Origin of the sequence: Xylophilus sp. (assembly GCA_009914555.1) — a bacterium.
Lineage (GTDB): Bacteria > Pseudomonadota > Gammaproteobacteria > Burkholderiales > Burkholderiaceae_C > WNDY01.
Window position 1 is genome coordinate 1 of sequence record WNDY01000023.1, and the last position, 54,663, is coordinate 54,663.

The following is a 54,663-nucleotide window of genomic DNA, read 5'->3' on the forward strand; positions in this document are numbered from 1 at the left end:
CATGAAGGATTCGAAGGTGATCGTGGCGATCAACAAGGACGAGGAGGCGCCGATCTTCTCGGTGGCCGACTACGGGCTGGTGGGGGACCTGTTCGTCGCCGTGCCGGAGTTGGAAAAGGCGCTCTGAGGCGCGGCACCCCCAGGAGACAAGCCATGCAGATTTCCCGTCGCACCCTTTTGGGCGCGTCCGCGGCGGCCGCGCTGGCGGCGCCGGCATGGGCCGACACGCGCTGGCCCGCCCGGCCGATCCGCATCATCGTGCCCTACACGGCCGGCGGCTTCACCGACCAGATGGCCCGGCTGCTGCAGCCCGGGCTGCAGAAGGCGCTCGGGCAGGCCGTGGTGATCGACAACAAGCCGGGCGCCAACAGCATCCTCGGCGTGGACCAGCTCGCCAAGGCCGCACCCGACGGCTACACCTTCGGCGTGGTGATCGCGGCCTATGCGGCCAATACCACGCTCTATCCCAAGCTGCCCTACAACCCGAGGAAGGACTTGGCCGGCGTGTCGCTGCTCGGCGTCTCGCCGCTGGTGGCGGCCGCGGCGCCCAACGCGCCGTTCAGGACCGCGCAGGAACTGGTCGCCTACGCGAGGGCGAACCCGGGCAAGGTCGCGTTCGGCTCGTCGGGCAGCGGCTCCAGCGCCCACCTGACGACGGAGCTGCGCAAGCTCCAGACGAAGACCGACATGGTCCACGTGCCCTACAAGGGCGCGACGCCGGCACTCACCGACCTGATGGGCGGGCAGATCCCGCTGTTCCTGGATCCGCCGCCGAACCTGGTGCAGCCGGCCAGGGCCGGCAGGATCCGCCTCATCGGCGTGGCCAGCGACCAGCGCCTGGCCATCCTGCCCGACGTGCCGACGTTCGCCGAGCAGGGGATCGACGGCGTGCAGGGCAGCACCTGGGCCGCGCTGATCGCGCCGGCGGGCGTGCCGCGCGAGATCGTGCAGCGCCTGTCCGCCGAGGCGGCCCGCATCGTGCGCAGCGACGGGGTCCGCGCGCGCCTGGAGACCATGGGCACCTTCCCCGGGGGTTCGACGCCCGAGGAATGCGACCGCTTCATCGCGGCGGAAACCGTCAAGTGGGGCAAGGCGATCCGGGCAGCGAAGGTGACGGCGGACTGACCTGCCGCACGGCGCGGCAGCCCCTCAAACGCCCCAGACGACGTCCGCGCCTTCCGCCGCGCTGCGGCGCAGCAGGTCGATGAAGGGCGTGGCCCGCTGGCGCAGGCGCACCGCGTCGCGCTTGAGACTGCCACTACCCTCCTCCTCTTCGCGCTCCTCGGCGTCGGCCGCAGCGGCGTCCTCGGCCGAAACGGCGGCTTCCAGCGCGGCGATCGCGCCAGGAATCTGCGCCGCGGTCACGATGCCGGGCGAGCCGGCGCCCTTGCCGATCAGCTCCAGGATGCGCCGGCCGTCTGCCTCCAGCATGATGACGTCGGCCGCAGCCGGGGACTTGAACTTGTAGAGCATGGCTGCTGGCGGCACGGCTACTGCGCCGTGGAGGGTCCGGGCGCGTAGATGTACTCGCGGTTGAAGGGGTAGACCGATTGTGCGCCCCGGATCTCGCCCGTCTCCAGGTCGCCGTCCGGTCGCGTTGCCAGCAGTTGGTGCAGCGAGATCCAGCCGCGTTCGAAGCTCATCGCGCAGCCCGCAAGGTAGAGCCGGTAGGCCTGCAGCACGCGCTCCGCGCGGTCCGGGCCGCCGTCGCGCGCGAGGATCTCGCGGGCCGCGTCGAGCTGCGACTCCAGTGCATCGGACCAGGCCCAGAGCGTGCGCGCATAGTGCGGCCGCAGGTTCTCGGCGTCGGCCAGTTCCAGCCCGGCCTGGCTCAGGTCGTGCAGCACAGTGCTCACGTGCAGCAGTTCGCCGCCGGGGAAGATGTACTTCTCGATGAAGTCGCCCATGCCAGCGCCGAGCTGGCTGTTCGCCAGCCCGCCCGAGGTGATGCCGTGGTTCATGACCAGGCCGCCCGGGCGCACCAGGCGGCGCACGATGGAGAAGTAGTCGACCATGTGGGCGCGGCCCACATGTTCGAACATGCCGACCGAGGCCACCTTGTCGAACGGCTCGGCGGGCTGCAGGTCGCGGTAGTCGCGCAGGTCGACCCGCACCCGGCCTGCCAGGCCCTTTTCCTCGATGAGCCGCTGCACGTGCGCATGCTGGTTCTTCGACAGCGTGATGCCGGTGGCGTCCACGCCGTAGTGCTCGGCCGCCCACAGCAGCAGTCCGCCCCAGCCCGAGCCGATGTCGAGGAAGCGCTCGCCCGGCTGGAGCCGGAGCTTGCGGCAGATGTGGTCGAGCTTGGCCTCCTGCGCCTGGGCCAGCGTGAAGTCCGATTCGCGGTAATAGGCGCAGGAGTACACGCGGCGCGGATCCAGCCACAATGCGTAGAACGCATCGGACACGTCGTAGTGGAACTGGATCTGCCGGGCGTCGCGCTCCCGGGTGTGCGCGGCCAGCGACTTGGCGCGGCGCAGCGTGCGCGTCCACCAGCCGAGCTCGCCCTGCTGGATCGGGCTGCCCGGCAGCAGCGCCGCGGCGGCGGCCATGAGGTCGCGGACCGCGCCCTCGAAGCGCACCCGCCCCTCGACGATGGATTCGCCAAGCGCGCCGATCTGGCCGGCCGCCAGTTCCGCCAGCGCCTTGGCATCGCGGATGATGAGCGCGACGGCGGCGTCGGCGGCCCCCACGCGTTCGCCCGAAGGCAGTTGAAGTGTCACGGGCACCGGCAAGGTCTGCAGGCGCTGTGCGATGCGTTCCTGAACAATCGACATGGTTGTCATCCCCGGATCAGACAAGTCCGCGGCGTGGGCCGGCCGGCAGGCCGGTCCCGCGTCGCACCCGGAACCTTACACGCTCACAGGCAAACGTGCGTATCACCTGTTGCTTTAACCCGCTGCCGCTGGTCCTGGCGGCCCTCGTCCTCACGGGCTGCGCCGATACCCGCTACTATCTCGGGTCCGTGCGCGGCCACCTGGCGCTGATGAGCGCCGCCCGGCCCATCGACGACTGGCTGGCCGAGCCGGCCACCCCCGCGGCCCTGCGGCAGCGGCTCGAACTGGCGTAGCGCGCCCGCCGCTTCGCCGTCCTGCGGCTGCACCTGCCCGACAACCCCAGCTACCGCCGCTATGCCGAGCTGCACCGCCGTGCCGCGGTCTGGAACGTGGTGGCCGCGCCGCCCTATTCGCTCACGCTGCACACCTGGTGCTTTCCGGTGGCCGGCTGCGTGGGCTACCGCGGCTATTTCGACGAGGCCGATGCCCGCGCGGAGGCCGCGCGGCTGGCGCGCAGCGATGGGCTGGAGACGGCCGTCTACGGCGTGCCCGCCTATTCCACGCTGGGCTGGATGAACTGGGCCGGCGGCGATCCGCTGCTCAACACCTTCATCGGCTACCCCGAGGGCGACTTCGTGCGGCTGATGTTCCACGAACTGGCGCACCAGGTCGTCTATGCCGAGGGCGACACCGAGTTCAACGAATCCTTCGCCACGGCAGTCGAGCGGCTGGGCAGCGCGCTCTGGCTGGCCGAGCAGGCCACGCCGCAGGTGCGCGAGGCCTTCGCCCGCTCGCAGCAGCGCCGCGCCGTGTTCCGCGCGCTGGTGCGCGCTACGCGCCTGGCGCTGGAGGCGGTGTATGCCGATGCACCCGCCGACGCCACGCCCGAACTGCGGCAGGCCAAGGAGGCGGTCTACGCCCGGTTCCGCGCGCGCTATGCGGAGCTGCGCGCCCAGTGGGCGGCCGACATGCCGCCGGCCGCGCTCGCGGCGTATGACGAGTGGATCGCCGGTGCCAACAACGCGAGCTTCGGCGCGCAGGCCGCCTACGACGTGCTGGTGCCGGCCTTCGAGGCGCTGTTCGACCAGTAGGGCCGCGACTGGCCGCGCTTCTACGCAGCGGTGAAGGCGCTGGCGGAACTGCCGCGCGGCGAGCGCCACCACCGGCTGGAGGCGCTGACGGCGCGCTAGCCTTCGAGGGCAGCGATCAGGTCGATGTACTGCTGCCGCGCCGCGTCGCTGTGCGTGCCCTTGAGCCTGTTCCAGGCATCCCACTTGGCGCGGCCGACCACGTCGCTGAAGCCCGGGCGCGCGCCGTCGACGTCGCCCTGCGTGGCCTGCTTGTAGAGCGCGTAGATCTTCAGCAGCGTCGGGTTGTCCGGGCGGGCCGGCAGGTTCTTGGAGCGGGCGACGGCATCGTCGAAAGCGGCGTTCAGGTCAGCGGACATTCAGGATACTCTCCAGCTCATGGGGCCCCAGCGCGCACCAGTCGCGCGCTGCCGGGCATTACTCCCCCGCCTTGGCGGGTTGCTTGAACCACTCCTCGGCCAGCCGCACCCAGTAGGTCGCGCCCAGCGGGATCAGGTCGTCGTTGAAGTCGTAGCTCGGGTTGTGCAGCGTGCAGGGGCCGCCGCCATGCCCCGCGTCGCGGTGGCTGCCGTCGCCGTTGAAGAGGAAACAGTAGGCGCCGGGCCGGGACTGGAGCATGAAGGAGAAGTCCTCCGCAGCCATCGACGGCTCCTGCACGTCCACGCGCTGCGGCCCGACGATGCCCTCCATCACGCGGCGGGCAAAGTCGGCCTCGGCCGCCGTGTTGATCGTGGGCGGATAGTTGCGCTCGAAGACGAACTCGGCCTGCGCATCGAAGGCGCCGGCGATCTGCCCGGCGATCTGTCGCATGCGCTCCTCGATCAGGTCGAGCACTTCCAGCGTGAAGGTGCGCACCGTGCCTTCGAGCACGCAGCGATCGGGGATGACGTTGGTCGCCTCGCCCGCGTGGATCATGGTGACCGAGATGACGCCCGTGTCCAGCGGCTTCTTGTTGCGGCTCACGATGGTCTGCAGGCCCTGCACGATCTGGCAGGCGATCGGCACCGGATCCACGCCCAGGTGCGGCATGGCCGCATGGCCGCCCTTGCCGCGGATGGTGATCCTGAATTCGTTGCTCGACGCCATGACCGGCCCCGGGGCGACGGCGAAGCGGCCGGCCTCCGGTCCCGGCCAGTTGTGCAGGCCGAACACCGCATCCATCGGGAACTGCTCGAACAGCCCGTCGGCGATCATCTCGCGCGCACCGCCGCCGCCCTCCTCGGCCGGCTGGAAGATCAGGTAGACCGTGCCGTCGAAGTTGCGGTTCGCGGCCAGGTGCTGGGCCGCGGCCAGCAGCATGGCCGTGTGCCCGTCGTGGCCGCAGGCATGCATGCGCCCGGCGTGCCGGCTGGCGTGGGCGAAAGTGTTGGTCTCCTGCATCGGCAGGGCGTCCATGTCGGCGCGCAGGCCGATGGCCCTCTTGCTGGTGCCGTTCTGAACGATGCCGACCACGCCGGTGCGGCCCAGGCCCCGGTGGACCGGTATGCCCCATTCGGTGAGCTTGGACGCCACCAGGTCGGCGGTGCGGATCTCTTCGAAGCAGAGTTCGGGATGGGCGTGGATGTCGCGGCGCAGTGCGGCGATGGCGTCCGCCTGGCCGACGATGGAATCGATGACTTTCATGGGATGCGTCCTCGCAGGGCCGCAGTCTAGCCCGTCGCCGGCCCGCCGGGTATCCGGGAGAATGCGCGCATGCCTGCCAACCGACCGCCCTCGCCATGAAGCGCATCGCCCTGGCGCTGCTGGCGGCCGCGGCGCTGCTCTATGCCACGGCCGCCGCGCTGGAGCCGCACCACCCGGCCTGGGGCTACGCCGCCGCATTCGCCGAAGCCGCCATGGTCGGCGCGCTGGCCGACTGGTTCGCCGTGGTCGCGCTGTTCCGCCATCCGATGGGCCTGCCGATACCGCACACGGCCATCATCGCGCGCAACAAGGCGCGGCTGGGCGCGAACCTGGCCGACTTCCTCTGCGACCACTTCCTGCGTACGCCGCTGCTGCTGGCGAAGCTGGCGCAGTGGAGCGTTGGCCGGCGCGTGGCCGACTGGCTGCGCACGCCCGCGAACGCCGAGCGCCTGGCCGGCCATGCCGTCGCTGCGGCGCGCCATGCGCTCGGTGCCTTCGACGACGCGCGGGTGCGCGACTTCCTCGGCCGCAGCGCCGGCGCGGCGCTGTCGCGCATCGACCTGGGCGCCGCGGCCGGCCAGCTGCTGGAGGCGCTGACCGCCGACGGCCGGCACCAGGCGCTGCTCGACGACGTGCTCGACCAGCTCGGCCGGCTGCTGCAGGGCGACGACGTGCAGGCCCGCATCACCGAGGCGATCGCCCGCGAGATCCGCGCGCTGCGCTACGTCGCGCTCGACCAGGTCGCCGCACGCGCGGCCACGCGCAAGGTGGTCGCGGCGCTGGCCCGCACGCTGGGGGAGACCGCGGCCGATGCCCGGCACCCGCTGCGCCAGCGCTTCGACCAGGCGCTGCACGACTTCGCCACGCGGCTGCGCGACGACCCGGCACTGCGCGAGCGCGCCCAGGCGCTGCGCGACGCCTGGCTCGCGCAGCCGGCGCTCGCCGGCTACCTGCACGGCCTGTGGGACGAACTGCTGGGCTGGCTGCATGCCGACCTGGCGCGGCCCGACTCGGCCATCGCCCGGCGCATCGCCGCGCTCGGCGCCGGCCTGGGCCAGCGGCTGGCCGACGACGCCGCCATGCGCGGCTGGATCGACGAGCAGCTGCGCACCGCCGCGCCGCGGCTGATCGACCGCTGGCGCGAGGACATCCGCGGCTACGTGGCCGACCGCGTGGCGCAGTGGGACACCGACGAACTGGTGGATGAACTGGAGCGCCACATCGGCCGCGACCTGCAGTTCATCCGCGTCAACAGCACGCTGGTGGGCGGGCTCGCGGGGCTGGCGATTCATGCCCTCACGCAGGCGCTGCGCGGCTGATCCGTGGTGAAATCACGCGCCCCCGCCGCCCCATCGCCGCAGCTCCTGCCATGACCGCGCCCTTCGACCCTCCGGCTGCCGACGCCATCGTGCGCGGCGCCTGCCCGCACGACTGCCCCGACACCTGCGCGCTCCTCACCACCGTGCAGGCCGGCGTCGCGGTCAAGGTGCAGGGCAACCCCGACCATCCGCACACCAGCGGCGTGCTGTGCACCAAAGTCTCGCGCTACACCGAACGCACCTACCATCCCGACCGGCTGCTGCAGCCGCTGCGCCGCACCGGCCCCAAGGGCTTCGGCCGGTTCGAGCCGGTCGGCTGGGACGAAGCGCTGGACGACATCGCCGCGCGGCTGGCCGCCATCGCGCTGCGCGACCCCGAAGCCATCCTGCCCTACAGCTACGCCGGCACGATGGGCCTCGTGCAGGCCGAGAGCATGGACCGGCGCTTCTTCCACAAGCTGGGCGCATCGCTGCTCGACCGCACCATCTGCGCCTCGGCCGGCGGCGAGGCCCTGGTGCAGACGCTCGGCGGCAAGATCGGCATGAAGGTCGAGTTCTTCGCCGAATCGAAGCTGATCCTCATCTGGGGCAGCAACGCGATCACCAGCAGCCTGCACTTCTGGCGCCATGCACAGGAGGCCAAGCGCCGCGGCGCCAGGCTCGTCTGCATCGATCCGCGCCGCAGCGAGACGGCCGAGAAGTGCCACGAGCACATCGCCCTGCTGCCCGGCACCGATGCCGCGCTGGCCCTGGCGCTGATGCACGAGCTCATCGTGCACGACTGGCTCGACCACGACTACATCGCCCGCCACACGCTCGGCTGGGAGGCGCTGCGCGAGCGCGCATTGCAGTGGACGCCCGAGCGCGCCGCGGCTGTCTGCGGCCTCGACGCGGCGCAGATCCGCGCGCTGGCGCGCGACTGGGGCACGCTCCAGCCCGCCGCGATCCGGCTCAACTACGGCATGCAGCGCACCCGCGGCGGCGGCAACGCGGTGCGCGCCATCGCCTGCCTGCCCGCGCTCACCGGCGCCTGGCGCCACCGCGCCGGCGGCCTGCTGCTGAGCACCTCGGGTGCCGTGCCGGCCTGCCGCGCCGCGCTGCAGCGGCCCGACCTGCTGGGCCCGCGCCGGCCGCGCACCATCAACATGAGCACCATCGGCGACGACCTGCTGCACGACTCCTCGCCCGCGTACGGCCCGCGCATCGAGGCGCTCGTCGTCTACAACAGCAACCCGCTCGCAGTCGCACCCGAATCGACCAAGGTCGCCCGCGGCCTGGCGCGCGAGGACCTGTTCACCGTCGTCATCGAGCACTTCCAGACCGACACGGCCGACTATGCGGACTACGTGCTGCCGGCCACCACGCAGCTCGAACACTGGGACGTGCACGGCTCCTACGGCCACACCGACGTGCTGCTCAACCGCCCTGCGATCGCGCCGCGCGGCGAGGCGCGCAGCAATGCGGCCATCTTCCGCGCGCTCGCGCAGCGGCTCGGCTTCGACGACCCGTGTTTCCTCGACGACGACTACACGCTGTGCCGCCAGGCCTTCGGCCACGACGCGGTGGACTTCCAGCGCCTGCTCGACCACGGCTTCGCCACGCTGCCCGTGCCCGACGCGCCGTTCGCCGAGGGGCACTTTCCCACGCCTTCGGGCCGCTGCGAGTTCTACAGCGCGCGGCTCGCGGCGCAGGGCCTGGACGGCCTGCCCGACCATCTGCCGAACCACGAACCGGCGGGCAGTTCGGCCCGCCACCCGCTCGCGATGATCTCGCCGCCGGCGCGCAGCTTTCTCAACTCCACCTTCGCCAATGTCGGCAGCCTGCGCGCGGCCGAGCGCGAGCCGCTGCTGGAGATCCACGCCGGCGACGCGGGTGCGCGCGGCATCGCCGACGGCGACTGGGTGCGCGTCTTCAACGACCGGGGCAGCCACCGCTGCCGCGCCCGGGTGAGCGACCGGGCGCGCCCCGGCGTCGTGCATGGGCTGGGCATCTGGTGGCGCAAGTTCGGCGCCGATGGCACCAACGTGAACGAACTGACCAGCCAGGCGCTCACCGACCTGGGCCGCGCGCCGACCTTCTATGACTGCCTGGTCGAGGTGGAGAAGGGACATCTCCATATACCCCCGGCCCTATAGCCCACAAGTCGTTGCAATTCGTACGTTTCAAGGACATACCCACTGCCTTCAGGGCGTCAGCGCTGCCGTCGCCGCCGCGCCGCGGCGCGGCACCGGCCAGACCACGTCGGCCACGCCGTTGAGACGCGGCTTCGCGACCAGGAAGCCCTGGAACAGGTCCACGCCGGCGGCCCGCAGCCAGCACCATTCGTCGAACGTCTCCACGCCCTCGGCCACCGTGGTGATGCCCAGCGAGCGGCAGCATTCGACGACCGCCTTGACGATCGCCTGCCGCGGCCCGTCGGCATGGATGCCGGTGACGATCATCCGATCGATCTTGAGCTTCTCGGGCTGGAACTTCGACAGCAGCGACAGCCCGGCGAAGCCGGCGCCGAAGTCGTCGATGGCCAGCCCGATGCCCGCGGCGCGCAGGCGCTTGATCGCCGCCTGGAACGCGCCGAAATGCGAGAGGGCCTCTTCCTCGGTGATCTCCACGATGACCTGCTGTGGCGCCAGGCCGAGCGCGCGGATCTGCTCCACCAGATGATCGACCGCGTGCGGCATGTCCACCAGCGACGCCGGCAGCAGGTTGATCGACAGCCTGCACGCGCCGATGCCCACGGCCGCCGCGAGTTCGAACGCCTGCCGCTTGGATTCCAGATCGAACCGATGGAGCTGGTCGCGCGGAATGCGGTCGAAGCATTCCTGCGGCGGGCCGCCGCTGGCGCTGCGGATCAGCGCTTCGAGCGAAGAGACCTGACCCGTGGACGCGTCGACGATCGGCTGCAGCGCAAACTGGCAGGCCGTCGAAGAGTAGACCTGCGGACCGGCATCACGGAATGGCGTCGGACGCCGCTCGAAGGTCCACGACGCCGCGTCCGGCACGGCGACCGCATGGTCCCTCCACCGCCCGGAAGCGAAAGCGCGGATGAGCTTGAACGCGCGGTCGGCGGCCGGCAGAGCGGTGTCCTGCACCAGCCGCCGCACCAGCGCGTCGGCCTGCTCCGGCGGCTGGGCACGCACGTCGAACAGCTTCATGCCCCACTGGCCGAACTTGCGGCCCGGCGCATAGTCGTCGAGCAGCTTGACCACGTGGTGGTGGCGCAGGTCGGCGCAGACCCGGCGGTACACCTCCTGCACCATAGCTTCCGGCCCCTCCAGCAGCTGGAAGCAATGGCTGCCGTCGAACAGCAGGATACCGGTGATTCCCCGCGCCTCGTTGTCGGCCCGGGCCTGCCGGTCCAGCGCAGCCAGCTGCTCGGTCGTGATTTCGCCGCGCAGGCGGCTTCGGTAGACCAGGGTGGACAGCATGGCGGTTGCTCTCGTCGTGGCGTGAGGGCGGAAGGTCAGCCGCTGTGCGCAGCGCGGCAGACCCGGTTCATGGATGCCACCGGCACTGCCGGCTGCGGAAAGGACAGCCAGGGTGCCAACGAAAAAACCCGCCAGAGCAGCGCTCCGGCGGGTTCCTCTCTATTTTTGGTTGCGCGGGCAAGATTTGAACTTGCGACCTTTGGGTTATGAGCCCAACGAGCTACCAGGCTGCTCCACCGCGCGTCAACACCGCAGTTATAACCTCAATTTCAGGCTTCAGTCGAAGATTCGGTATTTTCTTCGGCGACTTCCGGACGGTCCACCAGCTCGACGATCGCGACCGGGGCGTTGTCACCCACGCGGAAGCCTGCCTTCAGGATGCGGGTGTAGCCGCCCGGGCGGTTCTTCGACAGCGGGCCGAGCACGTTGAACAGCTTGGTGACACTGTCGCGGTCGCGCAGGCGGTTGAACGCAAGGCGGCGGTTGGCCACCGTGTCAACCTTCGCCAGCGTGATCAGCGGCTCGACGATGCGGCGCAGTTCCTTGGCCTTCGGCACGGTCGTCTTGATGACTTCGTGCTCGATCAGCGAGTTCGTGAGGTTGCGGAACAGCGCTTGGCGATGCGAGCTGGTGCGGTTGAGTTTGCGGAGTCCGTTTCCGTGACGCATGACGAATGACCTTTCGTGTCGTTATGAATAACAGGCAGCCGGATCAGGTACTGCCTGGGGTACGTCCCGGCAGCGCTTGGCTGGCAAGCGCTGCGAAGGGATACTCTCTTAGCGCTTTTCGAGGCCAGCCGGCGGCCAGGCTTCGAGCTTCATGCCGAGCGTGAGCCCGCGCGAAGCCAGCACTTCCTTGATCTCGTTGAGCGACTTGCGGCCGAGGTTCGGCGTCTTGAGCAGTTCGTTCTCGGTGCGCTGGATCAGGTCGCCGATGTAGTAGATGTTCTCGGCCTTCAGACAGTTGGCCGAGCGCACCGTGAGTTCGAGCTCGTCGACCGGACGCAGCAGGATCGGATCGAACGCGGCCTTGCCGCGCGGCGCCGGTGCATCGAACGCGGCCAGTTCGCCGCCTTCGAGCTGCGCGAACACCGCGAGCTGTTCCACCAGGATCTTGGCCGAGGCGCGCACCGCGTCTTCGGCCGAGATGGCGCCGTTGGTCTCGATCTCGACCACGAGCTTGTCGAGGTCGGTGCGCTGCTCCACGCGGGCGCTCTCGACCGTGTAGCTCACGCGCTTGATCGGCGAGAACGACGCGTCGAGCACGATGCGGCCGATCGACTTGGTCGGCTCGTCGGCATAGCGGCGCAGGTTGCCGGGCACGTAGCCGCGGCCCTTCTCCACCTTGATCTGCACATCGAGCTTGCCGCCCTGCGACAGCGTGGCGATGACATGGTCCGGGTTGATGATCTCGACGTCGTGCGGCGTCTGGATGTCGCGCGCCGTGACCGGACCCTCGCCTTCCTTGCGCAGGGCCAGCGTCACCTCGTCGCGGTTGTGGAGCTTGAACACCACGCCCTTGAGGTTCAGCAGGATGTTGACCACGTCCTCCTGGACGCCGTCGATCGACGAGTACTCGTGGAGCACGCCGGCGATCGTCACTTCGGTCGCTGCGTAGCCCACGAGCGACGACAGCAGCACGCGCCGGATGGCATTGCCGAGCGTATGGCCGTAGCCACGCTCGAACGGCTCGAGCGTGACCTTGGCACGGTTCGGGCCGATCTGCTCAACGTTGATCGTCTTGGGCTTCAGCAAATTGGTTTGCATGCAGAACTTCCTCTCAATACCCCCGGCTCGTTACACCGGTAAGGCTGGTGAAGCACCCGCACCGCGATGCCTCGCGGTCGGGAACGTTTGAATCGTGGGAGGCGGCCGGCGCGGATGGGAGCAGCACCGGCCCGTACCGATCAACGCGAGTACAGTTCGACGATCAGCGATTCGTTGATGTCCGAACCGAACTCGTCGCGGTCCGGCGCTTTCTTGAAGATGCCTTCGACCTTCTCGACGTTCACTTCGACCCAGCCGGGGATGCCGACTTGCTGGGCCAGTTGCAGGGATTCGACGATGCGGGCCTGCTTCTTGGACTTCTCGCGCACGGCGACCACATCGCCCGGCTTGACCAGGTAGGAAGCCACGTTGACCGACTGGCCGTTGACCGTGATCGCCTTGTGCGACACCAGCTGGCGCGCCTCGGCGCGGGTCGAGCCGAAGCCCAGGCGGTAGACGACATTGTCCAGGCGCGACTCGAGCAGCGACAGCAGGTTGGCGCCGGTGTTGCCCTTGCGCGCGTCGGCCTGCTCGAAGTAGCGGCGGAACTGGCGCTCCAGCACGCCGTAGGTGCGCTTGACCTTCTGCTTCTCGCGCAGCTGCAGACCGTAGTCGGACGTGCGCGAGCCGGAGGTGCGGCCGTGCTGACCCGGCTTGGAGTCGAACTTCGCCTTGTCGGCGATCGAGCGGCGTGCGCTCTTCAGAAAGAGGTCGGTGCCTTCGCGGCGGGAGAGTTTGGCCTTGGGGCCGAGGTAGCGTGCCACTTGAATGTCCTTGTGTCTTGTTCAGCTGCCATGCGGCCGGCAGGTGTGCTGCATGGGAGCCGGTCGCCCGGGGACGGCCGGCAGTGGGCTTCAGAAAGTCGAAACTACGAGAAAAAGCCCGCGATTATACATCGCAGGCAGGCGACTGGCCCAAAAGGCTCAGACGCGGCGGCGCTTCTGCGGGCGACAGCCGTTGTGCGGGACCGGCGTCACATCGGAGATCGACGTGATGCGGATGCCGAGCGCGCCGAGCGCTCGCACCGACGACTCGCGACCCGGGCCGGGGCCCTTGATCTCGACGTCGAGGTTCTTGATGCCCTGCTCGATCGCGGCACGGCCGGCGACTTCCGATGCGACCTGGGCGGCGAACGGGGTCGACTTGCGCGAACCCTTAAAGCCCTGACCACCCGACGAAGCCCACGACAGGGCGTTTCCCTGGCGGTCGGTGATCGTGATGATGGTGTTGTTGAACGAGGCGTGCACGTGCGCAATGCCGTCGGAGACGTTCTTGCGGACCTTCTTGCGCACGCGCTGCGCTGCGTTGTTGGCGGGAGACTTGGCCATGGTGATCCTTGTTTACTTCTTCAGGGCCGCTGCACCCTTGCGCGGGCCCTTGCGGGTGCGGGCGTTGGTGCGCGTGCGCTGACCGCGCAGCGGCAGGCCGCGGCGGTGGCGGAAGCCGCGGTAGCTGCCGATGTCGATCAGCCGCTTGATGTTCATCGTCGTCTCGCGGCGCAGATCGCCTTCGATCGTGAACTGGGCGATCTGGTCGCGGATCTTCTCGAGGTCGGCGTCCGTCAGGTCCTTGACCTTCTTGGCGTAGTCGATGCCGGAAGCTTCCAGGATCTTGCGCGCGCGGGTGCGGCCGATACCGAAGATGGAGGTCAGGCCGATCTCCGCGTGCTTGTGCGGAGGAATGTTGATGCCAGCAATACGTGCCATGTGCGTCCTCTAAAACTCTTCTCAACCCTGGCGCTGCTTGTGGCGCGGGTCGGTACAGATCACGCGCACCACACCCTTGCGGCGGATGATCTTGCAGTTGCGGCAGATTTTCTTGACCGAAGCCGAAACTCTCATTGCTTTCTCCTAGAACTCAGATTCATTCCGGCTCGTCCGGAACCCAAAAAACCAGACTCAACCACCCAGCGTCGTCTTGAAGTTGGCCTTCTTCAGCAGCGATTCGTACTGCTGCGACATCAGGTAGTTCTGCACCTGTGCCATGAAGTCCATCGTCACGACCACGATGATCAGCAAGGACGTGCCGCCGAAATAGAACGGCACGTTGTACTTGAGGATCAGGAACTCGGGCAGCAGGCACACGAAGGTGATATAGACCGCACCGGCCAGCGTCAGCCGCACCAGGATCCGGTCGATGTAGCGCGCCGTCTGGTCGCCGGGACGGATCCCGGGGATGAAGGCGCCGCTCTTCTTCAGGTTGTCGGCCGTCTCCCTGCTGTTGAACACGAGCGCCGTGTAGAAGAAGCAGAAGAAGACGATCGCCGTGGCGTACAGCAGCACGTAGATCGGCTGGCCCGGCGTCAGCGCGCCGGCGATGTCCTTGAGCCAGCGCACCGAGTCGCCGGTGGAGAACCAGTTCACCACGGTCGCGGGCAGCAGGATGATCGACGAGGCGAAGATCGGCGGGATCACGCCGGCCATGTTCAGCTTGAGCGGCAGATGCGACGACTGGCCGCCGTAGACCTTGTTGCCGACCTGGCGGCGCGCATAGTTCACGAGGATCTTGCGCTGGCCGCGCTCCACGAACACCACGAACCAGGTCACGAGCGCCACGATGGCGACGATCAGGATCGCCGCGAGGATGCTCATGGCGCCGGTGCGCACGAGTTCGAGCAGGCCGCCGATCGATCCGGGCAGACCCGCGGCGATGCCGCCGAAGATCAGGATCGAGATGCCGTTGCCCAGGCCGCGCTCGGTGATCTGCTCGCCGAGCCACATCAGGAACATGGTGCCGGCCGTGAGGCTCACGACCGCCGTGAGGCGGAAGCCGAAGCCCGGGCTCAGCACGAGGCCGGCCGAGCTTTCGAGCGCCACCGCGATGCCGAACGACTGGAACAGCGCGAGGCCGAGCGTGCCGTAGCGGGTGTACTGTGTGATCTTGCGCCGGCCGGCCTCGCCTTCCTTCTTCAGCTGTTCGAACGTCGGAAGGACATAGGTCAGCAGCTGCATGATGATCGATGCCGAGATGTACGGCATGATCCCCAGCGCGAAGACCGTGAAGCGCGACAGCGCCCCGCCCGAGAACATGTTGAACAGGTTCAGGATGCCGCCCTGCTGGCTGTTGAACAGCTGCTGGAGCTGCGTCGGGTCGATGCCCGGCACAGGGATGTGGGCGCCGATGCGGTACACCACCAGCGCGAGCAGCAGAAAGACCAGCCGGCGACGCAGGTCGCCGAACTTGCCGGTCTTCGCGATCTGGGCTGCGCTAGTGGCCACGGCGGTCGTCCTTCCGCATGCTGCCGCGGGTCATCAGGCCAGGCTGCCGCCGGCGGCTTCGATCGCCGCCTTCGCGCCTGCCGTGGCACCGATGCCGTTGAGCTTGACCGCCTTGCTGATCGCGCCGCTCTTGACGACCTTCACGACCTTGGCGAGCTGGCCCACGAGACCGGCCTGCTTCAGCGCAAGCACGTCCACCTCGGCCAGGCCGAGCTGTTCGAGCGACGCCAGCGTGACTTCGGCGTTGAACTTCAGCGACTGCGACTTGAAGCCGCGCTTGGGCAGACGGCGCTGCAGGGGCATCTGGCCGCCTTCGAAGCCGACCTTGTGGTAGCCGCCCGCGCGGGACTTCTGTCCCTTGTGGCCGCGGCCTGCGGTCTTGCCGAGGCCCGAACCGATGCCGCGGCCGACGCGACGCTTGGCGTGCTTGGCGCCGGCTGCCGGCTTGATGGTATTGAGTGGCATGTCCTCGCCTCTTAGAGCACTTTGACCAGATAGCTGATCTTGTTGATCATGCCGCGCACTTCGGGGCTGTCCTTGAGCTCGCTCACGCTGTTGAGCTTGCGCAGGCCCAGGCCTCGGACGGTGTCGCGGTGCGATTGCTTGGTGCCAATGGGGCTGCGCACCAATTGGACCTTCACGGTTTGGGGGGTCGTCATGTCGAAACTCCCGTTCAGGCGGTGAAGATGTCTTCGACCGACTTGCCGCGCTTGGCCGCCACTTCGGCCGGCGTGGTCGAATGGATGAGGGCGTCGAACGTGGCACGGACCATGTTGTAGGGGTTGGACGAACCGTGGCTCTTGGCCACGATGTCGGTCACGCCCAGCACTTCGAGGACGGCGCGCATCGGGCCGCCGGCGATGATGCCGGTACCCTTCGGAGCCGGAGCCAGGAACACGCGGGCTGCGCCATGGTGGCCGAAGACCTGGTGGTGCAGCGTGCCGTTCCTGAGCGAAACCTTCTTCAGGTTGCGGCGCGCTTCTTCCATGGCCTTCTGCACGGCAGCCGGCACTTCCTTGGACTTGCCCTTGCCGAAGCCGACGCGACCGTCGTCATCGCCGACCACGGTCAGTGCCGCGAAGCCGAGGATGCGGCCGCCCTTGACGACCTTGGTCACGCGGTTGACCGCGATCATCTTCTCGCGCAGACCGTCGTCCTGACCTTCGGTTTGCACTTTGGGTTGAAATTTAGCCATTTGTAGATCCGATCCGCTTAGAACTGCAGGCCCGCTTCGCGGGCAGCTTCGGCCAGGGCCTTGACGCGGCCGTGGAAGGCGAAGCCCGAGCGGTCGAAAGCCACCTTCTCGACGCCGGCAGCCTTGGCCTTCTCGGCGATGCGCTTGCCGATGATGGAGGCCGCGGCGGTGTTGCCACCCTTGCCGGAGCCGCCGAGCGACTTGCGCACATCGGCTTCCGCGGTCGAGGCGGAGGCGATCACCTTGCCGCCGTCGCCGGAGATCACGCTGGCGTAGATGTGGAGGTTGGTGCGGTTCACCGTCAGACGGGCCACGCCTTGCTGGGCGATGCGGACACGGGTCTGGCGGGCGCGACGCAGACGCTGCTCTTTCTTGGTCAAAGACATGCTGCAGCTCCTTACTTCTTCTTGGTCTCTTTGATCGTGATCTTCTCATCCGCATAGCGGATGCCCTTGCCCTTGTAGGGCTCGGGAGGACGGATCGCGCGCACTTCGGCGGCGATCTGGCCGACGCGCTGGCGGCCGGCGCCCTTGATCACGATTTCGGTCGGGGTCGGCGTCGCCACGGTGATGCCGACGGGGAAGTCGACGATCACGGGGTGCGAGTAGCCGGCCGCGACGTTGAGCTTCTGGCCCTGGGCCTGGGCCTTGTAGCCCACGCCGACGAGCGTCAGCTTCTTCTCGAAGCCCTTGGTCACGCCGACAACCAGGTTGTTCACCAGTTGGCGGACGGTGCCGGACAGGGCGTTGGCTTCGCGCGACTCGTCCACCGGGGTGAACGTCAGCTTGCCTGCGTTGTTGGCGACCTTGACCAGGGGGTTCAGGTCGAGCGACAGCGTGCCGCCAGCGCCCTTGACGCTGATCGTGTCGCTGTTCAGGGTCACATCCACGCCTTGCGGGATGGCCACGGGCAGTTTTCCTACGCGGGACATTTCAGTTTCTCTCCTCGATGCCGCGGTTAGGCCACGTAGGCCAGGATTTCGCCACCGATGCCGGCAGCGCGCGCCTTGCGATCGGTCACCACACCCTGCGGAGTGCTGACGATGGCCACGCCCAGGCCGTTCTGGACCTGGGGGATGGCGTCGCGACCCTTGTACACGCGCAGGCCGGGACGGCTGACGCGCTCGATGCGTTCGATGACCGGACGGCCGGCGTAGTACTTCAGGGTGATTTCGAGTTCGCTCTTGCCGCCCTCGGTCTTCACCTGGAAGTCCTCGATGTAGCCCTCGTCCTTCAGCACTTGCACGATGGCGACTTTCACCTTCGACGAAGGGATGGCCACGGTGGGCTTGGACACCAGCTGGGCATTGCGGAGGCGGGTCAGCAGGTCGGCGATGGGATCACTCATGCTCATGTCGAATCTCCTGCCCTGCTTACCAGCTGGCCTTGGTCACGCCGGGGATGTCGCCGGCGAAAGCCAGTTCACGGATCTTGGCACGGGCCAGGCCGAACTGACGGAAGGTGCCACGTGGGCGGCCAGTGATCTCGCAGCGGTTGCGCTGGCGCGTCGGGTTGGCGTTGCGCGGGAGCTTCTGCAGGGCCAGGCGGGCCGCCGCGCGCTCTTCGTCGCTGAGCTTGGCATTGTTGGAAGCCGCCTTCAGTTCGGCATGCTTCGTCGCGTACTTGGCTGCCAGTTTTTCGCGCTTGAGTTCGCGCTGGATCAAAGCTACTTTAGCCACGATAACCCTTTAGTTCTTGAACGGGAAACGGAAGCCCGCGAGAAGCGCCTTGGCCTCCTCGTCGGTCTTGGCCGTCGTGGTGATGCTGATGTTCAGGCCGCGCAGGGCATCGACCTTCTCGTACTCGATTTCCGGGAAGATGATCTGTTCCTTGACGCCGATGTTGTAGTTGCCGCGGCCGTCGAACGCACGGCCGGAGATGCCGCGGAAGTCACGCACGCGCGGCAGGGCCACGGTGATGAAACGGTCGAGGAATTCGTACATCGTGACGCCGCGCAGCGTGACGACCGCGCCGATCGGCTGGCCTTCGCGGATCTTGAAGCCTGCGATGGCCTTCTTGGCCTTGGTGACGACGGGCTTCTGGCCGGCGATCTTGGTCAGGTCGCCCACGGCGTTGTCCAGGACCTTCTTGTCGGCCACGGCTTCGCCCACGCCCATGTTGAGCGTGATCTTGGTGATGCGCGGGACCTGCATCGGCGAGGTGTAGCCAAACTTCTCGATCAGATCCTTGGCGATCTTTTCGCGGTAGTGTTGTTGGAGTCGTGCCATGTCTTTACCCCTCAGGCAGCCTTGATTTCTTCGCCGCTGGACTTGAAGACGCGAACGCGCTTGCCGTCGGCCAGCAGCTTGATGGCGACGCGGTCGGCCTTGCCCGTGGCGGCATTGACAATAGCCACGTTGGACTGGTGAATGGCGGCCGACTTCTCGACGATGCCGCCGGTGGTGCCCTTCAGGGGGTTCGGCTTGACGTGCTTCTTGACGAGGTTGACGCCCTCGACGATCAGGTGCGTTTCGTCCTTGCGCAGCGCGACCTTGCCGCGCTTGCCCTTGTCACGGCCGGCGATGACGATGACCTCGTCGCCCTTGCGAATCTTGTTGACCATGGTGGCGCGTCCTTCAGAGAACTTCGGGAGCCAGCGACACGATCTTCATGAACTTCTCGGTACGCAGTTCACGCGTCACGGGTCCGAAGATGCGGGTGCCGATGGGTTCGAGCTTGGCGTTGAGCAGCACGGCTGCGTTGCCGTCGAACTTGACGAGGGAGCCGTCGCCGCGGCGGATGCCCTTGGCGGTGCGCACGACCACGGCGCTGTAGACCTCGCCCTTCTTGACGCGGCCACGCGGAGCGGCTTCCTTGATGCTCACCTTGATGATGTCGCCCACGCTCGCATAGCGGCGCTTCGATCCGCCGAGCACCTTGATGCACAGGACGGACTTCGCGCCGGTGTTGTCGGCGACGTCTAACCGGGATTCTGTCTGGATCATTTCAATATTCCCAACTTGCACCAGTTGATGTTGCGGGCCCCAAGCGCCTTCCTTGCGGGGGAAGCGCGCCGTTTGGCCTGCGAACGAGTCAGCCAGTCAGTCTTGGGCCCGTCGTCCACGCCGCGAACCCATTTCGCGGCGCTTCCGCGCTGCGAAACCAGAGGTCCGCGGCGCTTCGTTTGGGGCAGATTTCCGCTTTTTTCAAAGCGAAGCCCGCGATTATGGCAAAGACGCGGCTACGGGTCAAGCGCGTTGAAAGCGCCGCGGCGGTGGATCAGTCCGGCAGCCGGCCGTACTGGTGCGCCAGCGCCAGGAAGGCGGCGAGCTGCGGGTCGGTGGCGGTCTCCTCCTCCAGCACCGAGGCGACCGCCGCGGCCGTGGCCGCAGCCACGCGGGCGTCGAGGAACAGCAGCCGCCAGCGGCGCGCGAGCATGTCCTCGATGGTGCGCGCGTATTCGTGGCGGGCGGCGAAGCGGACCATGGCCTCGGTCAGCCCGCCGCCGAGCACGCGGTGGGCACCGGGCAGCGCGCGCACCGCGGCCTCCTCGGTGCCGTAGCTGTGCCAGCCCTGCGCATCAGCCAGCGAGGTGGCCGACGACGGCGGCGCGCCGACCAGGCGCAGCCGCTCGGTGACGCCGGCGCGGCGCGTGGGCAGCAGCCCGGCGTCGAAGCATTTCTGCAGCACGTCCTCGGCCATCGCGCGGTAGGTGGTCCATTTGCCGCCGGTCACGCTGACCAGGCCGCTGGCGCTGGCCAGTACCGTGTGCTCGCGGCTGATGGTCTTGGTGTCCCGCGCCTGTGCCTCGGGCCTGACCAGCGGGCGCAGCCCGACCCAGACGCTGCGCACGTCGGCCGCGCCGGGCGCGCGCTGGAGGTAGCGGGCGCTTTCGCTGAGGATGAATTCGACCTCGGCGCGGAACGGCTCCGGCTCGGGCGGCAGATCGCTGCGCGGCGTGTCGGTCGTGCCGAGGATGAGCTTGCCGAGCCACGGCACGGCGAACAGCACCCGGCCGTCGGCCGTCCTGGGCACGAGCAGCGCGTGGCGCGACGGCAGGAAGTCGCGGTCGACCACCAGGTGCACGCCCTGGCTCGGCGAGACGATGGGCGCGGCCGGCCGGCCGGTGGCCTCGCCGTCCTGCTGGCGCAGCGCGTCGACCCAGACGCCGGTGGCGTTGACGACTGCGCGCGCGCGCAGTCGGTAGCGCTGGCCGGTCTCGGTGTCCTCGCAATCCAGGCCGGCGACCTTGCCGTCCTCGTGCACCAGGCCGCGCGCGGCGACGTGGTTGACGACGAGCGCACCTTCGCGCGCCGCGGTGCGGGCCAGCGCGAGCGCAAGCCGGGCGTCGTCGAACTGGCCGTCCCAGTACTGCACACCGCCGGCCAGGCCGTCGGTGCGCAGCCCCGGCAGACGCTCGGCCGTGCGGGCGCGGCCGAGGAAGTCGGTGGCGCCGAGGCCCGCGCGGCCGGCCAGCAGGTCGTAGGCCTTGAGGCCGGCGCCGTAGAACGGCTGCTCCCACCAGCGGTAGGCCGGCATGACGAACGGCAGCGGCTGCGCCAGGTGCGGCGCGTTGGCCAGCAGCGTGGTGCGCTCGTGCAGCGCCTCGCGCACCAGCGCGATGTTGCCCTGCGCCAGATAGCGCACGCCGCCGTGCACCAGCTTGGTCGCGCGCGAGGAGGTGCCCTTGGCGAAGTCGTCGGACTCGACCAGCACGACCGAGAAGCCGCGCGCCGCGGCGTCCAGCGCCACGCCGAGGCCGGTGGCGCCGCCGCCGACGACGGCCAGGTCCCAGGTGCGCGGCTCGGCCAGGCGGTCGAGGAGGGAACGGCGGTCGGTGGGCAGCGGTGCAGGAATGGCGGCAGCGGGAGCGGAAGTCATGGAAGGCGATGGTACGCGGCGGCCACGGGCCGGGCGGCGCTCAGGCGGCCGTCACAGGGCCCATTTCCGCGCGCGGTCGACCGCCTGGCGCCAGCGCGCGTGGCGCGCTTGGCGGGCGGCCGCGTCGAGCGCCGGCGCGAAGCGCCGGTCCGCCGCCCACAGGGCCGCGATCTCGTCGCCGCCCGACCAGAAGCCGACCGCGAGCCCCGCGAGGTAGGCCGCGCCGAGCGCCGTGGTCTCGGTGACCTTGGGCCGCACCACCGGCACGCCGAGCACGTCGGCCTGCAGCTGCATCAGCAGGTCGTTGGTGCTGGCACCGCCGTCCACGCGCAGCTCGGCCAGCGGCAGGCCGGCGTCGCGCTCCATCGCGGCGAACACGTCGGCGACCTGCCAGGCGATGGATTCGAGCGCGGCGCGCGCGATGTGGGCGCGCGTGGTGCCGCGCGTCATGCCGATGAGCACGGCCCGGGCATGGCTGTCCCAGTCGGGCGCGCCGAGGCCGGCGAACGCGGGCACGAGGTGGACGTCGCCGCTGTCGGGCACGCTGGCGGCCAGGGCCTCGACCTCGGGCGCGCTGCGGATGATCTGCAGCCCGTCGCGCAGCCACTGGACCGTGGCGCCGGCCATGAAGACGCCACCTTCGAGGCAGTATGCTGTCGCAGCGCCCGATTCACGGGGACCCTGCCAGCCTACTGTGGTGAGTAAGCGGTTGCGGCTGGGCACGGCGGTGGTGCCGGTGTTGAGCAGCATGAAGCAGCCGGTGCCGTAGGTGTTCTTGGCCATGCCGGGCGCGAAGCAGGCCTGGCCGAAGGTGGCCGCCTGCTGGTCGCCCGCGATGCCGGCGATCGGCAGCGCCGCGCCCAGCAGCGACGGCTCGGCCGTGCCGACCACGCCGCTGCTCGGCACCACCTGCGGCAGCACCGCGCGCGGAATGCGCAGCAGCGCGAGCAGTTCGTCGCTCCAGTCGCCCGCGTGGATGTCGTAGAGCATGGTGCGCGAGGCGTTGCTCGCGTCGGTCGCATGCACCGGCGCGCGGCCGGCGCCGGCGGTCAGGTTCCAGACGAGCCAGCTGTCGACCGTGCCGAAGGCGAGTTCGCCGCGCTCGGCCCGCTGGCGCGCGCCCGGCACCTCGTCGAGCAGCCAGGCGAGCTTGGTGCCCGAGAAATAGGCGTCGATGACGAGGCCGGTACGCCGCTGGATCAGCGCGCCGTGGCCGGCCGCGGCCAGCACGTCGCAGGCGGCGGCGGTGCGCCGGTCCTGCCAGACAATGGCGTTGGCCACCGGCTCGCCGCTCGCGCGGTCCCAGAGCACGACGGTCTCGCGCTGGTTGGTGATGCCCAGGGCCGCGACCTCGACCGCGCCGTGCCGCGCGCGGGCCTGGCGCAGGCAGGCGCGGGCCACGGCCAGCTGCGACTCCCAGATCTCCCAGGCGTCGTGCTCCACCCAGCCGGGGCGCGGGAAGATCTGGCGGAACTCGCGCTGGGCGCTGGCGACGGCCGTGCCGGCGCGGTCGAAAAGGATGGCACGCGAGCTGGTCGTGCCCTGGTCGAGGGCGAGGATGGTCTGCATCGCCCGAGGCTAACCGCAGCGGGCCGGCGCGGGAACGCTCGGTTGCCCTGCTGCGCGGCCTACTTCGACAGGTCGATCGCGTACTTCGCGGTGCCCCGGCCGCTGCCGTCGTCGGGTGCGACCAGCGAGATGCCGGCCAGCCCCGCGCTCACCGACAGCACCGGGAAACACGCCGTGTGCTGGTGGCCGAGCGCGAGGGCGTCGATGCCCGGCACCCGGGCGAGGTAGAGGCTGGGGTTCTCCATCGTGGGCGAGTACGCGGCGGCGTCCAGCCCGCCGTGCAGCAGTGCGACCACCACGTCGGCGCCCTCGCGGCGCACATTGAAACTTTGGTGAAGCCGCCATGACGTTGCGCCGTTGCACTGCGCAGCGCGGCCGGGCTGCCCCTACTACACTCGCTGCCCATGTCCGCCACCACCGACACCATGACCCCGCCCCGCAGGCCGCGCACCGCGCGGCGCGGCCCGTTGCTGATGCTCGCCGCCGCGTTCTGGCTGTCGAGCTGCGCACCGCTGCCGCCGGCCGCCACGCCGCAGCCCGAGGCCGCCGCCGGGCTGCGGCTGATCGGCGAGGCCGTCCTGCCCCACGGCCTGGACTACGGCGGCACGACCGTGGGCGGCCTCTCCGGCATCGACTACGACGCCGCCGGCGACCGCTACGTGCTGATCAGCGACGACCGCTCCGATCACCAGCCGGCGCGCTTCTATACCGCGCGCATCCGCTACGATGCCGCCAGCCTGGAGCCGCCGGTGCTGACCGGCACCGCCGCGCTGCGCCAGCCCTCCGGGCGGCCCTACGCGCCCGCGCGCGCCGCCGAGGACGGCGTGGACGTGCCCGACGCCGAGGCCGTGCGCTGGCTGCCCGGCGGCCAGGCGTTGCTGTGGACCACGGAGGGCGACCATGCGCGCGGCTTCGACCCGGCGCTGCGCGAGGCCCGCGCCGACGGCAGCTTCGTGCGCGAACTGCCGCTGCCGGCGCACCTGGGCTTTTCGCGCGAACCCGGCCGCGGCGCGCGCAACAACGCCACGCTCGAAGGGCTGGCGATCACGCCTGACGGCCGCACCGCCTGGGTGGCCATGGAAGGCCCGCTGCGCCAGGACGGCCCGGTCGCCACACCCGCCAGCGGCGGTGCGCCGGTGCGCTTCACCGCCCTCGACATCGCCAGCGGCCGGGCGCTGCGCCAGATCGCCTACCAGCCCGATGCGGTGCCGCTGGCCAGCCCCGTGCCCGGCGGCCACACGAACAACGGCGTGGCCGAGATCCTGGCCGACGGCCCCGACCACCTGCTGGTGCTCGAACGCTCCTACAGCCTCGGCGCAGGCACGTCGCTGCGGCTCTACCGCATCGACACCCGCGCCGGCAGCGACACGCTCGCGCTCGACCGCCTCGCGCCCGGCAACCACCGGCCCGCGCCCAAGGTGCTGGTGGCCAACCTCGCCACGCTCGGCCTGCGGCGGCTCGACAACGTCGAAGGCATGACCTGGGGGCCGCCGCTGCCGGGCGGCGCCCGCGTGCTCGTCTTCGTGAGCGACAACAATTTCAGCCGCATGCAGATCACGCAGCTTTTCGCGGCCGAATACCGCGAACCCCCGCCCACCGCTTCCGCCTCCGCTTCCGCGCCATGACCCCTCCGCAGCCCGCTTCCCCCCGTGCCCGCATCGCCTTCATCGGCGGCGGCAACATGGCCAGCGCCATCATCGGCGGCTTGGTCCGCCAGGGCGAGGAGCCCGGCCGCATCACCGTCGTCGAGCCGCTGGCCGCCGCGCGCGAACGCCTCGCCGCCGACTTCGGCCTGCGGCCCGAGGCCGCCCCCGGTCCGGCGCTGCACGGCAGCGACCTGGTCGTCTGGGCGGTCAAGCCGCAGGTCTTCCGCGAGGCCGCCCTCGCTGCGGCGCCGCACTCGGCCGCCGCGCTGCACCTGAGCGTGGCCGCGGGCATCGGCAGCGACAGCATCGCGCACTGGCTCGGCAGCGAACGCATCGTGCGCGCCATGCCCAACACGCCGGCCCTGGTCGGCCGCGGCGTCACCGGCCTGTTCGCCCGCGCGGCCGCCGGCGCCGCCGACCGCGCGCTGGTCGACCGCGTGCTCGAACCCACGGGCGCGCGCGTCTGGGTCGAGCGCGAGGCGCAGCTCGACGCGGTGACTGCGCTGTCCGGCTCGGGCCCGGCCTATGTCTTCTACTTCCTCGAAGCCATGCAGCAGGCCGGCGCCGAACTCGGCCTGCCGCCCGCGCAGGCGCTGGAACTGGCCATGGCCACCTTCGCCGGCGCGGCCCACCTGGCCGCGCAGTCGGGCGAGCCGCCGGCCGTGCTGCGCGAGCGCGTCACCTCCAAGGGCGGCACCACGTTCGCCGCGATCGGCGTGCTCGATGCAGCCGACGTCAGGAACCACTTCGCCGCCGCCATCCGCGCAGCCCACGACCGAGCGCAGGAACTCGGCACAGAATTCGGGAAGGGGTAATACCCCCCAGGCCATCATACCGTAACGCACATCTGATGCGCGCTGCGGGCATATACCCCTTCAGCGCAGTGCGTACCCGAGGGCGATGCCGGCGAACACCGTCGCGCCGAGCCAGTGGTTCTCACGGAACGCGGTGAAACAGCCCTCGCGCGTGCGGTGGCGGATCAGCGTCCAGTGCCAGGCCGCCTGCGCCAACGCCGCGGCCAGCGCCAGCCAGAACACCAGCCCGAGCCCCTCGCCGGCCAGCGCCGCGGCCCAGATCGCCAGGAAAGCGAGGTAGAAGCCCACGATGGCCGCCACGTCAAAGCGGCCCAGCGTGATCGCCGACGTCTTGATGCCGATCCTCAGGTCGTCATCGCGGTCGACCATCGCGTACTCGGTGTCGTAGGCCAGCACCCAGAACAGGTTGCCGAGCAGCAGCACCCAGGCCAGCGGCGGCACCGCGCCGCGCACCGCGGCGAACGCGATCGGAATGCCGAGGCTGAACGCCACGCCCAGCACCGCCTGCGGCATCGACACCACGCGCTTGGCGAACGGATAGGCGATCGCCACCGCCAGCGCCGGCACCGACCAGGCCACGGCCGCCGCGCTGGTCGTCAGCACCAGGGCGAAGGAGGCCAGCGCCAGCACTGCGCCCAGGACCAGTGCCTCCCTCACCGATACCAGCCCGGTGGTGACCGGCCGGCCGGCCGTGCGCTTGACGTGGCGGTCGAACTCGCGGTCGGCCACGTCGTTGACGCAGCAGCCGGCGCTGCGCATCAGCACCGTGCCGGCTACGAACACCGCAAGCAGGTGCCATCCCGGGAACCCGCTCGCGGCCACCCACAGCGCCGACAGCGTGGGCCATACCAGCACCAGCCAGCCGGCCGGGCGGTTCCAGCGGATCAGGTCGAGATACAGGGCAAGGCGTGACGGTGCGGCAGCGGGCGGGGACATCGGCATGGAGATCGAACGAGAGTGGCGATGGCGGGCGGGCGGCAATCATCGCCGATCAGGCGACGACGCCGCGCGAGCGCCGCGGAAATGAAAACAGGCCCGCGAGGGGCCTGTCTTCAGAATGAACCGGATGGATGCGCCGAGCGGCGCCAGAGCCGATACGGATGATCAGTAGCCGCCGTTGCCGCCACCGTAGCCGCCGCCACCGCCGCCATTGCGACCGCCGCCGCGCGGGCCGGAGCCGTAGGGACTGCGGAAGCCCCCATCGTTGCCGCCACCGCCGCCGTAGCCGCCGCCACTGCGACCACCGCCGCCGCCGTAGCCGCCACCACCGCTGCGGCCACCACCGCCGCCGTAGCCACCGCCACCACCGCCGCCGTAGCCGCCACCACCGCTGCGGCCACCACCGCCGCCGTAGCCACCGCCACCACCGCCGCCGTAACCACCACCGCCGCCGCCTCCACCGTAGCCGCCGCTGCGCGGCGGGCGGGCTTCCATCGGGCGGGCCTCGTTGACGACGATGTTGCGGCCGCCGAGCGACTGGCCGTTCAGGCCGTTGATGGCCGACTGCGCTTCGGCATCGCTGCCCATTTCCACGAAACCGAATCCCTTGGAGCGGCCGGTGTCACGTTCGAGCATGACCTTGGCGCTGTTGACGGTGCCGAATTCGGCGAATGCTTGCTCCAGATCGCTGTCGCGTGCCGTGTACGGCAGGTTGCCGACATACAGTTTGTTGCCCATCGAAGGGACTCCTCAAAAACACATGGAATGAAAGCGCCGGAATCCCACTCGAAGCCAGCCGACCACTCGCCACAGCACGGACGAATCACCGCGAACCCAGACAGCCCGGACACTTGCCAGCGCATTATGCGCCACGATTTCTCGAAAAAAGCAACCACTTTCGCAGCACCGGGAGACAGCACCGTGGCTCAGGCTGAAGCGTCAGACAAGAGCAATGAAAGTCACAAAAACAAACACCCGGCGAAGCCGGGTGTGTATCAGGGGCTGTCAGTAGCCGCCACGGCCGCCGCCGTAGCCGCCGCCACCACCACCGCCGTAGCCACCGCCGCCGTTGCTGCGGCCGCCGTAGCCACCGCCACCGCCAGCCCCACCGCCGTAGCCACCGCTGCGCGGCGGGCGGGGTTCGAGCGGGCGGGCCACGTTGACCACGAGGTCGCGGCCGCCGATGTTGCGGCCATGCACGCCTTCGATGGCGGCCTGCGCTTCGGATTCGCTGCCGAACTCGACGAAGCCGAAGCCCTTGGAGCGGCCGGTGTCACGCTCGAGCATGACCTTGGCGCTGGAGACGCTGCCGAATTCGCTGAACGTCTGCTGCAGATCGTCGTCGCGGAAGGAATACGGCAGATTGCCGACGTAGAGTTTGCTGCCCATGAAATGGGACTCCTCAGGAAAACACGAAAAAAAGCGATGGAGCCCTACGCAATCGACAAAACTCTGACGGCTTCGAAAGACGCGAAACTGAACATGCACCGCACATCACCTCCTCGGCACACGAGACAGGCCGGACCATTATGAGGCTGCGTATGCATCGGTCCAAGCAATGTTTTGCATATTCAACTGAACTATTCGCGAAACCGAGGGTTTCCCCCCGACCGGGTGTCGGCCGCGCGGCACGGCGCCTGCACCGGCGTGGAGGCCGGCCCCACTCGGGGCATGTGGCCTGACAGCGCGCTGGTCGTGCGGCCCGGCGACCGGGCCATGCGCCGCGTGCCGGTCCGTGCGGCGCATGGGGTTTCCGCGGTGACCGTCACCGTGCCGGAGCTGCCGGCGCTGTTCGGCTGACCGGTATACTCCGCTCCCACGCGCCGATTTGCCACCGCTTGCGGGCGCGCTACAAATACCGCTAAAGACGATCCGCCCAGCGCGCGCGTGTGCAACCCGGCTTCGTTGTCTTTGGCGACGCCGGGTTTTTTCATGTCGTTCATCGCCAGACCGCAGTCCCTGACCTTCGACGCACCGCTGCCGCTGACCAGCGGCGCCGTGCTGCAGGACTACACCCTCGCCTACGAGACCTACGGCACGCTCGACGCCGAGCGGTCCAACGCCGTGCTGATCTGCCATGCGCTCAACGCCTCGCACCACGTGGCCGGCGTCTACGAAGGCCAGCCGCGCTCGGAGGGCTGGTGGGACAACATGGTCGGGCCGGGCAAGCCGGTGGACACCGACCGCTTCTTCGTCATCGGCATCAACAATCCGGGCTCCTGCTTCGGCTCGACCGGCCCGATGGACGCGAACCCGGCCACCGGGCGCGTCTGGGGCGCCGACTTCCCCGTGGTGACGGTGGAGGACTGGGTCGACGCCCAGGCCCGGCTGCTCGACGCGCTCGGCATCGGGACGCTGGCGGCCGTCATGGGCGGCAGCCTGGGCGGCATGCAGGCGCTGTCGTGGACGCTGCAGTACCCCGAGCGCGTACGCCACGCGGTGGTGATCGCGAGCGCCCCCAACCTCAACGCCGAGAACATCGCCTTCAACGAGGTCGCGCGCCGCGCGATCGTGACCGACCCGGACTTCCACGGCGGCCACTTCTACGAGCACGGCGTGATCCCCCGGCGCGGCCTGCGCATCGCGCGCATGGTGGGCCACATCACCTACCTGTCCGACGACGTGATGAACGCCAAGTTCGGCCGCGAACTGCGCGAGGGCCTCACGCCGCGCTACACCACGCAGGACATCGAGTTCCAGATCGAGAGCTACCTGCGCCACCAGGCCGACAAGTTCAGCGAGTACTTCGACGCCAACACCTACCTGCTGATCACCCGCGCGCTCGACTACTTCGACCCGGCGCGCACCCACGGCGGCGGCAGCCTGCGCGCGGCGCTGGCCCGCACGGCCGCGCGCTTCCTGCTGGTGAGCTTCACCACCGACTGGCGCTTCTCGCCGGCGAGGAGCCGCGAGATCGTCCATGCCCTGCTGGAGAACAACCGCGACGTGAGCTACGCGGAGATCGACGCGCCCCACGGCCACGACGCCTTCCTGCTCGACGACCCGCGCTACCTCGCGCTGGTGCGGGCGTACTTCGACCGCATCGCGGCCGAGCCGGCGCCGGCGCGCACATCGGCCGTCACCCTGCAAGGACTGGCCGTATGAGCGACCTCCAACTCCAACAGACCATCGCCCGCCTCGTGCCGCAGGGCTCGCGCGTGCTCGACCTGGGCTGCGGCAACGGCGCGCTGCTCGACCTGCTGCAGCGCGAGCGCGGCTGCACCGGCTACGGCGTGGAGATCGCCGACGACAACGTGCTGGCCTGCGTCAGGCGCGGCGTCAACGTGATCCAGCTCAACCTCGACGAGGGCCTGGGCATGTTCGGCGACGGGGCATTCGACGTGGTCTTGCAGATCGACACGCTGCAGCACCTGCGCAACGCCGAGGTCATGCTGCGCGAGACTGCGCGCGTCGGCCGCACCGGCATCGTCGCCTTCCCCAATTTCGCGCACTGGCCCAACCGACTGTCGGTCCTGCGCGGGCGCATGCCCGTGACCAAGCGCCTGCCCTACCAGTGGTACGACACGCCGAACATTCGCGTGGGCACCTACAAGGACTTCGAAGTGCTGGCGCGCAAGAACGCACTGCGCATCCTCGATTCGTTCGGATTGCAGGAAGGCGCCGAACTGCGCGTGCTGCCCAACCTGCGCGCCGGCACCGCCGTGTTTCGCTTCGAGGCAGAGTAGATACTGTCAAGAGGATAGGCCCATAGCAGGCGGCGCTCGCCCGGCATGGCATCATACTCCCATGCCATGCTTTGCCGTCAACCTGAGCTTCCTGTATACGGAGCTACCCTTCCTCGACCGCTTCGCCGCAGCGGCGCAGGACGGCTTTGGCGCGGTCGAGTTCCTCTCGCCCTACGGCATCGCGCCGGCCGAGATCGCCGCCCGGCTGCGCGACCACGCGCTCGAACTCGTGCTGTTCAACACGCCGCCCAGCGGCGCCACGCTGGCCGACGCCGCCACCGCCTGGGAGCGGCCCGACCGCGGCACCGCCGCCCTGCCCGGGCGCGAGGCCGAGTTCCGCGCCGGCATCCGCCTCGCGCTCGACCATGCCGAGCGGCTCGGCACGCCGCGCATCCACGTGCTCGCCGGCCTCGCGCCGCCCGGCGCCGACACGGTCCGGCTGCGCGCGACCTACGTCGCCAACCTGCAATGGGCCGCGGCGGAGGCCCGCCTGGCCGGCCGCACCCTGCTCATCGAGCCGATCAACGGCCGCGACATGCCGGGCTACCTGCTGCAGCGCCAGGACGATGCCCACGCCCTCCTCGACGCGGTCGGCGTGCCGAACCTGCAGGTGCAGATGGACCTCTACCACTGCCAGGTCACCGAAGGCGATGTGGCCATCAAGCTGCGCCGCTGGCTGCCGACCGGCCGCGTCGGCCACCTGCAGATCGCGGGCGTCCCCGAGCGCCACGAGCCCGACCGCGGCGAGCTGCACCACCCTTACCTGTTCGAGCTGATCGACCAGCTCGGCTACGGCGGCTGGATCGGCTGCGAATACCGCCCCGCGGCCGGCACGCGCGCAGGGCTCGGCTGGCTTCACGCGGCGGACACACGCCGGTCATAGAGTGGGGCCATGGGCTTCACCTCGCATCCGCTCAACCGCCGCGCCGCCTTCGCCACCGCGCTCGGCCTCGCGGCCGCCGCCCGCGCGCAGGACAGCGGCGCCTGGCCGCCGCGCCCGCTGCTGATCGCCCACCGCGGCGCCTCGGCCCTGCGGCCGGAGCACACGCTGGCCGCCTACGCCCAGGCGATTGCCGACGGCGCCGACGCGATCGAGCCCGACCTCGTCATCACGCAGGACGGCGTGCTCGTCGCCCGCCACGAGAACGCCATCGCCGTGCTCGGCGCCGACGGGAAGGTCAAGGAAGCCACCACCGACGTGGCCGACCGGCCCGAATTCGCCGCGCGCCGCACGACGAAGACCGTCGACGGTGAAGCGATCACCGGCTGGTTCGTGGAGGACTTCACGCTCGCCGAGCTGAAGACGCTGCGCGCCCGCGAACGCATCCCGGCAATCCGCCCGGCCAACGCGCGCTACGACGGCCAGTTCGAAGTGCCGACCCTGCAGGAGGTCATCGACCTCGCCGCGGCTGCCTCGCGCCGCCTGGGCCGCACCATCGGCATCTATCCCGAGACCAAGCACCCGGCCTACTTCCAAGGCATCGGCCAGCCGCTGGAGCCCGCGCTGGCCGCTGTCCTGGAGAAGAACGGCCTGGCGCGCCGCGACGCGCCGGTCTTCGTACAGTCGTTCGAGCCGTCGAGCCTGCGGCGCCTGCGCGAGCGCATCCCGGTGCGGCAGGTGCAGCTGGTCGCCCCGCGCGGCCAGCCGTGGGACTTCGCCGCCGCCGGCGACCCGCGCAGCTTCGCCGACCTGCTGACGCCTGCCGGCCTGCGCGGCGTGGCCGCTTATGCCGATGCCATCGGCCCCTACAAGACGCTGGTGGCGCCGGTGCAGGGCGGTGCCGTGGGCGAGCCGACATCCCTTGTGGCCGACGCGCATGCGGCCGGCCTCGCGGTCCACGTCTGGACGCTGCGGCCCGAGAACGCCTTTCTGCCTGCGGCCTACCAGCGCGCCGGCGGCGACCGCACCCAGCGCGGCGATGGCGCGGCCGAGATCGCCGCCTACCTGCGCGCCGGCGTGGACGGCTTCTTCACCGACGACCCGGCCGTGGGCCGCGCGGCGATCGCCGCGTTCCGGCCCTGACGCTCCGCGCCGTCAGCCGGCACCCACCCGGTAGGCCGTGGGCGGCGGCGTGCCGTTGACCGCATAGGCGCCGACCTGCCGCTCGCGGTAGACCCGCGGGTTGTGCGAGGCGATGGTGCGCGCATTGCGCCAGTAGCGGTCCAGCCCGGCGGTGCGCAGCGTGGCCGAGGCGCCGAGCGCATCGAACAGCTCGGTGCTGGCGCCCAGCACCAGCGCGGTGATGACCGAGACGGCCTGGTCCACCTCGACATGGGCTTCGGTGTGGGCCAGCAGGCGGCGGGCCTCGTCGGCATCCGCTGCCAGATGGGCGTCGTGGCTGCGCTGGATGGCGCCGGCGGCCTGCAGGCTCACCGCCCGGGCAGCGTAGGCGGCCGAATGCACCCGGCCGACCACCTGCAGGATCTGCGGATCGTCCGCCACGTGGGCGGCGTTGCCGTGGCTGTAGACCCGGTTGCGCTGCTGCACGCGCCGCGCCACGTCGTCGGCCAGCGAGCGGCCGATGCCCGCGAGCGATGCCAGGTGCACCAGCTGGTAGAACGGCACGGCATAGGGAACGCGGTCGGTCGTGGGGCGCACCCATTCCGGGCGCACCTCCACGTTGGTGAATCGCGCCGTGCCGCTGGCGGTCAGCGCCTGGCCGAAGCCGTCCCAGTCGTCCAGCACTTCCACGCCGGGCGCCGTGCGCGGCACCTGCAGGTAGGCGGTGGTGTCGCCGTCCTGCGCGGCCACGGCCACCCAGTCGGCGAACAGCGAACCGGTGGTGTAGAACTTTTCGCCGTGCAGGCGCAGTCCCTGCGGCGTGCGTTCGAGCCGCGTGGCGAAGGTGCCGACGCGGGCTGCCGTGCCCGCTTCGGACAGGCCGGCGCCGATCAGCGTGCCCTGGGCCAGTTGCGCCAGCCAGTGGGCGCGCCACTCCCGCTCGCGCGCGGTGAGCACGTCTTCGACGAAACCCAGGTGGGCCCGCAGTGCGTTGACCACGTTGGTGTCGGCCGCGCCCAGCTCGACCAGCAGGCCGAAGAGTTCCGGCAGCGTCGCGCCGAAGCCGCCCTGCGCCACCGGCAGGCGCACCCGGTGGAAGCCCGCTTCGCGCAGCCAGGCGATCTCCTCGTGCGGCAGCCGGTGCTCCACGTCGCGCTCGACCGCGCTGGCGCGGATGCGTTCGAAGATCGGGCGCCAGCGCTGGGCCAGCTGCTCGTAGCGCTCGCTGGGCGGCGCGCCCCAGGCGGACAGCGGCTGTGCGGGACGGGTGGATGTCGTGGAATCGCTCATGGTGGAGGTGCCCTGGAGGAAAAAGGGTCAGTGCGGCGCGAACGCCGGCCGCGCCAGGCCCAGGTGGTCGCGCAGCGTATCGCCCTCGTACGCGGTGCGGAAAATTCCGCGCTTCTGCAGGATCGGCACGACCTGCTCGACGAAGTCCTGCAGGCCGCTGGGCAGCAGGCCCGGCATCAGGTTGAAGCCGTCGGCCGCGCCGGCGCGGAACCAATGCTCGATGTCGTCGGCCACCTGCTCGGGCGTGCCGACGATCTCCCGGTGCCCGCCGCCGGCGGCGAAGGCGCCGAGGAACTGGCGCAGCGTATAGCCGTGCTGCCGCGATCGCGCGAGGATGCCGCGGAAGAAGGTATGGCCGCCGTTGCCGCCGTTGGGCAGCGGCAGGTCGTGCGGCCGCGGCTCGTCGAGCGCCAGCGACTCGGGCGGCACGCCGAGCCGGCCGGCGAGCCGGCGCAGGCTGTGCTCGATCGGCACCAGGTCGATCAGCTCCCGGTGGCGGCGCCGGGCCTCGGCCTCGGTGCCGCCGAGGAAGGTGCCGAGCCCCGGCAGCACGCGGATCGCGTCGGGACCGCGGCCCAGCGCCTCGGCCGCGCGCTTGAGGCCCTGGGCATAGTCGACCGCCTCCTCCAGCGACTGCGACAACGCGAACACCGCCTCGGCATGCCGCGCCGCCAGCGCCTGCCCGTCGGCCGAGCCGCCGGCCTGCACCAGCACTGGATGGCCCTGGCGCGACCGCGGCTGGTTGAGCACGCCGTCGACCGAGAAAAACTCGCCACGGTGGTGCAGCGGGTGCAGTTTGTCGAGATCGACGAAGCGGCCGCTCACCGGGTCGGCCACCAGCGCATCGTCGGCCCAGCTGTTCCACAGGCCCTTGACCACGTCAGTGAACTCGGCCGCGCGGCAGTAGCGCGTGGCATGGTCGAACACGTTGGCGTGGCCGAAGGCGCGGGCCGACGAGGTATCGGCCGTGGTCACCACGTTCCAGCCAGCCCGGCCGCCGCTGATGTGGTCCAGCGAGGCGAAGCGGCGCGCGAGGTTGTAGGGCTCGTTGTAGCTGGTGGAGGCCGTGGCGATCAACCCCAGGTGCGTGGTGGCGCCGGCGATGGCCGTGAGCACCAGCGTGGGCTCCAGCGCGGTGACCGGGCCGGTGGCCAGGCCGTCGGTGGTGACGCTGTCGGCCAGGAAGATGGCGTCGAACTTGCCGGCCTCGGCGATGCGGGCGACCCGCACGTAGTGCTGGACGTCGACGAAGCCCAGCGGGTGGTTCTCGGGCACCCGCCAGGCCGAGGGCACGAAGCCCTGCAGCCAGGCATTGACGTTCAGGTGCAGCTGCCGGGGCCGGGTAACACTCATGGCACCAGCCGCTGCTGCACCGGCACGACGAAGCCCTTGTAACCGTCGTCGATGAACTTGGCCACGGCCGGGCCGGTGAGGTAGCCGATCAGGCGTTGCACGCGCGGATCCTTGAGCTTGTCGTCGCGCACCACGAGGATGTTGGCATACGGGTTGTGGGCCTTGTCTTCGAGCGCCAGCGCGCTCTTGGGGTCGATATCGTGGGTCAGGGCGATGTCGCCGTTGATGAAGGTGGCGGCCACGTCGGGCAGCGACTTGGCGCGCAGGCGCGTTTCGGTGCCGATGAACTTGAACTTCTTCGGGTTGGCGACGATGCTCTTCTCGTCGACGGCCAGCGCAGCGGCCGAGCCGTCGGATTGGCCGTGGTCCAGCTTCAGCAGTCCTTCGTTCTGGAGGATGAAGAAGGCGCGCGGCAGGTTGGTCTGCTCGTTGGGCACCAGGATCGAGGCGCCTTCCGGGATGTCCTTGACCGACTTGTACTTCGACGAGTACAGGCCAAAGACGTTGACCAGCAGCGTGGCCGCGGGCACCAGGCGGCCCTTGCCCTCGGGATGCGCGGCGATCCACGAGACGAAGTACGGACGGTGCTGGAACAGGTTGGCGTCCACGTCGCCCTTGAGCAGCAGCTGGTTGGCATCAAGCCCCTGGCTGCTTTCGATGACCTTGAGCTTGAGGCCGCTGTGGTCGGCGTCGGCGAGCTTCTGCACGTAGCGCAGGATGTCGCCCTGCGGCGTGGGCGTGACGTAGACCTTCAGCGGCTCGCCGGCCTGCGCCGATGCGCCTGACGGCAGCAGGGCCGCCAGAACGAGGGCGGCGGCGGCCAGCAGGGCCTGGCGGCGGGACGTGGTCGTGCGAAGAAACATGGATCGGGCTTCCTTGTTGGAGAGACGTTGGAAAAGAAAGGCTGCTAGCGCTTGTGCTTGCGCAGGCGGATCCAGGTGTCGCCGGTGATCTGGATGGCCTGCACGATCAGCACCATGGCGACGACGGCGATCACGATGAGTTCGGTGAACCAGCGCTGGTAGCCGTAGGTCAGCGCGAAGTCGCCCACGCCGCCCGCACCGATGGCGCCCGCCACGGCCGTGCCCTCCACCAGCCCGACCAGAATGATGGTGGCCGAGCCGATGATCCCGGACAGCGACTCGGGCAGCAGGATGCGGAAGACGAACTGCGGCGTGGTCACGCCGATGACCCTGGCCGCCTCGATGCGGCCCTGGTCCAGCTCGCGCAGGTTGGCCTCGATGAGCCGCGAGAAGAACGGAGTGAATCCCACCGTCAGCGGCACCAGCGCGGCCGCCGGCCCGAGCGGTGTGCCGACCACCAGCCGGGTCAGCGGTATGAGGATGACGATCAGGATGATGAACGGGATGGACCGGCCGATGTTCACCACCGCGTTGACCGCGTGGTACAGCGCCGGGCGCGGGCTCCAGAAATTGGGCGCCGTGAGGTACAGCAGCAGGCCCACCGAAATGCCGATGCCGATGACCAGCACGCCCGAGAGCGCCGTCATGTAGAGGGTCTGCCCCAGGGCTTCCCAGAAGTCCGGCAGGTACTGGGTCCAGTCGCGGGTGCCCATCAGGCGGCCTTTCCGAGCACGATGCTCTTCTCGCGCAGGATCGAGGACAGCGCCTCCAGCACCGACGGTGCCTTGCCACGGATGTCGAAGTCCACCTTGAAGCGCGCGGCGTCGACGCCGCCCAGCCGCTCGACACCGCCGGAGACCACGGCCGAGGTCACGTCCAGCCGGCGCGCCGCGTCGGAGAACACGGTGCTCTGCACACGCACGTCCGACAGCAGCAGGTCGTAGCGCACCCAGCCCTGGGCCGGGCCGTGCGACAGGTCCGGCGCCGGCAGCAGCTGGCGGCCGAGGTAGGAGTCGGCGTCGTGCAGCAGTTCGCGCACGCCGCCGGCCTCCACCACGCGGCCATGCTGGATCAGCGTGACCGAGTCGGCCGCATGGCGCACCACGTCCCAGGAATGGGTGATGAGGATGATGGTCAGGCCCAGCTGCGCCTTCAGCCGCAGCAGCAGGTCGAGGATGAGCGTGGTGGTCTCCGAATCGAGCGCACTCGTCGCCTCATCGCACAGCAGCACCTGCGCGTCGGCCACCACCGCCCGCGCGATGCCCACGCGCTGCTTCTGGCCGCCTGAGAGCTGCGACGGGTAGGCGCCCTCCTTGCCCTGCAGGCCCACCAGTTCGATGAGCTCCTGCGCCTTGCGCCGGCGCTCGGTGCGCGACACGCCCCGCACGGCGAGCGGGAATGCGATGTTCTCCAGCACCGTCTTGCCATGGAACAGGTTGAAGTGCTGGAAGATCGTGGCGACCTGGGAGAGATAGCTGCGCCGCTCGGCACCGCGCAGCTGGTGGATGTCGTGGCCATGGAAGCGGACCACGCCGCGGCTCGGACTCTCCAGCAAGTTCAGCAGGCGCAGCAGGGTGCTCTTGCCGGCGCCCGAGGTGCCGACGATGCCGAAGAACGATCCCGCGGGCACCGCCAGGCAGATGCCGTCAAGCGCCGCAACCATCTCCCGGCCACGGTGGAAGGTCTTCGAGATGTTCTCCAGCGTGAAGACACTTTCCATGGAATCGAGCGAGGGGTGCAGAAGGATGGCCGGCAGCAGGAGGGTGCCCGAGGAGCCGAGGATTCTGTTGGCTCCGCCCTGCGGGCGGAGGAACATTTGCTCATATCCATCCGTAGCTGCTGCATAAGCAGCAGCACTACCGTTGCATTGCTGCAGGCAGGACAGCGCCTTCCTGCACCGCATGGGCGCACGCCTTGTGAATCAAGGACTTGGCCGCCATGTACCGACAGACAGGCCGTGGCATGCTGCTTGCAGCGGCCACCGGCTCCGCCCAAAACCATACGACACGCCCCCTGGACCGCAGCCGCCGTCCATCGAGGGGTATATGCCCATGCCGCTTGATATCCGTCTACTTCCCAATCATACTCCGCGCGGTATCTGCCGCCCCTGCGCTGCGTGAGCGCCGCGCAGCCGGCGCAGCAGGACGCCCTCAACATCCATGCCCTCGGCGGCCTCGACCTGCGGGCCATGCCGCGCGTGCTCGGCCGGCTCGCGCGGCTGGGCCTGCGCCACCGCTGGCTGAGCCTGGGCGCCATCGGCTGCGCGCTCGGCGCGGCGGTGTTCAACCTCGTGCTGCCCCGGCTGCTGGGCCGCGCGGTCGACGAGGCGCACCGGCTGCTCGCGTCCGGCGCCAACGACGCGGCCCGGCGGGCGCTCTGGGCCACGGCCGCATTGATCGTCGGCGCGGCGGTGCTGCGCGGCGTGCTGACCGGGCTGCAGGGCTATTTCGGCGAGTGGATCGCGCACCGCACTGGGCACGACCTGCGGCTGGCGTTCTTCGACAAGCTCCAGCGCCTGTCGCCCGCGTTCCACGACGCCAACCATTCGGGCGACCTGATCACCCGCGGCATGCTCGACCTGGAGGGCGTGCGCGCCTTCCTCGAAAGCGCGCTGCTGCGCGTGGTGGCGCTGGCGCTGCTGCTCGGCCTGGGCGTCTGGCGGCTCGTCGGCATGGACCCGGTGCTGGGGCTGCTGGCGCTGTCGTTCGTGCCCTTCGTCATTGTGCGGGCCGCACGCATGGGCGTGCTGCTGCGGCTGTCGTGGCAGCGGCTGCAGCAGCTGATGTCGGACCTGACGCTGGGCATGGAGGAGAACCTCCAGGGCCAGCGCGTGGTGCGCGCCTTCGCGTCGCGGGACAAGGAGTTGGCCCGCTACGACGCGGTGGCCGACCGGGCGCTGGACCTGTCCAACCGTCGCATCACGCTGCGCATGTCGGCCATGAGCCAGATGAACCTGGCCTTCTACACCGCCATGGGGCTGGTGCTCTGGTTCGGCGGCCGGCGCGTGGCCGCGGGCCAGATCACCGTGGGCATGCTGGGCGAATGCCTGGCCTTCATGACGCTGCTGCAGATGCCGGTGCGCCAGGTCGGCATGATCGTCAACGCCAGCGCGCGGGCCACCGGCGCGGGTGCGCGGCTGTTCGCGGTGCTCGACGCGGTGCCCGACATCGCCGATGCGCCGGACGCGAAGCCGCTGGCCGTCACCGAAGGCGTGCTGCGCTTCGAAGACGTGTCGTTCGCCTACGGCCCGCCGGCCGTCGGCCGGCAGCTGTCGCACGTGAGCTTCACGCTGCGCCCGGGCCAGGTGCTGGGCGTCGTGGGCGCGCCCGGCGCGGGCAAGTCGACGCTGGCCCAGCTGGTGCCGCGGCTGCGCGATGCGAGCGCGGGCCGCATCACGATCGACGGGCAGGACATCCGCACGGTCACGCTCGACTCGCTGCGCAGCGCCGTGGTGCTGGTGCAGCAGGAAGCCTTCCTGTTCGACACCTCGGCGCACGACAACATCGTCTATTCCGAGCCCGACAGCCCGGCCGACGTGTCGGAACAGGCGGCCGTCACCGCGCAGCTGCACGAGCAGCTGCTGTTGCTGCCGCAGGGCTACGGCAGCCGCGTGGGCGAGCGCGGCGGCGCGCTCTCGGGCGGGCAGCGCCAGCGCATGACGATCGCGCGGGCGCTCGCCGCGAAGCCGCGCGTACTGGTGCTCGACGACGCGAGTTCGGCCGTGGACAACATCACCGAGCGCCGGCTGCGCGGCGCCCTGCAGGATGCGCTGCAGCACGCGGCCGTGATCATCGTGGCCCACCGGCTGGCGGCCCTGCAGCACGCCGACGAGATCCTGGTGCTGGAGGACGGCCGCGTGGCCGAGCGCGGCACGCACGATGCGCTGGTCGCCCAGGGCGGCGCCTATGCCGCGCTGTGGGAATTGCAGAACCGCAGCGGCGACCATGCCGAGGCGGCCAACGACGCCAAGGGCATTGCCGTCGCGAAGAAGGAGGCCCGGCCATGAGCACGCCCTCCTCGACCCTCGCGCGCCACGGCCACGATGGCGACGCCGTCTTCTCGCGCTTCGACGGCCACACCGCGCGGCGCATCGCCGGCTTCCTCGCGCCGCACCGCGCGGCGCTGGCCGCGGCCATCCTGAGCATCCTGGCCTACACCGCCGTGCAGGTCGCCATCCCCGCGACCGTGCGGCTGGCCGTGGATAGCGTCGTGGGGGCGTCGGCCCATGCGCTGTCGAGCGTGCTGCTGGTGTTCGCCGGGCTGGTCGCGGCCAATGCGGTGCTCGGCTTCCTCCAGGAGTGGATCGCGGCACGGCTGGCGCAGCGCGCCATCTTCGACCTGCGCCGCGCCATGTACGCGCACCTGCAGGACGTAAGCCTGTCGGTGCTCGACCAGACGCAGACCGGCCGGCTGATGTCGCGGCTGCAGGGCGACGTGAACGCGCTGCAGGAGTTCCTGGAGAACTCGGTTTTGGCCATCGGCGACCTGTTCCTGCTCGCGGGCATCGTCTTCGTGCTGGTGGCGATGGACTGGCAGCTCGGCCTGCTCACGCTGGCGGTGCTGCCGGCGCTGGTAGTCGTGCGCGCGCGCTGGATCCCGTGGGCGCGCAAGGTGTTCATCCGGGCACGCGAGGCCTCCTCGGCCGTCAACGCGGCGCTGGCGGAGAACATCAACGGCATCCGCACCGTGCAGGAGAACCGGCGCGAGGCCGAGAACCTGCGCCGCTACGGCGTGCTGGCGCGCGAGAACCTCACGGCCCAGCTCGGCTCGGCGCGCGCCTCGCAGCTCATGGTGCCGCTGGTGGACGTGCTGACCGGCATCGCACTGGCGGTGGTCGTGGTCGTCGGCGGCAGCCACGTGATCGACGGCTCGCTCGGCGTGGGCGTGATGGTGGCCTTCATCTTCTACGTGCAGCGCTTCTTCGAGCCGATCCGCACGCTGTCGATGCAGTACACGGTGATGCAGCGCGCCATGGCCGCGGGCCACCGCATCTTCGAGGTGCTCGACGTGCCGCTGACCCTGCAGGACCGCCCGGACGCGCTCTCTCCGGCGCACCTCACGCCGGCCATCTCGCTGAGGAACGTGACCTTCGGCTACCGCCCGGGCCATCCGGTGCTGCGCGGGCTGGACCTGGAGATCGCGCCATTCACCACCGTCGCCCTCGTCGGCCCCACCGGCTCGGGCAAGACCAGCATCGCCGCGCTGGTGCACCGCTTCTACGACGTGTGGGAAGGCAGCGTCTCCATCGGCGGGCACGACGTGCGCGACCTCACGCTCGCCACGCTGGGCCGCACCGTAGGCATGGTGCAGCAGGAGCCGTTCCTCTTCAGCGGCACGGTGGCCGACAACATCCGCTACGGCGTCGAAGGCGCCACGCGCGAGGAGATCGAGGCCGCCGCGCGCGCGGTGCACGCCCACGACTTCATCGCGCGGCTGCCGCAGGGCTACGACACGCCGCTGGGCCAGCGCGCCCGCAACCTGTCGATCGGCCAGCGCCAGCTGCTGAGCTTCGCGCGCACGCTGCTGGCCAACCCGCCGGTGCTGATCCTCGACGAGGCCACGGCCAACATCGACAGCTTCACCGAGCGCGACATCCAGCGCGCGCTCAAGGTGCTGTGCGCCGGCCGCACGACCATCGTGATCGCGCACCGGCTCTCGACCGTGCGCGACGCCGACCGGATCGTCGTGCTCGGCGACGGCCGCGTGGCCGAACAGGGCACGCATGCCGAGCTGCTGGCGCTGGGCGGCGCCTATGCGCGGCTGCACGCGAGCAGGCAGGACACGGTGGACGCCGCAGCGCACTGAGACAACATTCCCCCGAGCCGCTTCGCGGCTCCCCCTTCTCTCTGTAGCGCTGCACGCTCCGGGAAGGAGGGCGGCGCCAGTCTCGACGACTGCAGACATACCCCTTGGACAATGTCTCTTTACCGCGCGGCGGACTTGCGCTGCGGCTGGATACCCCCATATACGCATCCCAAGCCCTGCCTTCGCGCCGTGGAGGTGGAATATGATGCGATATGTATCTTTGCCGTGAACGCCCGCGCCGCCCGCGCTGGCGCGCCCCGGCTGGAAGGAGCCTTCCGCCATGAACGCCCGCGCACCCTCGCCCGTCCTCGACACCGCCGCCGCCCTCGACTTCGCCACCCGCGCGTGGGACGGCGACATCGTGCGGCAGCTCAGCGACTACATCGCCATCCCCGCCAAGTCGCCCGGCTTCGACAAGGACTGGCAGCAGCACGGCCACATCGACACCGTGGTGCGCAACGCGGCGGCCTGGGTCGAATCGCAGAAGGTCGCCGGCCTGACGCTCGAAGTGGTGCGCCTGCCGGGCCGCACGCCGGTGCTGTTCTTCGATGTCGAAGGCACGCAGCCGAACGCCAACGCCGCCCAGGCGCCGACCGTGCTGATGTACGGCCACCTCGACAAGCAGCCCGAGTTCAGCGGCTGGCGCAGCGATCTGGGCCCCTGGACGCCCAAGTACGAGAACGGCCTGCTCTACGGCCGCGGCGGCGCCGACGACGGCTATGCCGCCTATGCCAGCATCGCCGCCATCCAGGCGCTCAAGGCCCAGGGCGTGCCGCACCCGCGCATCGTCGGCCTGATCGAGACCTGCGAGGAAAGCGGCTCGGTCGACCTGCTGCCCTACGTGGACGCGCTGCGCCCGCGCCTGGGCGAAGTCGCGCTGGTGATCTGCCTGGATTCGGGCGCCGGCAACTACGACCAGCTCTGGCTCACCACCAGCCTGCGCGGCATGGCCAGCGGCACGCTCAAGGTCGAGGTGCTGACCGAGGGCGTGCATTCGGGCGACGCCTCGGGCGTGGTGCCTTCGTCGTTCCGCATCCTGCGCCACCTGCTCGACCGGCTGGAGGACTCGGCCACCGGCTGCCTGCTGCCGGCGAGCTTCCACTGCGAGGTGCCGGCCGAGCGGCTGGTGCAGGCCCAGGCCACGGCCGCGATCCTCGGCGACGCGCTGTACAAGCGCTTTCCGTGGGCGCACTACGACTGCGGCGGCGCCACCAACACATTCACCCTGCCGACCACGACCGATCCGGTCGAAGCGCTGCTGCGCCGCACCTGGGCGCCCACGCTCAGCGTGACCGGCGCCGAGGGCCTGCCCGCGCTCAAGGACGCCGGCAACGTGCTGCGCCCGTACACCGCCTTCAAGCTCTCGCTGCGCCTGCCGCCGCTGGTCGACGCGGCCTCGGCCACGCAGGAACTGAAGGCGCTGCTGGAGGACAACGCACCTTACCAGGCCCGCGTGACCTTCCATGCCGACGGCGCGGCCAACGGCTGGAACGCGCCCGCGACGGCGCCCTGGTTCGCCCAGGCGCTCGACGCCGCCTCGCAGGCCCACTTCGGCGCGCCCTGCGGCACCATCGGCCAGGGCGGCACCATCCCGCTGATGAACCTGCTGTCGCAGGGCTTCCCGACCGCGCAGATGATGGTCTGCGGCGTGCTCGGCCCCAGGAGCAACGCGCACGGGCCCAACGAGTTCCTGCACGTGCCCTATGCCAAGAAGCTCACCGCGGCCGTGGCCCAGGTGATCGCGGCCCTGCCCGCGGGACTGGATGTGTGAGGGACTCGGCGCTCTCCACTTTCACCGCCAGCGACGGCGACAACATCGCGCTGCAGGACTGGCCTGCGGCGGGCGAGGCTCCGGTGCCGCGCGGCCTGATCCTGCTCGTGCACGGCCTGGGCGAGCATGCGGGCCGCTACGACCGGCTGGCGCGCCGGCTCTGCGGCTGGGGCTTCGCGGTGCGCGGCTACGACCAGTACGGCCACGGCGAATCCGGCGGCCCGCGCGGCGCGCTGCCGAACGACGAGCGGCTGGTGGACGACCTGGCCGACGTGGTGGACAGCACGCGCGCCATGCTGCCCGCGGGCGTGCCGCTGATCCTGCTGGGCCACAGCCTGGGCGGGCTGGTGGCCGCGCGCTTCGTCGCGCAGCACAGGCGCGCGGTCGACGGGCTGGTGCTGTCTTCGCCCGCGTTCGCCGTCGGACTGCGGCCGCTGCAGCGGCTGCTGCTGGCCGCAGTGCCGCGGCTGGCGCCGGACCTGCGCGTGTCCAGCGGGCTGGACCCACGCCAGCTGTCGCACGACCCGGCCGTCGCGCGAGCCTGGCGCAGCGACCCGCTCTGCCACGACCTCATCTCGGGCCGGCTGGCGCGCTTCATCGCCACTGCCGGCCCACAAGCCCTCGACGCGGCCGCGCGCTGGCGCGTGCCCACGCTGCTGCTCTACGGCGGCAGCGACCGCGTGGTGCAGCCCGCCGGCAGCCAGGCCTTCGCGGCGATGGCGCCGGTCAGCACGGTGAACTCGCACCGCTTCGACGACCTGTACCACGAGGTCTTCAACGAGCAGGACGGCGAGCCGGTCGATGCCCGGCTGCGCCAGTGGCTGGACCGCTATCCGGCGAAGGCGCCGCACGGCGTCTGAAAATACTCCTGACTCTATATCTCCACAGTGCCCGACTGTCGGGCATCTTCGGCATATACCCCTAGGACGGCAGGCTCCAGTCGAGTCGCACCAGCGTGCCGCGGCCGCTGGCCGGCATGCTCCAGCGCAGCCGCGCGCCGATGCGCCGGGCCCGCGCGCGCATGTTGCCGAGCCCGCGGCCGCCGGACTGGATCACTGGCGGAAGGCCGGCGCCATCGTCCTCCACCTCGGCGAACAGGCGGTTGTCCTGCAGCCCCAGCCGGACCTGCACCCGCCGCGGCCGGCCATGCTTCAGGGCATTGGTCAGCGCCTCCTGCAGCACGCGCAGCACCTGCAGCATCACGTGCGGCGACAGCGCGGCCAGCACATGCGGCGGCAGCTCCTCGGGCAGCCCGCCCTGCCATTCGGAGGCCACGCCGGCGGCCTGCAGCTGCGCCTCCAAGCGGAAGCGGAAGTCGCCGAAGGCCACGAGCGGGTCGTCTCCCTCGGGCGCCAGCGACTCGATGGCCAGCCGCATCTCGGCGATGCAGGCGCGCAGCGTCTCGGTCATCTCGTCCTGCGTCAGCGCCTGGCGCTCGGTGCGCGACAGCGAGGTGAAGAGCTGCGAGCCCAGCCCGTCGTGCATGTCCTGCATGATGCGCCGGCGCTCGGCCACCTCGGCGCGGCCGCGCTCCAGCGCGGCGAGCTGGGCGTAGTTGCGCTGGAGCAGCGCCTCGCGCCGGGCCACGCGCTCCTCCAGCGTCTGGTTGAGCGCCTCCAGCTGACCCAGCGTGTCGACGAAGCGGCTCGCCAGGATGCCGCCCATCACCAGCAGCACCGCGTTGGCCGCGACGTGGAAGATGAAGACGCGCGCGCCGATCCACTCGGGCGCGAGGCGGTACTGCCAGTCGGCGCTGACCAGCAGCAGGTAATCGTGGAAGCCCGAGCCCATGGTGATCCACACGCTTGACATCAGCGCGATCGACGCGGCGCTGCGCTGCACCCAGGCCGCGTAGGTGACGGCGATGAAGACGATCATGCCCAGCACCACGAAGCCGCCCATCCACCAAGTGCTGACCCAGCCGTCGGCCGCGCCGCGGCTGGCCAGCAGCAGCGCCGGCCCGGCCAGCGCATAGCCCAGCAGCGCGCGCCCCGCCCAGGGCCGGTAGAGGCCGCCGAAGTACAGGCCGAAGACGGTGAGCGAGGCGACGAAGCCGCCGGTGGCCGCCTGGTAGAGCGTGCGCCAGACGTCCCACTGCGCCTGCGGCAGCAGCTCGATCACGAAGGTCAGCGTGCGCACGCCCCAGAACAGCGCCGTCAGGCCGAACAGGCCGTAGAGCGCCTCGTCGCGCCGCCGCACCCAGATGAAGAGCATCAGCAGCGCGATGACGAAGCAGGCGCCCGAGGTGAGCGGCGGCACGGTGCGCACCCAGAACAGCCGCCGTTCGTAGAGCGGCCGGAGCAACAGCTCGGGCCCGGCGAGGATGCGCGGCACGGCCAGGTCGCCGGCCACCGACTGGCCCGGCGCGGTGCGCAGCAGCAGCTCGTTGCGGCCGGCGCGCAGCAGCAGGTCGGGCACGCGCAGCAGGTGCGGGCGCTCCCACTTCACGTGGACCTGCGCGTCGGGTTCGGGAAGGTGGGCCAGCCGCTGGCCGTTGAGCCAGAAGCGGCCGCCGTCGTAGAGGTAGGGCACGTAGACGGCCCAGCCGCCGTCCACGCCGGCCAGGCGGCGGTCCCCGGGCACGTCGCAGGCGATGCGGTACCAGGCGGCGGCGCCGGGCGGCGGCTGGTAGCCGCGGGCGCGCCAGTTGTCCGGCAGGGCGATCGTCCGCCAGGGCGCATCGGCGGCCGGCGGCTCGGTGTCGGGCGCGACCAGCAGTGCGGCCGTGGCCGGCTCGACCCACGGCTCGGGCCCGCCGCCACGCAGCGCCGGAAGCGCCGCCGGGCCCAGCAGCAGCAGCGCGATCTGCGCGGCCAGAGCCGCGGCGGTGAGGAAAAAGAACAGACCCCGCAGGCGCCGCCGCCGGCACGCGCGCGGATGGTCGCTCACAACAGCCCCAGCAGCCGGGCCTCGTAGACGGCCTCGCCGCGCGAATGCACGGCCAGCTTGCGGTAGATGCGCTTGAGGTGCACCGCCACCGTGTGCGGCGATATGCCCAGCGCGGCGCCGGCCTCCTTGAAGCTCAGGCCCTTGGCGATAAGGCGCAGGATCTGCGTCTCGCGCTCGGACAGGGCGTCGCCGCCGTCCTCCGGCGGGGGCGCTGGCGCAGAGGGCGCCGCGCCCCCGCCGCGGAAGCGGTTGAGCACGCGCCGCGCGATGCTCGGGCTGATCGGCGAGCCGCCGGCATGCAGCTCGCGGATGGCGCTGCCGATGCGCTCCAGCGCCGCGTCCTTGAGCAGGTAGCCGGTGGCGCCCATCTCGATGCTGCGCAGCACGTGGTGGTCGTCGCCGAACATGGTGACGACCAGGATGTCGATCTCGGGATAGCGCTTGACCGCGTCGTGCATGACGGCCAGGCCGCTCATGTCCGGCAGACCCAGGTCCACGAGCATCACATCGGGCCGCTCGCGCTCCAGCACGGCCAGCGCCTCGCCGCCGGTGGCCACGGCCTGCAGCAGGCGCAGGGCCGGATCCTGCGCGACCGCCTGGGCGAAGCGGCGCAGGAACTCCGGCTCGTCCTCCACGACCAGCACGCCGACGGCGCCTTCGCAGGCGCCGTCGGCGGGGACATCGGGGCCGTCGTCGCCGTCTTCGCTCACAGGCCGAGCATGAGTTGGAGGTTCTGCACCGCCGCGCCGCTCGCGCCCTTGCCGAGGTTGTCGAGCCGCGCGATCAGCACCGCATGGGGATGCTCGTCGCTGGAGAACACGCGCAGCTCGAGCCGGTTGGTGTCGTTGAGCGCGAGCGCGTCGAGCTTGCCGTCGGCGGTGGCCGGCAGCACCTGCACGAACTGCTCGGGCGTGTTGCTCTTCGCATAGTGCGCGGCCAGCGCCTCGTGCAGGTCCTGCGCCGAGGGCCGCCCGGGCAGCGTGTCGAGGTGCAGCGGCAGCTCCACGAGCATGCCCTGGCGGAAGTTGCCGACCGAGGGGATGAAGATCGGCCGGCGCGTGAGGCCGGTGTAGCGCAGGATCTCGGGCAGGTGCTTGTGCTTCAGGCCCAGCGCATAGACCTCGTGCGCCGGCGCGGTGCCGGCCTCGTAGGCCTCGATCATCGTGCGCCCGCCGCCCGAGTAGCCGCTGATGGACGGCAGCGCGACCGGATAGTCCGGCGGCAGCAGGCCGGCGTCGACCAGCGGGCGGATCAGCGCGATCGCCCCGGTCGCATAGCAGCCCGGGTTGGCCACGCGCTCGGCCGCGGCCACGGCCGCGGCCTGGCCCGCGGCGAGCTCCGGGAAGCCGAACACCCAGCCCGGCGCGGTGCGGTGCGCGGTCGAGGCGTCGATGATGCGCGGGCGCCGCCCGGGCAGCGCATCGACCAGCGCCACCGTCTCGCGCGCCGCGTCGTCGTGCAGGCAGAGGATGACCAGGTCGACCGCGGCCAGCAGCTCGCGCTTGGCGCCCACGTCCTTGCGGCGCACCGGGTCGATGCTCACGACCTCGACCTGGGGCAGCAGGGCGAGCCGCTCGCGGATCTGCAGGCCGGTGGTGCCGGCCTCGCCGTCGATGAAGATCTTGTGGGACATCGGAGGTTTCCTGTCGTCGTCGGTGGCAGGCGCCGCGCCGGGGGCGGGCGGCGGCCGTCGGAAGGGCGAAGTCTACGGCCCCGCGCGCAGGGCGGCAAAGTCGAGGGAGAGGGGCGCGGGCCCCGCATTCCTCCCGCATCTCCCACATCCCTCCCAGATGCAACGCGATGATGCGGCCGGCCGCACCCGGCCCCGCCGCGACAACAAGGATACGAGGGACCCGCATGCCGAACGCGCCTTCCGGCCACGGCCGCCGCACCGCCGGCTTCACGCTCGTGGAGGTGATGATCGTCATCGCCATCGTCGCCATCCTCGCCGCCGTGGCCCTGCCCTCCTACACCGCGTACCTGCGCCGCGGCCAGCTGCAGGAAGCCTTCGGCGCGCTGTCCGACTACCGCGTGAAGCTCGAGCAGTACTACCAGGACAACCGCAACTACGGCGCCGCCAGCGGCACCGCCTGCGCGACCGACACGACGGCCAGCGGCTGGAACGGCTTCGCGCCGGCCGGCGCCAAGTACTTCACCTATGCCTGCCTCACGTCCGCCAGCGGCCAGGCCTTCGTCGTCACCGCCACCGGCACCGGCACGCTGACCACGGGCTACGCCTACACGATCGACCAGGACGGCACGAAGGCCACCACGCTCTACGCCGGCAGCGTGCCGAGCTCCTCGGCCTGCTGGCTGCAGACGGCCTCCACCTGCTGAACGCCATGGCCATGCGCGCATCCGGCTTCACCCTCGTCGAAGTCATGGTCACGCTGGCCGTGGCGGCCCTGCTGCTGCTGGTCGCCGCGCCCGGCATCGGCGGCTGGATGGTCGACCTGCGCGTGCGCGAGGCCGCCGACACGCTGCACGCCGGCCTGCAGACCGCGCGCCAGGAGGCCGTGCGCCGCAACGAGAACGTGAGCTTCTGGCTCGTGTCGGCCAGCGGCGCGGCGCTGAGCAGCGCCTGCACCCTGTCGTCGTCGAGCGCATCGTGGGTCGTGAGCCTCAAAAGCCCCGTGGGAGCCTGCGCGGCGACGCCGTCGACCACGACGGCGCCGAAGGTCGTCGCATCGCAGGCCCTGGCCACCTCCGCCCTGACGGTGGCGGCCACGCGCGCCGACGCTCGACCGCGGCGACGACGGTCACCTTCAACGGCTACGGCCGCGTGGCCAGCAGCGACGAGGCCATCGCCCGCATCGACATCACCGCCGCGGGCGACGCCGACAGCCACCGCCACCTGCGCGTGACCGTCGGCGGCACCGGCGCCATCCGCATCTGCGACCCGGCCGCCGCCTCCGGCGACCCGCGCGCCTGTCCGGGCTGAGCGGCAGGCAAACGGCCATGCATTCCATACCCCCCTACCCACAGTGCTACAGCCCTTGCAGGGAAAGTGCTTCCGGCATATACCTCCGGCATTCCGCTGCACGCAGCGCGCAGGGCTTCGCGCTGCTCGAGGCGCTCGTGGCGATCGTGGTGTTCGCCATCGGCATCCTCGGCCTGGTCGCGCTGCAGGCCAGCATGACGCGGGCGCAGACGGCCGCCCAGCTGCGCGCCGAGGCAGGCTACCTCGCCACCGAGCTGACCGGCGCGATGTGGGCCGACATCGGCAACATCGCCCAGTACGCCAGCAGCAGCTGCAGCAGCTACACGCGCTGCAGCGACTGGAAGGCCAAGGTCACGGCCGCGCTGCCCGTGGGCACCTCCACCGTCACGGTCGACACCAGCACCGGCGACGTGACCATCACCATCGGCTGGGCGCTGCCGGGCGGCGACACCCACCAGTTCGTCACGGCCACGAGCATCGTGGCGGCCTCGGCGAGCTCCTGAGCCATGGCGCCCGCAGCCCGCTCCTGCGTCCGCGGCATGACGCTCATCGAGCTCATGGTCGGCCTCGTCATCGGGCTGCTGACCACGGCGGCCATCATGAACGTGCTGGCCGTCGCCGAGGGCCAGCGGCGCGCCGCCACCACCGGCAGCGATGCCCAGATCAACGGCACCGTGGCGCTCGACACGCTGCGGCGCGACATCCTGCAGGCCGGCTATGGCCTCGCCGCCTATCCCGCGGCCCTGGGCTGCACCGTCTCGGCCCAGTACAACAGCGGCACGGCCTGGACCTTCACGCTCGCGCCGGTGCAGATCACCGACGGCGGCGCGGCCGGCGCGCCCGACAGCATCCTCGTGCTCGCCAGCGGCAAGACCGCGGCCTCGGTGCCGATGCTCACCACGGCCGCGCACACGGCCTCGGCCACGAGCTTCACGGTGCAGTCGTCCTATCCGACCGTCGCCGGCGACCTGCTCATGGCGGTCCCCGAGACCTGGGACACGACGACCGGCTGCACGCTGCTCGCGGCGACGGCCGTGACCTCGACCGTCGTCACCCACGACACCACCAGCGGCTGGAACGCCACCCAGTCCGCGCTGCTGCCCGCCACGCTGGCCAAGGGCAGCGTGCTGCTCAACCTCGGCAGCCTGGTCTACCGCACCTGGTCGGTCAGCAGCGCCAACGCGCTGCAGGCCGCCACGCTGTCGTCGAGCACCGGCACCACCACGACGCAGGAGGCGTTCCCGGAGATCGTCGACCTGCAGGCGCTCTACGGCAAGGACACTACTGGCGACGGCACGATCGACAGCTACGACACCTCCGCGCCCACCACGGTCACCGGCTGGCAGCGGGTGCTGGCGATCCGTGTGGCCGTGGTGGCGCGCGGCACGCAGTACCAGCGCGAGACCGTGACCTCCGCCGTGCCGCAGTGGAACCTCGGCACGGCCGTCACCGCCTCCAACACCAGCACCTGCAGCGACGGCAGCGGCGGCCAGTGCATCAAGCTGCGGGTGGACCGGCTCGACGACTGGCAGCACTACCGCTACAAGGTCTTCGACACGCTGGTGCCGCTGCGCAACGTGCTCTGGAACGCCGGATGACGCCCCCGCCGCTTCGGCACCGCCAGCGCGGCCTGTCGCTGCTGGTCGCCTTGCTCGCGCTGGCCGCGCTGGCGCTGGCCGCCACGGCGCTCGTGCGCTCGGTGCACACCGGCTCGCTCGTGGCCGGCAACGTCGCCTTCAAGCAGGACGCCACGGCCGCGTCCGACCAGGCCGTGCGCCAGGCCATCGCCGTGCTCTACGCCAAGCTCTCGGCCAGCACCAGCGGGCTCGACGCCGACCTGGCCAGCAGCGGCTACTACGCCAGCGCCGACGCGCTGCTCGACGCCACCGGCGCCCAGCTCGGCAGCACCAGCCGCAAGCTCGTGGACTGGGACGGCGACAGCTGCGCGGCCAAGACCTCGGGCACCTATGCGAGCTGCAGCTACGCGCCCGCGACCATTTCCACCGCCATCAACGGCAACGCGGCGAAGTACATCGTGTTCCGGCTCTGCGACGCCGCCGGCAGCGCGAGCTCGGCCGACTGCGCCTTCGGCACTACCGCGAGCACGTCGAGCTCCTGCCAGGGCGAGATCAACTACAAGAACGGCGGCCAGTGCGCCGATTCGACGCTCTCGCCCTACTACCGCATCGTCGTGCGCGTGCGCGGCGCGCGCAACACGACGAGCTTCACCGAGACCATCGTCCATTTCTAGACCCGAGCACCCAGCCATGCCCTGCTCCGTCCGCCGCACCCTCCTGCGCGCCGCCGCGCGGCTCGGCGCCCTGCCGCTGCTCGCGGTCGCGCTCGCGGCCCCGGCCGCGACCACCGACATCGCCGCCCAGCCGCTCATCACGCTGTCGGAGGTCACGGCCAAGCCGAACCTGCTGTTCATCCTCGACGACTCGGGCAGCATGGACTACGCCTACATGCCCGATGCGCAGGGCAGCGCCACCACGCGCTACGGCTTTGCCTCGACGCAGTGCAACGGCGTCGCCTACGACCCGAGCATCACCTACACGCCGCCGGTCGACGCCACCGGCACCTCGTATTCCGCCGCCAGCTTCACGGCCGCCTGGGACGACGGCTACACCCAGAGCGGCACCACGACCAACCTGCAGGGCACGGGCACGTCCTATACCGCCAGCAGCCTCTCGACCTCCAGCACCACGAGCGCGACCTTCACCTTCACCAGCGGCGTGAGTAGCTCCACCTTCGCCTCCGGCGACACGGTGACCGTCAAGCACGGCAGCGGCACCTCCTACAGCGGCACGGTCACCAGCTGGAGCAGCAAGACCACGACATCGGGAATGAACCAGACGACCACGACGACCTACACCCTGGTCGTCACCGTCAGCGGCTTCTCCTCCAGCGGCTCGGGCAGCTGGACCGTGACCACCCAGGGCAGCGGCCAGACCTACTACACCTACAAGGGCAGCCAGACCGCCATGGGCTGGACCTACGGCAGCACCGGCGCGGTCGTCACGACCACCACCTTCTACAAGGAGTGCATGAGCACCGTCGGGGCGAGCCCGGGCAGCAGCGTCTTCACGGCCGTGACCGTCACCTCGAGCTCGTCCGACGCCGCCAACTACGCCAACTGGTACTCCTACTACCGCAAGCGCTACCTGCTGATGCGCACCGCGGTCGGGCAGGCCTTCGCGAGCCTCGACAGCAACTACCGCGTCGGCTTCATGACCATCAACGACTCGCTGACCAACACGACCGACGGCACCAGCTACTTCCGCAACGTCAAGGACTTCGACAGCACCCAGAAGGCGAGCTTCTACACCAGCCTCTACAGCGCCACGCGCTCCAGCAGCACGCCGCTGCGCGCGGCCCTGGCCAAGGCCGGCCGCTACTTCGCCAACCTGGTGTCGAAGCAGGCCTACGACCCGATGGAATACGCCTGCCAGCGCAACTTCGCGCTGCTCTCCACCGACGGCTTCTGGAACGAGACCACGGGCAAGTACAACCTCGCGGCCAGCGCGCTGATCGGCGACCAGGACGGCGACGAGAGCCGGCCGATGAAGGACGACAACAAGGCCGAGAACACGCTGGCCGACGTCGCCGAGTACTACTACGTCACCGACCTGCGCACCACCGCGCTGGGCAACTGCACCTCCACCACCTCGGGCTCGAGCCAGGACGTCTGCTCGAACTCGGTGCCCACCTCCGGCCGCGACACCGCCACCCACCAGCACATGACGACCTTCTCGGTCGGCCTGGGCGTCAACGGCACGCTCACCTACGACAAGGACTACCTGACGCAGACCTCGGGCGACTACGTCGCCCTGACCGCCGGCACCAAGAGCTGGCCGACGCCGGTGAGCAACACCGCCCTCGCGGTCGACGACCTCTGGCATGCCGCCGTCAACGGCCGCGGCCAGTACTACTCGGCCATGAACGCCAGTTCGCTCTCCGAGGCCATCACCAGCGTGGTCACCGCGGTCAAGGAGACCACCGGCTCGGGCACGGCCGCCGCCACCAACACGCTGACCCTCGTGGCCGGCGACAGCAACGTGGTCTACCAGGCCAGCTACACCACCGTGTCGTGGACCGGCGAGCTCGCGGCCTACACCCTCGACGGCACCACCGGCGAGATCGGCACCACGGCAACCTGGTCTGCGCAGGGCCTGCTCGACAGCAAGGCCGCGGCCAACCGCGCCATCTACTTCAACAAGAGCGGCGCGCTCACCAGCTTCCTCTACGACAACCTTTCGGCCACCCAGCAGGCCTACTTCACGGGCCTCTGCAGCAAGACCGTGGTGGCCGCGCAGTGCAGCACGCTCTCGACGGCCAACAAGGCGCTCGCCAACACCGGCAGCCACCTCGTGAACTACCTGCGCGGCGTGCGCACCTACGAGGCCAGCAACACCACGAGCCCGCTGTTCCGCACGCGCAGCCACGTGCTCGGCGACATCATCAACAGCACGCCGGTCTACGTGGGCGCGCCGCCGTTCAGCTATGCCGACACCGGCTACTCCGCCTTCAAGACCGCCCGGGCCGCGCGCACGGCCGTGGTCTATACCGGCGCCAACGACGGCATGCTGCATGCCTTCAGCGCCAGCACCGGCGAGGAGCTCTGGGCCTACGTCCCCACGGCCGTGATGCCCAACCTCTACAAGCTCGCCGACACCGCCTATGCCACCGTCGGCCACCAGTACTCCGTGGACGGCGAGGCCGTCGAGGCCGACATCTACGTCGACGGCGCCTGGAAGACCATCCTCGTCGGCGGCCTCAACGCGGGCGGCCAGGCCTACTACGCGCTGGACATCACCACGCCCGAGAGCCCGAAGCTGCTCTGGGAGTTCACCGACACCCACCTCGGCCTGAGCTACGGCAACCCCGTCATCACCAAGCTCGCCGACGGCACCTGGGTGACCGCCTTCGCCTCGGGCTACAACAACACCGCGGGCGACGGCGTGGGCCGCCTCTACGTGGTCAACGCCAACACCGGCGCCGTGCTGCGCAGCATCTCCACCGGCGCCGGCTCCAGCGCCACGCCGAGCGGGCTGGCCAAGATCAACGTCTGGCTCAACGGCACCACCGACAACACGGCGCTGCGCTTCTACGGCGGCGACCTGCTCGGCAACCTCTGGCGCTTCGACACCGACAGCCTGGTCGAGCCCTACCTGTCGGCCCTGCTGCTCGCGAAGTTCCAGGCCAGCGACGGCACGGTGCAGCCGATCACCATCCAGCCGCTGCTCAAGCTCATCTCCTCGACCTACCCGGCGGTGGCGATCGCCACCGGCCGCTACCTCGGCACGAGCGACATCACCGACACCACGACCCAGAGCATCGCCGTGCTCAAGGACCCGCTGACCAGCGACGGCTGGGGCGTGGTGCGCAACAGCGCGAGCCTCGTGAAGCAGACGTTCACGGCCTCCAGCACCACCGTCACCGGCACCAGCAACAGCGTGGACTGGTCGAGCCAGGGCGGCTGGTGGGCCGACCTGCCCACCAGCGGCGAGCGCATCGTCACGAGCATGGCCATCCAGTCCGACACCCTGATCGCCGCCTCCACCGTGCCGAGCGGCGACGCCTGCACCTCGGGCGGTTCCTCCTGGCTCTACCAGATCAGCCTGCTCGACGGGACGGCGACCAGCACGGTGGCCCAGCTGCTGAGCTCGTCGAGCATCGTCGTCGGCTTCACCACGCTCACGCTGGCCTCGGGCACGACCATCATCGTCGTCAAAGACAGCACCGGCGCCACCACCAGCCAGACCTACACCAGCGCCACCGGCACCATCGCCGGCACACCCCAGCGCACCTCGTGGCGCGAGCTCGTGGACTGAACGGGCCGAGCGCCATGCGCCGCCTCGCC

57 protein-coding genes, 1 tRNA gene and 2 pseudogenes (1 of these 60 only partly in view) are annotated in these 54,663 nt (G+C 70.4%); 23 read left to right on the plus strand and 37 right to left on the minus strand.

The features are described 5' to 3' along the window. Together GAK38_RS11765 and GAK38_RS11770 are read left to right on the plus strand one after the other, a co-directional pair. Nucleotides 1–127: pseudogene (locus tag GAK38_RS11765) on the plus strand (electron transfer flavoprotein subunit alpha/FixB family protein); the annotation flags it as partial. A 26-nt stretch (nt 128–153) separates the two neighbouring features. After that, a complete protein-coding gene (locus tag GAK38_RS11770) occupies nt 154–1,125 on the plus strand; it encodes a tripartite tricarboxylate transporter substrate binding protein (RefSeq protein ID WP_325344318.1) in 972 nt (323 codons plus the stop codon). A 24-nt stretch (nt 1,126–1,149) separates the two neighbouring features. Here GAK38_RS11770 and GAK38_RS11775 read toward each other — a convergent pair whose 3' ends face one another. Both GAK38_RS11775 and GAK38_RS11780 read right to left on the minus strand, forming a co-directional pair. After that, nucleotides 1,150–1,473, minus strand: coding sequence for a DUF1840 domain-containing protein (locus GAK38_RS11775; protein ID WP_325344426.1), 324 nt, complete (start codon nt 1,471–1,473; stop codon nt 1,150–1,152). A 17-nt stretch (nt 1,474–1,490) separates the two neighbouring features. Next, entirely contained in the window at nt 1,491–2,786 is a 1,296-nt protein-coding gene (locus GAK38_RS11780) for a class I SAM-dependent methyltransferase (protein ID WP_443089203.1), read from the minus strand. A gap of 92 nt (nt 2,787–2,878) precedes the next feature. Here GAK38_RS11780 and GAK38_RS11785 point away from each other — a divergent pair. Continuing rightward, nucleotides 2,879–3,967 (plus strand): annotated as a pseudogene (locus GAK38_RS11785) (aminopeptidase). On the opposite strand, the gene GAK38_RS11790 reads toward GAK38_RS11785, so the two are convergent. Together GAK38_RS11790 and GAK38_RS11795 are read right to left on the minus strand one after the other, a co-directional pair. Next, nucleotides 3,964–4,224 (minus strand): acyl-CoA-binding protein, encoded by a 261-nt coding sequence (locus tag GAK38_RS11790; RefSeq protein ID WP_325344322.1) that lies wholly within the window; start codon nt 4,222–4,224, stop codon nt 3,964–3,966. The pseudogene GAK38_RS11785 and the gene GAK38_RS11790 sit on opposite strands and share 4 nt — an antisense overlap. Nucleotides 4,225–4,282: 58 nt before the next feature. Continuing rightward, entirely contained in the window at nt 4,283–5,488 is a 1,206-nt protein-coding gene (locus tag GAK38_RS11795; protein WP_325344324.1) for a M20 aminoacylase family protein, read from the minus strand. Nucleotides 5,489–5,583: 95 nt separating this feature from the next. On the opposite strand from GAK38_RS11795, the gene GAK38_RS11800 reads away from it, so the two are divergent. Together GAK38_RS11800 and GAK38_RS11805 are read left to right on the plus strand one after the other, a co-directional pair. Continuing rightward, nucleotides 5,584–6,807 carry a DUF445 domain-containing protein gene (locus GAK38_RS11800; RefSeq protein ID WP_325344326.1) on the plus strand — a complete coding sequence of 408 codons (1,224 nt, stop codon included), beginning with the start codon at nt 5,584–5,586 and terminating at the stop codon, nt 6,805–6,807. Between the two features lie 50 nt (nt 6,808–6,857). Continuing rightward, nucleotides 6,858–8,942 carry a molybdopterin-containing oxidoreductase family protein gene (locus GAK38_RS11805; protein ID WP_325344328.1) on the plus strand — a complete coding sequence of 695 codons (2,085 nt, stop codon included), beginning with the start codon at nt 6,858–6,860 and terminating at the stop codon, nt 8,940–8,942. 48 nt (nt 8,943–8,990) lie between these two features. Here GAK38_RS11805 and GAK38_RS11810 read toward each other — a convergent pair whose 3' ends face one another. The 22 genes from GAK38_RS11810 to GAK38_RS11915 form a co-directional block, all read right to left on the minus strand. Beyond that, the gene (locus GAK38_RS11810; RefSeq protein WP_325344330.1) at nt 8,991–10,232 is read right to left on the minus strand and encodes a diguanylate phosphodiesterase; all 1,242 of its coding nucleotides are present in this window, start codon (nt 10,230–10,232) and stop codon (nt 8,991–8,993) included. A gap of 166 nt (nt 10,233–10,398) precedes the next feature. After that, nucleotides 10,399–10,475, minus strand: a tRNA-Met gene (locus GAK38_RS11815). A gap of 26 nt (nt 10,476–10,501) precedes the next feature. Beyond that, on the minus strand, nt 10,502–10,900 hold the full coding sequence (gene rplQ / locus GAK38_RS11820; protein WP_325344332.1) for a 50S ribosomal protein L17: 399 nt from the start codon (nt 10,898–10,900) through the stop codon (nt 10,502–10,504). A gap of 108 nt (nt 10,901–11,008) precedes the next feature. Then, nucleotides 11,009–11,998 carry a DNA-directed RNA polymerase subunit alpha gene (locus GAK38_RS11825; protein WP_325344334.1) on the minus strand — a complete coding sequence of 330 codons (990 nt, stop codon included), beginning with the start codon at nt 11,996–11,998 and terminating at the stop codon, nt 11,009–11,011. A gap of 140 nt (nt 11,999–12,138) precedes the next feature. Then, a complete protein-coding gene (gene rpsD / locus GAK38_RS11830) occupies nt 12,139–12,762 on the minus strand; it encodes a 30S ribosomal protein S4 (RefSeq protein ID WP_325344336.1) in 624 nt (207 codons plus the stop codon). A gap of 159 nt (nt 12,763–12,921) precedes the next feature. Continuing rightward, a complete protein-coding gene (gene rpsK / locus GAK38_RS11835; RefSeq protein WP_325344338.1) occupies nt 12,922–13,326 on the minus strand; it encodes a 30S ribosomal protein S11 in 405 nt (134 codons plus the stop codon). Between the two features lie 12 nt (nt 13,327–13,338). Continuing rightward, nucleotides 13,339–13,704 carry a 30S ribosomal protein S13 gene (rpsM, locus tag GAK38_RS11840; protein ID WP_325344340.1) on the minus strand — a complete coding sequence of 122 codons (366 nt, stop codon included), beginning with the start codon at nt 13,702–13,704 and terminating at the stop codon, nt 13,339–13,341. A gap of 21 nt (nt 13,705–13,725) precedes the next feature. After that, entirely contained in the window at nt 13,726–13,839 is a 114-nt protein-coding gene (gene rpmJ / locus GAK38_RS11845) for a 50S ribosomal protein L36 (RefSeq protein ID WP_011481465.1), read from the minus strand. Nucleotides 13,840–13,896: 57 nt separating this feature from the next. After that, nucleotides 13,897–15,216: a preprotein translocase subunit SecY gene (gene secY, locus GAK38_RS11850; RefSeq protein ID WP_325344342.1), complete on the minus strand. Its 1,320-nt coding sequence runs from the start codon at nt 15,214–15,216 to the stop codon at nt 13,897–13,899. A gap of 33 nt (nt 15,217–15,249) precedes the next feature. Next, nucleotides 15,250–15,681 (minus strand): 50S ribosomal protein L15, encoded by a 432-nt coding sequence (gene rplO / locus GAK38_RS11855; RefSeq protein ID WP_325344344.1) that lies wholly within the window; start codon nt 15,679–15,681, stop codon nt 15,250–15,252. Nucleotides 15,682–15,692: 11 nt separating this feature from the next. Continuing rightward, complete coding sequence (rpmD, locus tag GAK38_RS11860; protein WP_325344346.1) at nt 15,693–15,875, minus strand: 50S ribosomal protein L30; 183 nt, start codon at nt 15,873–15,875, stop codon at nt 15,693–15,695. A gap of 14 nt (nt 15,876–15,889) precedes the next feature. Then, entirely contained in the window at nt 15,890–16,411 is a 522-nt protein-coding gene (rpsE, locus tag GAK38_RS11865) for a 30S ribosomal protein S5 (RefSeq protein ID WP_325344348.1), read from the minus strand. A gap of 17 nt (nt 16,412–16,428) precedes the next feature. Further along, a complete protein-coding gene (gene rplR / locus GAK38_RS11870) occupies nt 16,429–16,797 on the minus strand; it encodes a 50S ribosomal protein L18 (protein ID WP_325344350.1) in 369 nt (122 codons plus the stop codon). An 11-nt stretch (nt 16,798–16,808) separates the two neighbouring features. Continuing rightward, nucleotides 16,809–17,342, minus strand: coding sequence for a 50S ribosomal protein L6 (rplF, locus tag GAK38_RS11875; RefSeq protein WP_325344352.1), 534 nt, complete (start codon nt 17,340–17,342; stop codon nt 16,809–16,811). A 26-nt stretch (nt 17,343–17,368) separates the two neighbouring features. Then, nucleotides 17,369–17,764, minus strand: coding sequence for a 30S ribosomal protein S8 (gene rpsH / locus GAK38_RS11880; protein ID WP_325344354.1), 396 nt, complete (start codon nt 17,762–17,764; stop codon nt 17,369–17,371). 19 nt (nt 17,765–17,783) lie between these two features. Beyond that, complete coding sequence (gene rpsN, locus GAK38_RS11885; RefSeq protein ID WP_325344356.1) at nt 17,784–18,089, minus strand: 30S ribosomal protein S14; 306 nt, start codon at nt 18,087–18,089, stop codon at nt 17,784–17,786. Between the two features lie 9 nt (nt 18,090–18,098). Next, a complete protein-coding gene (gene rplE / locus GAK38_RS11890; protein WP_325344357.1) occupies nt 18,099–18,638 on the minus strand; it encodes a 50S ribosomal protein L5 in 540 nt (179 codons plus the stop codon). A gap of 11 nt (nt 18,639–18,649) precedes the next feature. Further along, a complete protein-coding gene (gene rplX, locus GAK38_RS11895; RefSeq protein WP_325344359.1) occupies nt 18,650–18,973 on the minus strand; it encodes a 50S ribosomal protein L24 in 324 nt (107 codons plus the stop codon). A gap of 13 nt (nt 18,974–18,986) precedes the next feature. After that, entirely contained in the window at nt 18,987–19,355 is a 369-nt protein-coding gene (gene rplN / locus GAK38_RS11900; protein WP_025596343.1) for a 50S ribosomal protein L14, read from the minus strand. A 274-nt stretch (nt 19,356–19,629) separates the two neighbouring features. Next, on the minus strand, nt 19,630–21,231 hold the full coding sequence (locus GAK38_RS11905) for a glycerol-3-phosphate dehydrogenase/oxidase (protein WP_325344365.1): 1,602 nt from the start codon (nt 21,229–21,231) through the stop codon (nt 19,630–19,632). A gap of 51 nt (nt 21,232–21,282) precedes the next feature. Further along, entirely contained in the window at nt 21,283–22,800 is a 1,518-nt protein-coding gene (glpK, locus tag GAK38_RS11910; RefSeq protein WP_325344367.1) for a glycerol kinase GlpK, read from the minus strand. A 59-nt stretch (nt 22,801–22,859) separates the two neighbouring features. After that, the gene (locus tag GAK38_RS11915; protein WP_325344433.1) at nt 22,860–23,120 is read right to left on the minus strand and encodes a hypothetical protein; all 261 of its coding nucleotides are present in this window, start codon (nt 23,118–23,120) and stop codon (nt 22,860–22,862) included. Nucleotides 23,121–23,204: 84 nt separating this feature from the next. Here GAK38_RS11915 and GAK38_RS11920 point away from each other — a divergent pair, with 84 nt between their 5' ends. Then, on the plus strand, nt 23,205–24,425 hold the full coding sequence (locus GAK38_RS11920; protein ID WP_443089204.1) for an esterase-like activity of phytase family protein: 1,221 nt from the start codon (nt 23,205–23,207) through the stop codon (nt 24,423–24,425). Further along, complete coding sequence (gene proC, locus GAK38_RS11925; protein ID WP_325344369.1) at nt 24,422–25,261, plus strand: pyrroline-5-carboxylate reductase; 840 nt, start codon at nt 24,422–24,424, stop codon at nt 25,259–25,261. Before GAK38_RS11920 ends, proC begins: the two co-directional genes overlap by 4 nt. A 60-nt stretch (nt 25,262–25,321) precedes the next feature. Here the strand turns inward: proC and ubiA are convergent, their stop codons facing one another. From ubiA to GAK38_RS11940, 3 genes are all read right to left on the minus strand, one after another. Beyond that, nucleotides 25,322–26,203, minus strand: coding sequence for a 4-hydroxybenzoate octaprenyltransferase (ubiA, locus tag GAK38_RS11930; RefSeq protein ID WP_443089205.1), 882 nt, complete (start codon nt 26,201–26,203; stop codon nt 25,322–25,324). A gap of 162 nt (nt 26,204–26,365) precedes the next feature. Then, nucleotides 26,366–26,938, minus strand: coding sequence for an RNA recognition motif domain-containing protein (locus GAK38_RS11935; protein ID WP_325344371.1), 573 nt, complete (start codon nt 26,936–26,938; stop codon nt 26,366–26,368). A 267-nt stretch (nt 26,939–27,205) separates the two neighbouring features. Next, nucleotides 27,206–27,589: an RNA recognition motif domain-containing protein gene (locus tag GAK38_RS11940; RefSeq protein WP_325344373.1), complete on the minus strand. Its 384-nt coding sequence runs from the start codon at nt 27,587–27,589 to the stop codon at nt 27,206–27,208. A gap of 282 nt (nt 27,590–27,871) precedes the next feature. Here GAK38_RS11940 and GAK38_RS11945 point away from each other — a divergent pair, with 282 nt between their 5' ends. From GAK38_RS11945 to GAK38_RS11965, 5 genes are all read left to right on the plus strand, one after another. Then, complete coding sequence (locus GAK38_RS11945; RefSeq protein ID WP_325344375.1) at nt 27,872–28,000, plus strand: hypothetical protein; 129 nt, start codon at nt 27,872–27,874, stop codon at nt 27,998–28,000. Between the two features lie 132 nt (nt 28,001–28,132). Next, entirely contained in the window at nt 28,133–29,305 is a 1,173-nt protein-coding gene (metX, locus tag GAK38_RS11950; RefSeq protein WP_325344377.1) for a homoserine O-succinyltransferase MetX, read from the plus strand. After that, nucleotides 29,302–29,886: a methionine biosynthesis protein MetW gene (gene metW / locus GAK38_RS11955; RefSeq protein WP_325344379.1), complete on the plus strand. Its 585-nt coding sequence runs from the start codon at nt 29,302–29,304 to the stop codon at nt 29,884–29,886. The genes metX and metW overlap by 4 nt, the downstream gene beginning before the upstream one ends. A gap of 61 nt (nt 29,887–29,947) precedes the next feature. After that, the gene (gene otnI, locus GAK38_RS11960; protein ID WP_325344381.1) at nt 29,948–30,769 is read left to right on the plus strand and encodes a 2-oxo-tetronate isomerase; all 822 of its coding nucleotides are present in this window, start codon (nt 29,948–29,950) and stop codon (nt 30,767–30,769) included. 9 nt (nt 30,770–30,778) lie between these two features. Then, nucleotides 30,779–31,909 carry a glycerophosphodiester phosphodiesterase gene (locus tag GAK38_RS11965; RefSeq protein WP_325344383.1) on the plus strand — a complete coding sequence of 377 codons (1,131 nt, stop codon included), beginning with the start codon at nt 30,779–30,781 and terminating at the stop codon, nt 31,907–31,909. Between the two features lie 12 nt (nt 31,910–31,921). Here the strand turns inward: GAK38_RS11965 and GAK38_RS11970 are convergent, their stop codons facing one another. The 5 genes from GAK38_RS11970 to GAK38_RS11990 are packed head-to-tail and all read right to left on the minus strand — an operon-like array spanning nt 31,922 to nt 37,210. After that, nucleotides 31,922–33,178 (minus strand): acyl-CoA dehydrogenase family protein, encoded by a 1,257-nt coding sequence (locus tag GAK38_RS11970; protein WP_325344385.1) that lies wholly within the window; start codon nt 33,176–33,178, stop codon nt 31,922–31,924. 27 nt (nt 33,179–33,205) lie between these two features. Next, nucleotides 33,206–34,531 carry an LLM class flavin-dependent oxidoreductase gene (locus tag GAK38_RS11975; RefSeq protein WP_325344387.1) on the minus strand — a complete coding sequence of 442 codons (1,326 nt, stop codon included), beginning with the start codon at nt 34,529–34,531 and terminating at the stop codon, nt 33,206–33,208. Then, nucleotides 34,528–35,394: a MetQ/NlpA family ABC transporter substrate-binding protein gene (locus GAK38_RS11980; protein ID WP_325344389.1), complete on the minus strand. Its 867-nt coding sequence runs from the start codon at nt 35,392–35,394 to the stop codon at nt 34,528–34,530. Before GAK38_RS11980 ends, GAK38_RS11975 begins: the two co-directional genes overlap by 4 nt. A gap of 44 nt (nt 35,395–35,438) precedes the next feature. Beyond that, nucleotides 35,439–36,107: a methionine ABC transporter permease gene (locus GAK38_RS11985; RefSeq protein WP_325344391.1), complete on the minus strand. Its 669-nt coding sequence runs from the start codon at nt 36,105–36,107 to the stop codon at nt 35,439–35,441. Beyond that, nucleotides 36,107–37,210 (minus strand): methionine ABC transporter ATP-binding protein, encoded by a 1,104-nt coding sequence (locus GAK38_RS11990; RefSeq protein WP_325344393.1) that lies wholly within the window; start codon nt 37,208–37,210, stop codon nt 36,107–36,109. Before GAK38_RS11990 ends, GAK38_RS11985 begins: the two co-directional genes overlap by 1 nt. Nucleotides 37,211–37,510: 300 nt before the next feature. Between GAK38_RS11990 and GAK38_RS11995 the strand changes: the two genes are divergently transcribed. From GAK38_RS11995 to GAK38_RS12010, 4 genes are all read left to right on the plus strand, one after another. Further along, nucleotides 37,511–39,400 carry an ABC transporter ATP-binding protein gene (locus tag GAK38_RS11995; protein WP_325344395.1) on the plus strand — a complete coding sequence of 630 codons (1,890 nt, stop codon included), beginning with the start codon at nt 37,511–37,513 and terminating at the stop codon, nt 39,398–39,400. Next, a complete protein-coding gene (locus GAK38_RS12000) occupies nt 39,397–41,199 on the plus strand; it encodes an ABC transporter ATP-binding protein (RefSeq protein WP_325344397.1) in 1,803 nt (600 codons plus the stop codon). Before GAK38_RS11995 ends, GAK38_RS12000 begins: the two co-directional genes overlap by 4 nt. Before the next feature lie 280 nt (nt 41,200–41,479). After that, a complete protein-coding gene (locus GAK38_RS12005) occupies nt 41,480–42,970 on the plus strand; it encodes a M20/M25/M40 family metallo-hydrolase (RefSeq protein ID WP_325344398.1) in 1,491 nt (496 codons plus the stop codon). Then, nucleotides 42,967–43,830 (plus strand): alpha/beta hydrolase, encoded by an 864-nt coding sequence (locus GAK38_RS12010; RefSeq protein WP_325344400.1) that lies wholly within the window; start codon nt 42,967–42,969, stop codon nt 43,828–43,830. Before GAK38_RS12005 ends, GAK38_RS12010 begins: the two co-directional genes overlap by 4 nt. A 61-nt stretch (nt 43,831–43,891) precedes the next feature. Here GAK38_RS12010 and GAK38_RS12015 read toward each other — a convergent pair whose 3' ends face one another. Genes GAK38_RS12015 through argC form a run of 3 tightly spaced genes read right to left on the minus strand, consistent with a single transcriptional unit; the run spans nt 43,892 to nt 47,492 of the window. Next, a complete protein-coding gene (locus GAK38_RS12015; protein ID WP_325344402.1) occupies nt 43,892–45,859 on the minus strand; it encodes a sensor histidine kinase in 1,968 nt (655 codons plus the stop codon). After that, the gene (locus tag GAK38_RS12020; protein ID WP_443089206.1) at nt 45,856–46,569 is read right to left on the minus strand and encodes a response regulator; all 714 of its coding nucleotides are present in this window, start codon (nt 46,567–46,569) and stop codon (nt 45,856–45,858) included. The genes GAK38_RS12015 and GAK38_RS12020 overlap by 4 nt, the downstream gene beginning before the upstream one ends. Further along, nucleotides 46,566–47,492: an N-acetyl-gamma-glutamyl-phosphate reductase gene (gene argC / locus GAK38_RS12025; RefSeq protein WP_325344404.1), complete on the minus strand. Its 927-nt coding sequence runs from the start codon at nt 47,490–47,492 to the stop codon at nt 46,566–46,568. Before argC ends, GAK38_RS12020 begins: the two co-directional genes overlap by 4 nt. Nucleotides 47,493–47,716: 224 nt before the next feature. On the opposite strand from argC, the gene GAK38_RS12030 reads away from it, so the two are divergent. The 7 genes from GAK38_RS12030 to GAK38_RS12060 form a co-directional block, all read left to right on the plus strand. After that, a complete protein-coding gene (locus GAK38_RS12030) occupies nt 47,717–48,196 on the plus strand; it encodes a type IV pilin protein (protein ID WP_325344405.1) in 480 nt (159 codons plus the stop codon). A gap of 5 nt (nt 48,197–48,201) precedes the next feature. Then, nucleotides 48,202–48,723 (plus strand): pilus assembly FimT family protein, encoded by a 522-nt coding sequence (locus GAK38_RS12035; protein ID WP_325344407.1) that lies wholly within the window; start codon nt 48,202–48,204, stop codon nt 48,721–48,723. Between the two features lie 94 nt (nt 48,724–48,817). Continuing rightward, nucleotides 48,818–49,303, plus strand: coding sequence for a type IV pilus modification PilV family protein (locus GAK38_RS12040; protein ID WP_325344408.1), 486 nt, complete (start codon nt 48,818–48,820; stop codon nt 49,301–49,303). Nucleotides 49,304–49,306: 3 nt separating this feature from the next. Further along, nucleotides 49,307–50,398: a PilW family protein gene (locus GAK38_RS12045; RefSeq protein WP_325344410.1), complete on the plus strand. Its 1,092-nt coding sequence runs from the start codon at nt 49,307–49,309 to the stop codon at nt 50,396–50,398. Then, entirely contained in the window at nt 50,395–51,051 is a 657-nt protein-coding gene (locus GAK38_RS12050) for a pilus assembly protein PilX (protein ID WP_325344412.1), read from the plus strand. The genes GAK38_RS12045 and GAK38_RS12050 overlap by 4 nt, the downstream gene beginning before the upstream one ends. 16 nt (nt 51,052–51,067) lie before the next feature. Beyond that, a complete protein-coding gene (locus GAK38_RS12055) occupies nt 51,068–54,634 on the plus strand; it encodes a pilus assembly protein (RefSeq protein WP_325344414.1) in 3,567 nt (1,188 codons plus the stop codon). Between the two features lie 14 nt (nt 54,635–54,648). Then, nucleotides 54,649–54,663, plus strand: the 5' portion of a protein-coding gene (locus tag GAK38_RS12060; protein WP_325344415.1) for an energy transducer TonB. Its footprint extends 681 nt past the window's final position; only the first 15 of its 696 coding nucleotides appear in the window; its start codon is at nt 54,649–54,651; the stop codon falls past the right edge of the window.

What these genes read in the sequence shown, in the direction of transcription:
- GAK38_RS11770 (WP_325344318.1), top strand. Translation starts at nt 154, where the DNA reads ATGCAGATTTCCCGTCGCACCCTTTTGGGCGCGTCCGCGGCGGCCGCG.
- GAK38_RS11775 (WP_325344426.1), bottom strand. Translation starts at nt 1,473, where the DNA reads ATGCTCTACAAGTTCAAGTCCCCGGCTGCGGCCGACGTCATCATGCTG.
- GAK38_RS11780 (WP_443089203.1), bottom strand. Translation starts at nt 2,786, where the DNA reads ATGACAACCATGTCGATTGTTCAGGAACGCATCGCACAGCGCCTGCAG.
- GAK38_RS11790 (WP_325344322.1), bottom strand. Translation starts at nt 4,224, where the DNA reads ATGTCCGCTGACCTGAACGCCGCTTTCGACGATGCCGTCGCCCGCTCC.
- GAK38_RS11795 (WP_325344324.1), bottom strand. Translation starts at nt 5,488, where the DNA reads ATGAAAGTCATCGATTCCATCGTCGGCCAGGCGGACGCCATCGCCGCA.
- GAK38_RS11800 (WP_325344326.1), top strand. Translation starts at nt 5,584, where the DNA reads ATGAAGCGCATCGCCCTGGCGCTGCTGGCGGCCGCGGCGCTGCTCTAT.
- GAK38_RS11805 (WP_325344328.1), top strand. Translation starts at nt 6,858, where the DNA reads ATGACCGCGCCCTTCGACCCTCCGGCTGCCGACGCCATCGTGCGCGGC.
- GAK38_RS11810 (WP_325344330.1), bottom strand. Translation starts at nt 10,232, where the DNA reads ATGCTGTCCACCCTGGTCTACCGAAGCCGCCTGCGCGGCGAAATCACG.
- rplQ (WP_325344332.1), bottom strand. Translation starts at nt 10,900, where the DNA reads ATGCGTCACGGAAACGGACTCCGCAAACTCAACCGCACCAGCTCGCAT.
- GAK38_RS11825 (WP_325344334.1), bottom strand. Translation starts at nt 11,998, where the DNA reads ATGCAAACCAATTTGCTGAAGCCCAAGACGATCAACGTTGAGCAGATC.
- rpsK (WP_325344338.1), bottom strand. Translation starts at nt 13,326, where the DNA reads ATGGCCAAGTCTCCCGCCAACAACGCAGCGCAGCGCGTGCGCAAGAAG.
- rpsM (WP_325344340.1), bottom strand. Translation starts at nt 13,704, where the DNA reads ATGGCACGTATTGCTGGCATCAACATTCCTCCGCACAAGCACGCGGAG.
- rpmJ (WP_011481465.1), bottom strand. Translation starts at nt 13,839, where the DNA reads ATGAGAGTTTCGGCTTCGGTCAAGAAAATCTGCCGCAACTGCAAGATC.
- rplO (WP_325344344.1), bottom strand. Translation starts at nt 15,681, where the DNA reads ATGCCACTCAATACCATCAAGCCGGCAGCCGGCGCCAAGCACGCCAAG.
- rpmD (WP_325344346.1), bottom strand. Translation starts at nt 15,875, where the DNA reads ATGACGACCCCCCAAACCGTGAAGGTCCAATTGGTGCGCAGCCCCATT.
- rpsE (WP_325344348.1), bottom strand. Translation starts at nt 16,411, where the DNA reads ATGGCTAAATTTCAACCCAAAGTGCAAACCGAAGGTCAGGACGACGGT.
- rplR (WP_325344350.1), bottom strand. Translation starts at nt 16,797, where the DNA reads ATGTCTTTGACCAAGAAAGAGCAGCGTCTGCGTCGCGCCCGCCAGACC.
- rplF (WP_325344352.1), bottom strand. Translation starts at nt 17,342, where the DNA reads ATGTCCCGCGTAGGAAAACTGCCCGTGGCCATCCCGCAAGGCGTGGAT.
- rpsH (WP_325344354.1), bottom strand. Translation starts at nt 17,764, where the DNA reads ATGAGCATGAGTGATCCCATCGCCGACCTGCTGACCCGCCTCCGCAAT.
- rplE (WP_325344357.1), bottom strand. Translation starts at nt 18,638, where the DNA reads ATGGCACGACTCCAACAACACTACCGCGAAAAGATCGCCAAGGATCTG.
- rplX (WP_325344359.1), bottom strand. Translation starts at nt 18,973, where the DNA reads ATGGTCAACAAGATTCGCAAGGGCGACGAGGTCATCGTCATCGCCGGC.
- rplN (WP_025596343.1), bottom strand. Translation starts at nt 19,355, where the DNA reads ATGATCCAGACAGAATCCCGGTTAGACGTCGCCGACAACACCGGCGCG.
- GAK38_RS11905 (WP_325344365.1), bottom strand. Translation starts at nt 21,231, where the DNA reads ATGACTTCCGCTCCCGCTGCCGCCATTCCTGCACCGCTGCCCACCGAC.
- glpK (WP_325344367.1), bottom strand. Translation starts at nt 22,800, where the DNA reads ATGCAGACCATCCTCGCCCTCGACCAGGGCACGACCAGCTCGCGTGCC.
- GAK38_RS11920 (WP_443089204.1), top strand. Translation starts at nt 23,205, where the DNA reads ATGTCCGCCACCACCGACACCATGACCCCGCCCCGCAGGCCGCGCACC.
- proC (WP_325344369.1), top strand. Translation starts at nt 24,422, where the DNA reads ATGACCCCTCCGCAGCCCGCTTCCCCCCGTGCCCGCATCGCCTTCATC.
- ubiA (WP_443089205.1), bottom strand. Translation starts at nt 26,203, where the DNA reads ATGCCGATGTCCCCGCCCGCTGCCGCACCGTCACGCCTTGCCCTGTAT.
- GAK38_RS11935 (WP_325344371.1), bottom strand. Translation starts at nt 26,938, where the DNA reads ATGGGCAACAAACTGTATGTCGGCAACCTGCCGTACACGGCACGCGAC.
- GAK38_RS11940 (WP_325344373.1), bottom strand. Translation starts at nt 27,589, where the DNA reads ATGGGCAGCAAACTCTACGTCGGCAATCTGCCGTATTCCTTCCGCGAC.
- GAK38_RS11945 (WP_325344375.1), top strand. Translation starts at nt 27,872, where the DNA reads ATGTGGCCTGACAGCGCGCTGGTCGTGCGGCCCGGCGACCGGGCCATG.
- metX (WP_325344377.1), top strand. Translation starts at nt 28,133, where the DNA reads ATGTCGTTCATCGCCAGACCGCAGTCCCTGACCTTCGACGCACCGCTG.
- metW (WP_325344379.1), top strand. Translation starts at nt 29,302, where the DNA reads ATGAGCGACCTCCAACTCCAACAGACCATCGCCCGCCTCGTGCCGCAG.
- otnI (WP_325344381.1), top strand. Translation starts at nt 29,948, where the DNA reads ATGCCATGCTTTGCCGTCAACCTGAGCTTCCTGTATACGGAGCTACCC.
- GAK38_RS11965 (WP_325344383.1), top strand. Translation starts at nt 30,779, where the DNA reads ATGGGCTTCACCTCGCATCCGCTCAACCGCCGCGCCGCCTTCGCCACC.
- GAK38_RS11970 (WP_325344385.1), bottom strand. Translation starts at nt 33,178, where the DNA reads ATGAGCGATTCCACGACATCCACCCGTCCCGCACAGCCGCTGTCCGCC.
- GAK38_RS11975 (WP_325344387.1), bottom strand. Translation starts at nt 34,531, where the DNA reads ATGAGTGTTACCCGGCCCCGGCAGCTGCACCTGAACGTCAATGCCTGG.
- GAK38_RS11980 (WP_325344389.1), bottom strand. Translation starts at nt 35,394, where the DNA reads ATGTTTCTTCGCACGACCACGTCCCGCCGCCAGGCCCTGCTGGCCGCC.
- GAK38_RS11985 (WP_325344391.1), bottom strand. Translation starts at nt 36,107, where the DNA reads ATGGGCACCCGCGACTGGACCCAGTACCTGCCGGACTTCTGGGAAGCC.
- GAK38_RS11990 (WP_325344393.1), bottom strand. Translation starts at nt 37,210, where the DNA reads ATGTTCCTCCGCCCGCAGGGCGGAGCCAACAGAATCCTCGGCTCCTCG.
- GAK38_RS12000 (WP_325344397.1), top strand. Translation starts at nt 39,397, where the DNA reads ATGAGCACGCCCTCCTCGACCCTCGCGCGCCACGGCCACGATGGCGAC.
- GAK38_RS12005 (WP_325344398.1), top strand. Translation starts at nt 41,480, where the DNA reads ATGAACGCCCGCGCACCCTCGCCCGTCCTCGACACCGCCGCCGCCCTC.
- argC (WP_325344404.1), bottom strand. Translation starts at nt 47,492, where the DNA reads ATGTCCCACAAGATCTTCATCGACGGCGAGGCCGGCACCACCGGCCTG.
- GAK38_RS12030 (WP_325344405.1), top strand. Translation starts at nt 47,717, where the DNA reads ATGCCGAACGCGCCTTCCGGCCACGGCCGCCGCACCGCCGGCTTCACG.
- GAK38_RS12035 (WP_325344407.1), top strand. Translation starts at nt 48,202, where the DNA reads ATGGCCATGCGCGCATCCGGCTTCACCCTCGTCGAAGTCATGGTCACG.
- GAK38_RS12040 (WP_325344408.1), top strand. Translation starts at nt 48,818, where the DNA reads ATGCATTCCATACCCCCCTACCCACAGTGCTACAGCCCTTGCAGGGAA.
- GAK38_RS12045 (WP_325344410.1), top strand. Translation starts at nt 49,307, where the DNA reads ATGGCGCCCGCAGCCCGCTCCTGCGTCCGCGGCATGACGCTCATCGAG.
- GAK38_RS12050 (WP_325344412.1), top strand. Translation starts at nt 50,395, where the DNA reads ATGACGCCCCCGCCGCTTCGGCACCGCCAGCGCGGCCTGTCGCTGCTG.
- GAK38_RS12055 (WP_325344414.1), top strand. Translation starts at nt 51,068, where the DNA reads ATGCCCTGCTCCGTCCGCCGCACCCTCCTGCGCGCCGCCGCGCGGCTC.